The organism is Acetobacter indonesiensis (genome assembly GCF_000963945.1).
Lineage (GTDB): Bacteria > Pseudomonadota > Alphaproteobacteria > Acetobacterales > Acetobacteraceae > Acetobacter > Acetobacter indonesiensis.
In genome coordinates this window covers 1-57,381 of record NZ_BAMW01000022.1, presented here as the reverse complement: position 1 = coordinate 57,381, position 57,381 = coordinate 1, and the positions used below count along the sequence as shown (strand labels likewise).

The 57,381-nt window shown below is 56.5% G+C and carries 56 protein-coding genes and 1 riboswitch (1 of these 57 only partly in view); of the genes, 19 read left to right on the top strand and 37 right to left on the bottom strand.

Going from position 1 to position 57,381, the window contains the following annotated elements; all coding sequences use genetic code 11:
* The 17 genes from Abin_RS07385 to Abin_RS07310 form a co-directional block, all read right to left on the bottom strand.
* On the bottom strand, positions 1-445 hold the start of the coding sequence (locus Abin_RS07385) for a baseplate hub protein (protein ID WP_048845704.1). It extends 488 nt beyond the left edge of the window; the window shows 445 of its 933 coding nt (coding positions 1-445); it begins with the start codon at positions 443-445; the stop codon falls past the left edge of the window.
* Entirely contained in the window at positions 445-771 is a 327-nt protein-coding gene (locus tag Abin_RS07380; protein WP_048845703.1) for a phage baseplate plug family protein, read from the bottom strand. Before Abin_RS07380 ends, Abin_RS07385 begins: the two co-directional genes overlap by 1 nt.
* On the bottom strand, positions 768-1,547 hold the full coding sequence (locus Abin_RS07375; protein ID WP_048845702.1) for a phage baseplate protein: 780 nt from the start codon (positions 1,545-1,547) through the stop codon (positions 768-770). The genes Abin_RS07380 and Abin_RS07375 overlap by 4 nt, the downstream gene beginning before the upstream one ends.
* Positions 1,548-1,645: 98 nt before the next feature.
* Complete coding sequence (locus Abin_RS07370) at positions 1,646-2,992, bottom strand: hypothetical protein (protein ID WP_048845701.1); 1,347 nt, start codon at positions 2,990-2,992, stop codon at positions 1,646-1,648.
* 32 nt (positions 2,993-3,024) lie between these two features.
* Positions 3,025-3,156, bottom strand: a complete 132-nt coding sequence (locus tag Abin_RS15815; protein WP_255319361.1) for a hypothetical protein — start codon at positions 3,154-3,156, stop codon at positions 3,025-3,027.
* Positions 3,157-3,203: 47 nt separating this feature from the next.
* Positions 3,204-3,662: a hypothetical protein gene (locus Abin_RS07365; protein ID WP_048845700.1), complete on the bottom strand. Its 459-nt coding sequence runs from the start codon at positions 3,660-3,662 to the stop codon at positions 3,204-3,206.
* A gap of 202 nt (positions 3,663-3,864) precedes the next feature.
* On the bottom strand, positions 3,865-4,302 hold the full coding sequence (locus tag Abin_RS07360) for a phage tail fiber protein (RefSeq protein WP_048845699.1): 438 nt from the start codon (positions 4,300-4,302) through the stop codon (positions 3,865-3,867).
* A 2-nt stretch (positions 4,303-4,304) separates the two neighbouring features.
* The gene (locus Abin_RS07355; RefSeq protein WP_048845698.1) at positions 4,305-5,462 is read right to left on the bottom strand and encodes a DUF3383 family protein; all 1,158 of its coding nucleotides are present in this window, start codon (positions 5,460-5,462) and stop codon (positions 4,305-4,307) included.
* On the bottom strand, positions 5,459-6,157 hold the full coding sequence (locus Abin_RS07350; RefSeq protein WP_048845697.1) for a phage neck terminator protein: 699 nt from the start codon (positions 6,155-6,157) through the stop codon (positions 5,459-5,461). The genes Abin_RS07355 and Abin_RS07350 overlap by 4 nt, the downstream gene beginning before the upstream one ends.
* Positions 6,121-6,495, bottom strand: a complete 375-nt coding sequence (locus tag Abin_RS07345; RefSeq protein ID WP_048845696.1) for a hypothetical protein — start codon at positions 6,493-6,495, stop codon at positions 6,121-6,123. The genes Abin_RS07350 and Abin_RS07345 overlap by 37 nt, the downstream gene beginning before the upstream one ends.
* Positions 6,492-7,073: a hypothetical protein gene (locus Abin_RS07340; RefSeq protein ID WP_048845695.1), complete on the bottom strand. Its 582-nt coding sequence runs from the start codon at positions 7,071-7,073 to the stop codon at positions 6,492-6,494. The genes Abin_RS07345 and Abin_RS07340 overlap by 4 nt, the downstream gene beginning before the upstream one ends.
* A gap of 29 nt (positions 7,074-7,102) precedes the next feature.
* Positions 7,103-7,624 carry a DUF4054 domain-containing protein gene (locus tag Abin_RS07335; RefSeq protein WP_048845694.1) on the bottom strand — a complete coding sequence of 174 codons (522 nt, stop codon included), beginning with the start codon at positions 7,622-7,624 and terminating at the stop codon, positions 7,103-7,105.
* A gap of 254 nt (positions 7,625-7,878) precedes the next feature.
* Positions 7,879-8,199 (bottom strand): hypothetical protein, encoded by a 321-nt coding sequence (locus Abin_RS07330; protein ID WP_048845693.1) that lies wholly within the window; start codon positions 8,197-8,199, stop codon positions 7,879-7,881.
* A 293-nt stretch (positions 8,200-8,492) separates the two neighbouring features.
* On the bottom strand, positions 8,493-9,530 hold the full coding sequence (locus Abin_RS07325; RefSeq protein ID WP_052948191.1) for a major capsid family protein: 1,038 nt from the start codon (positions 9,528-9,530) through the stop codon (positions 8,493-8,495).
* Positions 9,527-10,030 carry a structural cement protein Gp24 gene (locus tag Abin_RS07320; protein WP_048845692.1) on the bottom strand — a complete coding sequence of 168 codons (504 nt, stop codon included), beginning with the start codon at positions 10,028-10,030 and terminating at the stop codon, positions 9,527-9,529. Before Abin_RS07320 ends, Abin_RS07325 begins: the two co-directional genes overlap by 4 nt.
* Before the next feature lie 3 nt (positions 10,031-10,033).
* A complete protein-coding gene (locus tag Abin_RS15810) occupies positions 10,034-11,494 on the bottom strand; it encodes a DUF2213 domain-containing protein (RefSeq protein ID WP_255319360.1) in 1,461 nt (486 codons plus the stop codon).
* 16 nt (positions 11,495-11,510) lie between these two features.
* A complete protein-coding gene (locus Abin_RS07310; protein ID WP_255319359.1) occupies positions 11,511-13,109 on the bottom strand; it encodes a DUF1073 domain-containing protein in 1,599 nt (532 codons plus the stop codon).
* 171 nt (positions 13,110-13,280) lie between these two features.
* On the opposite strand from Abin_RS07310, the gene Abin_RS07305 reads away from it, so the two are divergent.
* The 3 genes from Abin_RS07305 (at position 13,281) to Abin_RS07295 (ending at position 15,095) form a co-directional block, all read left to right on the top strand.
* The gene (locus tag Abin_RS07305) at positions 13,281-14,270 is read left to right on the top strand and encodes an alpha/beta hydrolase (protein ID WP_255319358.1); all 990 of its coding nucleotides are present in this window, start codon (positions 13,281-13,283) and stop codon (positions 14,268-14,270) included.
* Between the two features lie 79 nt (positions 14,271-14,349).
* Positions 14,350-14,871 (top strand): Dabb family protein, encoded by a 522-nt coding sequence (locus Abin_RS07300; protein WP_084593525.1) that lies wholly within the window; start codon positions 14,350-14,352, stop codon positions 14,869-14,871.
* Between the two features lie 59 nt (positions 14,872-14,930).
* Positions 14,931-15,095, top strand: a complete 165-nt coding sequence (locus Abin_RS07295) for a hypothetical protein (protein WP_158319900.1) — start codon at positions 14,931-14,933, stop codon at positions 15,093-15,095.
* Positions 15,096-15,124: 29 nt separating this feature from the next.
* Here the strand turns inward: Abin_RS07295 and Abin_RS07290 are convergent, their stop codons facing one another.
* The gene (locus Abin_RS07290; RefSeq protein WP_143217020.1) at positions 15,125-15,391 is read right to left on the bottom strand and encodes a hypothetical protein; all 267 of its coding nucleotides are present in this window, start codon (positions 15,389-15,391) and stop codon (positions 15,125-15,127) included.
* A gap of 379 nt (positions 15,392-15,770) precedes the next feature.
* Here Abin_RS07290 and trhO point away from each other — a divergent pair, with 379 nt between their 5' ends.
* A complete protein-coding gene (gene trhO, locus Abin_RS07285) occupies positions 15,771-16,841 on the top strand; it encodes an oxygen-dependent tRNA uridine(34) hydroxylase TrhO (RefSeq protein ID WP_170237866.1) in 1,071 nt (356 codons plus the stop codon).
* A gap of 104 nt (positions 16,842-16,945) precedes the next feature.
* On the opposite strand, the gene Abin_RS07280 is transcribed toward trhO, so the two are convergent.
* From Abin_RS07280 to Abin_RS07255, 6 genes are all read right to left on the bottom strand, one after another.
* The gene (locus Abin_RS07280) at positions 16,946-18,835 is read right to left on the bottom strand and encodes an amidohydrolase (protein ID WP_084593524.1); all 1,890 of its coding nucleotides are present in this window, start codon (positions 18,833-18,835) and stop codon (positions 16,946-16,948) included.
* Between the two features lie 265 nt (positions 18,836-19,100).
* Positions 19,101-19,307, bottom strand: a complete 207-nt coding sequence (locus Abin_RS07275) for a cold-shock protein (RefSeq protein ID WP_048845689.1) — start codon at positions 19,305-19,307, stop codon at positions 19,101-19,103.
* 378 nt (positions 19,308-19,685) lie between these two features.
* Positions 19,686-21,389: a phage terminase large subunit gene (terL, locus tag Abin_RS07270; RefSeq protein ID WP_048845688.1), complete on the bottom strand. Its 1,704-nt coding sequence runs from the start codon at positions 21,387-21,389 to the stop codon at positions 19,686-19,688.
* Positions 21,337-21,606, bottom strand: coding sequence for a hypothetical protein (locus tag Abin_RS07265; protein WP_255319357.1), 270 nt, complete (start codon positions 21,604-21,606; stop codon positions 21,337-21,339). Before Abin_RS07265 ends, terL begins: the two co-directional genes overlap by 53 nt.
* A gap of 45 nt (positions 21,607-21,651) precedes the next feature.
* Entirely contained in the window at positions 21,652-22,068 is a 417-nt protein-coding gene (locus Abin_RS07260; protein ID WP_048845687.1) for a hypothetical protein, read from the bottom strand.
* 390 nt (positions 22,069-22,458) lie between these two features.
* Complete coding sequence (locus Abin_RS07255; protein ID WP_158319899.1) at positions 22,459-22,596, bottom strand: hypothetical protein; 138 nt, start codon at positions 22,594-22,596, stop codon at positions 22,459-22,461.
* A gap of 14 nt (positions 22,597-22,610) precedes the next feature.
* On the opposite strand from Abin_RS07255, the gene Abin_RS15805 reads away from it, so the two are divergent.
* Both Abin_RS15805 and Abin_RS07250 read left to right on the top strand, forming a co-directional pair.
* Positions 22,611-22,745, top strand: a complete 135-nt coding sequence (locus Abin_RS15805; RefSeq protein WP_258027419.1) for a hypothetical protein — start codon at positions 22,611-22,613, stop codon at positions 22,743-22,745.
* 75 nt (positions 22,746-22,820) lie between these two features.
* Positions 22,821-24,215 (top strand): PQQ-dependent sugar dehydrogenase, encoded by a 1,395-nt coding sequence (locus tag Abin_RS07250; protein ID WP_048845686.1) that lies wholly within the window; start codon positions 22,821-22,823, stop codon positions 24,213-24,215.
* 145 nt (positions 24,216-24,360) lie between these two features.
* Here Abin_RS07250 and Abin_RS07245 read toward each other — a convergent pair whose 3' ends face one another.
* The 4 genes from Abin_RS07245 to Abin_RS15800 all read right to left on the bottom strand — a co-directional run bounded on the left by Abin_RS07245 (position 24,361) and on the right by Abin_RS15800 (position 27,923).
* Positions 24,361-24,531: a hypothetical protein gene (locus tag Abin_RS07245; protein ID WP_170237865.1), complete on the bottom strand. Its 171-nt coding sequence runs from the start codon at positions 24,529-24,531 to the stop codon at positions 24,361-24,363.
* A gap of 43 nt (positions 24,532-24,574) precedes the next feature.
* The gene (locus Abin_RS07240) at positions 24,575-25,084 is read right to left on the bottom strand and encodes a hypothetical protein (RefSeq protein ID WP_048845734.1); all 510 of its coding nucleotides are present in this window, start codon (positions 25,082-25,084) and stop codon (positions 24,575-24,577) included.
* A 305-nt stretch (positions 25,085-25,389) separates the two neighbouring features.
* On the bottom strand, positions 25,390-26,145 hold the full coding sequence (locus Abin_RS07235) for a hypothetical protein (protein ID WP_146867692.1): 756 nt from the start codon (positions 26,143-26,145) through the stop codon (positions 25,390-25,392).
* Entirely contained in the window at positions 26,112-27,923 is a 1,812-nt protein-coding gene (locus Abin_RS15800) for a hypothetical protein (protein ID WP_255319355.1), read from the bottom strand. The genes Abin_RS07235 and Abin_RS15800 overlap by 34 nt, the downstream gene beginning before the upstream one ends.
* Before the next feature lie 159 nt (positions 27,924-28,082).
* Between Abin_RS15800 and Abin_RS07225 the strand changes: the two genes are divergently transcribed.
* From Abin_RS07225 to Abin_RS07200, 6 genes are all read left to right on the top strand, one after another.
* Positions 28,083-29,009 (top strand): LexA family transcriptional regulator, encoded by a 927-nt coding sequence (locus Abin_RS07225; protein ID WP_048845685.1) that lies wholly within the window; start codon positions 28,083-28,085, stop codon positions 29,007-29,009.
* A 289-nt stretch (positions 29,010-29,298) separates the two neighbouring features.
* The gene (locus Abin_RS07220; protein ID WP_048845684.1) at positions 29,299-31,275 is read left to right on the top strand and encodes a Hint domain-containing protein; all 1,977 of its coding nucleotides are present in this window, start codon (positions 29,299-29,301) and stop codon (positions 31,273-31,275) included.
* 274 nt (positions 31,276-31,549) lie between these two features.
* Positions 31,550-31,852, top strand: coding sequence for a hypothetical protein (locus Abin_RS07215; protein WP_146867691.1), 303 nt, complete (start codon positions 31,550-31,552; stop codon positions 31,850-31,852).
* A gap of 223 nt (positions 31,853-32,075) precedes the next feature.
* Complete coding sequence (locus Abin_RS07210) at positions 32,076-33,320, top strand: FAD-dependent oxidoreductase (RefSeq protein ID WP_048845729.1); 1,245 nt, start codon at positions 32,076-32,078, stop codon at positions 33,318-33,320.
* Positions 33,320-33,874: a c-type cytochrome gene (locus Abin_RS07205; protein ID WP_052948189.1), complete on the top strand. Its 555-nt coding sequence runs from the start codon at positions 33,320-33,322 to the stop codon at positions 33,872-33,874. Before Abin_RS07210 ends, Abin_RS07205 begins: the two co-directional genes overlap by 1 nt.
* 208 nt (positions 33,875-34,082) lie before the next feature.
* Positions 34,083-38,513, top strand: a complete 4,431-nt coding sequence (locus tag Abin_RS07200) for a Hint domain-containing protein (RefSeq protein WP_170237864.1) — start codon at positions 34,083-34,085, stop codon at positions 38,511-38,513.
* A gap of 76 nt (positions 38,514-38,589) precedes the next feature.
* On the opposite strand, the gene Abin_RS07195 is transcribed toward Abin_RS07200, so the two are convergent.
* From Abin_RS07195 to Abin_RS07180, 4 genes are all read right to left on the bottom strand, one after another.
* Positions 38,590-39,273, bottom strand: a complete 684-nt coding sequence (locus Abin_RS07195) for a hypothetical protein (RefSeq protein WP_146867690.1) — start codon at positions 39,271-39,273, stop codon at positions 38,590-38,592.
* 106 nt (positions 39,274-39,379) lie between these two features.
* Complete coding sequence (locus Abin_RS07190) at positions 39,380-39,979, bottom strand: trimeric intracellular cation channel family protein (RefSeq protein ID WP_048845726.1); 600 nt, start codon at positions 39,977-39,979, stop codon at positions 39,380-39,382.
* 35 nt (positions 39,980-40,014) lie between these two features.
* Positions 40,015-41,049 (bottom strand): threonine aldolase family protein, encoded by a 1,035-nt coding sequence (locus Abin_RS07185; protein WP_048845682.1) that lies wholly within the window; start codon positions 41,047-41,049, stop codon positions 40,015-40,017.
* 44 nt (positions 41,050-41,093) lie between these two features.
* Positions 41,094-41,203: riboswitch (SAM-I-IV-variant riboswitch) on the bottom strand.
* A gap of 106 nt (positions 41,204-41,309) precedes the next feature.
* Positions 41,310-41,693, bottom strand: a complete 384-nt coding sequence (locus tag Abin_RS07180; RefSeq protein WP_048845681.1) for a hypothetical protein — start codon at positions 41,691-41,693, stop codon at positions 41,310-41,312.
* A gap of 209 nt (positions 41,694-41,902) precedes the next feature.
* On the opposite strand from Abin_RS07180, the gene Abin_RS07175 reads away from it, so the two are divergent.
* Positions 41,903-42,481, top strand: a complete 579-nt coding sequence (locus tag Abin_RS07175; protein WP_048845680.1) for a nicotinamidase — start codon at positions 41,903-41,905, stop codon at positions 42,479-42,481.
* 10 nt (positions 42,482-42,491) lie between these two features.
* On the opposite strand, the gene Abin_RS07170 is transcribed toward Abin_RS07175, so the two are convergent.
* A complete protein-coding gene (locus Abin_RS07170; RefSeq protein WP_048845679.1) occupies positions 42,492-43,109 on the bottom strand; it encodes a recombinase family protein in 618 nt (205 codons plus the stop codon).
* 192 nt (positions 43,110-43,301) lie between these two features.
* Here Abin_RS07170 and Abin_RS07165 point away from each other — a divergent pair, with 192 nt between their 5' ends.
* A complete protein-coding gene (locus tag Abin_RS07165) occupies positions 43,302-45,011 on the top strand; it encodes a Hint domain-containing protein (protein ID WP_052948186.1) in 1,710 nt (569 codons plus the stop codon).
* Between the two features lie 171 nt (positions 45,012-45,182).
* On the opposite strand, the gene Abin_RS07160 is transcribed toward Abin_RS07165, so the two are convergent.
* Positions 45,183-45,674, bottom strand: coding sequence for a hypothetical protein (locus Abin_RS07160; protein ID WP_048845724.1), 492 nt, complete (start codon positions 45,672-45,674; stop codon positions 45,183-45,185).
* 430 nt (positions 45,675-46,104) lie between these two features.
* On the opposite strand from Abin_RS07160, the gene Abin_RS07155 reads away from it, so the two are divergent.
* The gene (locus tag Abin_RS07155) at positions 46,105-46,647 is read left to right on the top strand and encodes a DUF4142 domain-containing protein (RefSeq protein WP_048845723.1); all 543 of its coding nucleotides are present in this window, start codon (positions 46,105-46,107) and stop codon (positions 46,645-46,647) included.
* 124 nt (positions 46,648-46,771) lie between these two features.
* Complete coding sequence (locus Abin_RS07150) at positions 46,772-48,232, top strand: phosphomannomutase (RefSeq protein ID WP_174766862.1); 1,461 nt, start codon at positions 46,772-46,774, stop codon at positions 48,230-48,232.
* A 286-nt stretch (positions 48,233-48,518) separates the two neighbouring features.
* Here the strand turns inward: Abin_RS07150 and Abin_RS07145 are convergent, their stop codons facing one another.
* Together Abin_RS07145 and Abin_RS07140 are read right to left on the bottom strand one after the other, a co-directional pair.
* On the bottom strand, positions 48,519-50,120 hold the full coding sequence (locus tag Abin_RS07145) for an alkaline phosphatase D family protein (protein ID WP_052948185.1): 1,602 nt from the start codon (positions 50,118-50,120) through the stop codon (positions 48,519-48,521).
* Between the two features lie 90 nt (positions 50,121-50,210).
* Complete coding sequence (locus Abin_RS07140) at positions 50,211-53,069, bottom strand: TonB-dependent receptor (RefSeq protein WP_255319354.1); 2,859 nt, start codon at positions 53,067-53,069, stop codon at positions 50,211-50,213.
* Between the two features lie 246 nt (positions 53,070-53,315).
* On the opposite strand from Abin_RS07140, the gene Abin_RS07135 reads away from it, so the two are divergent.
* The 3 genes from Abin_RS07135 (at position 53,316) to Abin_RS07125 (ending at position 56,421) form a co-directional block, all read left to right on the top strand.
* Positions 53,316-53,897: an RNA polymerase sigma factor gene (locus Abin_RS07135; protein ID WP_084593522.1), complete on the top strand. Its 582-nt coding sequence runs from the start codon at positions 53,316-53,318 to the stop codon at positions 53,895-53,897.
* 119 nt (positions 53,898-54,016) lie between these two features.
* Positions 54,017-54,973, top strand: a complete 957-nt coding sequence (locus Abin_RS07130) for a FecR family protein (RefSeq protein WP_158319898.1) — start codon at positions 54,017-54,019, stop codon at positions 54,971-54,973.
* 572 nt (positions 54,974-55,545) lie between these two features.
* Complete coding sequence (locus Abin_RS07125; protein WP_048845674.1) at positions 55,546-56,421, top strand: arginase family protein; 876 nt, start codon at positions 55,546-55,548, stop codon at positions 56,419-56,421.
* Between the two features lie 42 nt (positions 56,422-56,463).
* Here the strand turns inward: Abin_RS07125 and Abin_RS07120 are convergent.
* Positions 56,464-57,381, bottom strand: a 918-nt coding sequence (locus tag Abin_RS07120) for a LysR family transcriptional regulator (RefSeq protein WP_307190428.1), incomplete at its 5' end; no start/stop codon positions are given.

Sequence of the window (57,381 nt, the reverse complement as noted above, 5' to 3'; positions counted from 1 at the left end):
GCGAGACCGCACTGCGAAAGGACGTCGGTGTGGCGGGCATGGCATTGAGCAGCGCTGTAGAAAATGCCTGCACCATGAAGGCAACATTGGGTGCATTGGTATAATCGGCATAGGCGAGCGTTACAGCGCCCTGAAAAACCACTGCCCAATTATCCGTGCCGTCACTTGCTTCTAGCCTGACGTCGCTTGCACTTTGAAAGGATGGATCGGGGGCAGCCAGACTCAGCCGGTTCATAAGATCAGGAGACAGCCCTTCAATCCGCAGCAACGCGATATCCCCTGTTGGAAACTGGGCTTGTGTTATTTCTGCTGAAATACGCAAGCCAGTCAGTGTCACGGTGTCCTGACCGTCTGGACCAAACGCGTTGGCCAGCAGCCGGAATGTGACCCTTAGATTACGGGAAGAAAGACTGCTTCCTGTTGAGGCGGTTTGTAACTCTGCCATCAGACGACCCAACCAGCACGATAAAACAGCAGACAGCGGCTACCCAATGCCTGATAATTCGGGTCCTGAGTGCCTTGGCTATCGGCAAACGTGAAATCACCCGGCAGGCCCGTTGCGGCGTCTCGGGCCAGCCATGTTCGGTCCTGACACAGGACGCCGGACAGCACGCGGGCATTGCCCAGCCAGAAATCGGCATACAGGCCGGTGGAGCGTTGACGCAGTGCAATCTGGACAGTCTGGCCGGACAGTGTGACGCGCAGCATTTGCGCCGGTATGGCTGCAAGCGGAACCATAAGCAGGCTGTTATCGGATAATGCTGTTGTCATAAGGGATTTCCCACAGTCTCTGACCAGCTTGTGCTTGAGGGTGCCGCCAAGGACGTGTCATACACGCTGCTGGCGCTTTGGGCGGTGCTATAAGATTGCGCAGGCACAACGCCACAGCAGATAACCCGCTGACCATAGGGCTGATAGGACGACGTAAGGGTCTGGCTTGCTGAAAGCCTGACTTCCTGAAGGATGATTTCAACAACCGGCATCGTCACACCATGCCGCGCATCCCGCACCCATCGGTGTCCGGTTATGTTGACGTTATCATATTTTCGCTCTGGCGTGATGACGGAGTAGAGCGAAAGATCAGCCTGGAGTGCGGACAATGTTTCGAAAAATGATTTACGCACATACATATCCCCTGCCCCGGTGAGGGTAGAGACAGCCTGGGATAGATCAGAAGAAAAACCTTTTGTATTAAACCCTGTTTCTGATCCATCACAGACCATCAGCACCCGGTGCAGGCGGGGTGACGCGACCTTGCTGTAGGAAAGAAAGCCGCCATCTTCTAATGGGGCGGACGCAATGTGGTGTGTCGCCTCGCCCCCCACAGACATGACGCGGGCTGCCGAGAGCACGTTCTGACCTGCATTATTGAAAATACCCCACTGCCCTGCGGCAGTTGTGACGAGAGCGTCTTCCAGCACGGTGCCGATTGTGACGGACGCCGCCGCTTTTGCCCCGGTTGCGCGGGACTGCCCAAGCAGCAAGGGAACTCCGGCCGCCACCGGGACGGTCCAGACAGAAGGCAGCGACACCGGAAGCATGGGCATGGAAACTGGTCCGTTTATATTGGAAAAAATAAGGGTTTTGAAAAACGGTTTTTTCGTCAGAGTGTATCGTGACTATTTTGGCCTGCGCGAAGACTTTGTTAAACAGCACCATATGTTGCAAGACTGGTCAGTGTGTGGCTGTTTTCGCGACCAAGCGTGCGAACAGCCTGTGCAATATCCTGCGGGTTGCCGGACGGCACATGAATTGTCACCGGGCCGATATGCGTTGTGTTCTGCACCGATGCTGCGGCAACACCACTCTGCGGCACCATAGCTGCACGCCAGATCGCACCATCGGCAAGGTAAGGCTGCGTCGTATTCCGTGCGTTGCCGGGTAAACGCGCATTGGGTGAAAATGGGGTGGAAGGCGATGCACGCTCTATGGCGTGGCGACTGGGTGTGTGAGCCTTGAGCAGTGATGAGCGGTCGGATTGCTGCGTATTCTGATTAGGGCCATTTTGGCTGAACTGCTGAAGTTTCGGCAATGACCGGATCTGGTCTATCTGCCTCTCTGGTTTGGGCATTTTAGACAATGTGATCGGGGCCTGTGCGTTCTTCGATTGGACGTCAGGCTGGCGGAATGGGGCGGGATGAGCCCCCTGTCGTGGCAGGAAGCCGCGCCCATTGGCAGGCGATTGATCAGGATGCGGCACAGTGTCTGCACCCATTTGCTCCCCATTAAGGCGAAAAACTTGCCGAGGAAGTCTCTCGTTCTGGCGCTGCGACAGGCTGCCATCTTTGGGTGGGTGGTGGAGACTGTTAAGTTGAGAAGATGGATTTTGCGCACTTATTATCGGCACGCTGCGCGGGATCATGGCTGTAGGTTGCGCATTATGTCTGGCAATTATGGTGGTGCTATTCAGGGTGACGCGTGGTGATGTGCTGCGTTCTGACAAGCGACTGGCAGGAATAGGATAAGGAGCCATCTGCTGTAATGGCTGCCGCAATAGAGATGTGTTTGCGGGTACTGTGCTGACGGGGGGTGTCAGGTTATTCTGTGTAGAATGATATAAAAATGGAAGACCTTCTCCACCTGAAAGAGAAGGTTCTAGACCATTAGGCGCGGTACTTAACGGACTGCGAAAAGCACTGGGAGGTGTTGTGAAACGGATTAGCCCCGTGGCGAATTTTGCTTCTGCTTTTCTGGAAGACTGAGTCTGTTTGCGCGTATTTCCCCCGGTGTGATCCTCTAGGGTGCTTTGCTTCAGAATATCTGAAACACCACGACCAGCAGAAATAAGACCCAGAAGCCCGATCGCCTGTTTTTGTAGTTGTGTGAAACGATTGCCTATCTGGGTTGTTGTTTTCTGGTTTTTACCTGTCAGATCATTTGTTTTCTGCTCCAGCTTATCGAGCACACCCAGCGCCTGTTGAGCACTTGTTTGCAAGCCGGACGTGTCGAGCCCCAGGCGAATAACCAGTTCATCCAGCACGGTTTCAGACATGATGATGCACTTCCCTGCGGGATGGAGACAGATTAGCCAAACGGCACACGGTGGGATTGGGTAGCACCCTGCCCTGCCTGCGCGGTGTTCCAGTTTCTGACAGACAGGATTTCGAGAAGAATGTAAGCATCTTCGCTATCATAAACCGTTTTCAGGTCATGCAATGTTGCCAGACCGGCAGAGACCAGCGCTGCCAGTGTGGGGGAGATATTTACGCAGTGGGCGTGTTGTGCGCTTTGTCGTGCAGAAGGGCCGCCACAACGGGGAAAAGATGGTGTGCGGCGGCCAGCAAAAAATCCACATGCATACGGAACACTTCTGAACGTACCAGACCCAGTGTTTCCGGTTCCTCAAAATCTGCGGCAATAAGGGCGCGTGTCATATCTGGTGTGTTCGGGTCTGGCCGAATGGTCACGCACTGCATCAGGCGGTTTAGGGCTTTATCAAGATCGGCTTCATCCATGAAACCAAAAATTTCAATCCCCAGACTGGCAAGACCGGCCAGCCCCGCCTGTGCCAGATCTGCCCCTATGCGGGCCCCGCCGCGTATGGCGGCCTGAAGGCAATGGCGGGCCCATTGATCTGCCGCGAACGCGTCCATCCGTGTCAGGCGGAAGGATTTTCCGTTATCTGCACCGGGTTTTGAATGGGTGTAATCAAGCGTTTTCATCAAAATAAACCTTCTGCACAAAAGGTCTGCTAGGTGCCATGATGCCGGAAGGACGCTGGCAGGGTAACAGAGGAAAGACCGGACCGTGATGCCGCAGGCATAACAGCAGCAGACCGTGACACCACAGAGCGGACAGCATCCCCATCAGCGCAGAATACTGCCTCCAGCTTTCTGCATTTTTCCGAATATCGAATTTTTGCTATCAGATGGCGGCGGGCAGAACCCGTTCCCATGTGATTTCAAAATGACGAGCCTCCAGCACGCGCCCTGCCCCCGGCACGCTGACGATGGAGCGCAGAAGGCCGCGCACCATGGTATATTTACGCCCGATAGCCGGAATCTGGATTTCAGCCCCCATACGGTACAGGCCGCGCTTGGCATCCTGCGCCATGACAATGGCTTCAAACACCAACGCACTTTCACTACTGGCTGCCAGAGAAATTGTCTGTGTGACGGGGTTTGGCACCCAGCCTGCGTTCAGGTAGCCGTCGATGCTCATGGCGGTTTCAGCCAGTTCACGCGCCTGCGTTTCAAACGCGCGGTCAGCGGCGTAATTTTGCAGTGTTACGGGGGCATTATATAGCCCCGGCACTGTTATGGTAAAAACCGAATTAGCGGCTGTAATGTCATAATCGGCCATGATTACTGAACCTCTACCGATGCCAGAGTGATGGACTGCACAGATTCACCATCCGTGTAGAAAAAGCGGCCCTGCACAGCGCCGCGGCTGGCGCGGGTTGCGGCAGATGCAGCAGACGCACCGGGCAGCAGATACCAGCCACGGGTGGACAGAACGCCGTCAATACTGCGCCCGGCCTGTGCATTGACGGCCTGTGCTTCAGATGCGGACAGTGTGACGTTGGGCTGAATGGCCCCGAATGCCAGCGCGGTATCAATAGTGCCCTGCACGGCGGTCGCAATCAGGGAGTCACCTTGTGCTGTATAGGGAATTTGCCCGACGCTGGAAAACAGGTTCAGCAGGTCTGACTGGAAGCTGGCGTTCATCCAGATCTGGTTGATATAGCTGTCTGCCCATTTGAACGGCCCGGACACCGCCCCGTTATTCAGAAAGCTGAATGTGCTGTCTGCTGTTTTGTAACTGCCATAAAAGCTGTAGCCATTGGCCAGAACGGCCTCGGCCTGTGATGTGGTCAGGCTGGTGGGCGTTACGCCACCATTGTTGCGGAACATCAGCGTGGTGCGACCACCAGACCGCTGCGGGTTCAGGCTGGCGGCCCACCCCAGGCACAACGCCCCGGCCAGCAGACCGGTGCCATCGTTATTGCACAGGCATGTTAGACCCGGTGTGGACTGGGCTTTGACTGTGGCCCCAAAGCTGGTGCTGGCGTTTGGTTTCAGCACGGTTGCATCGGCATCTGGCACAATGCCCCAGTAGCGATTGGGGTTGGCCGCCATCCATGCGGCAATCTGGGTTTTGGCCGTGGCCGAGGGTTCCTGCGCGAACAGGAAGGGTGCCCAATCTGTGGCCGCTGCGGCGGCTGTTGTCAGATACGTGCCGTATTCCGCATCTATCGGTGTGGCGGGAAGCTGAAAAAGATAGAGTTTTTCAGGGGTATCCTGCGCGTTGGTATAGGCGGAAAAATACACGCCAGCAATGGCGGCCTCGGCGCTGGCAGCGCCGCACAGGGCTGCGACATCCGCCGCTGTGGTGAAAATGGAAACACCGGAAGAAAGGGCCGCATTTGTAGAAAATACCATACCGGTAAGCAGGCTGATGGTGCCGCCCGGCGCAATAACGCCAGGTGTGACGGAAACGATGGAACTGATGGGAAGGGTCATGGTGTGGGCTTATCCGTGACGGTTTCGGCCTGAACCAGAGCAACGCTGGCAGCAGGGGCCATAATGGTGGGAAGCGTGAGGAGAGTGTTGACCTGACAATGCAGGTCTAGCAGCCAATGTTCTTCAAACTGCCGCTCGCCAGAAATGAACGGAGCTTGCCGCGGCGCGCTGGTATAAAGCGGCGCAATGCGGGCTGGTGTAATGACTGGTGCGTTTTGGCTGCCCGTCTCTGTAGCTGTTGAAGCATGTGCCGTCGCATTTGACGGACTGGGCGGGTTAGCCAGCCAGTCAGCCACTGTCAGCCCTGTTTCGGCTTGGGGTGAGTCCTGTGCACTAGTCAGGGTTTCAAAAAACTGGCAGGCCCAGGGGGTCCGAAACAGGGTTGCAAGACGCTGCGCATTATTGCCTGCGCCGGGGCCGAACAGACTGACTTGCACGGTTACATCTTCCGGCAGGCAAAACCGGCTGGTTGTGGCCGTATCGGTTTGGGCCACAGTGGCAAGCGGTTGACGATTAAGGAGCGTTACAAGCACAAACGGCCCAGACGGGGCCACGGTGCGGTTCTGTTGTGCCAGTTGCACGGGCGTGTCGGGCGGTACTATAGCCAGCAGAAAGGCCCGTATTGCGGTGGTAATGTTAGCCGTCTGGGGCGTTTGGGTTATGGCAGTTGCCGTGTAACCAGAAGTTTGCACCATGCGGTGCCTCCCCATAGTTCGGGCTGGCCGGTGACCAGCCATTCGGAGCCGTCGAATATCAGGCTGTCACCGCCAAACTGGTGTGTGCGGTCAAGACCTTTGATAGTACCGGGCAGATAAATGAAGCAGTTATCGGAACTCTGGTTCAGGCCCTCGGTCTGGGTCAGATCAGCACTGGAAGCGGGTTGCACGCGGATTGTGACCAGAAGGTCTGTATACCGTGGCTGGGTGCTGCCATCGGGCAATGTGATACACCCCTCATGCGCACGCAGGGTTGCCAGAACCGGCGGCAGCAGTACGGCTGTGACTGCGGCCGCCATGCTGAACAGGCCGTTCATGCGTCCACCTGAAAAGCAATTGCGTGCAGCAGCGCTTTTGTGTCTTCCAGCGGTTTGTCAGATTTTTTGTGGGCAATGGTGCTGGCCGCGTTTGGGGGCGCGTGCAACGCCTGAAGGGATTGGGTAATGCTGGCCTGCATGGCTTGGCCTGTAGTGTGAAGGGCTGGGGTCGGGTTGCGCAGGGTTTGCACCATGGTGGTTGGATTACCCGAAGATGTCAGGCTTTTTTGCAAAGTCGTTTTGAAAATCGTCCGCCATTTCTGTGCGTCTTGTGTCACTGCATTGCGAAGAAACGGGCGGGGCGGGATAACACTTCGCGCAGCGGTCCGTGCGTGAGTGGTTTTGCGAATGGTCGCCCCGTATTCCTGCACGGCTGCGACCAGCGCCATTGGGGTTCCATCTGGGTAGGCAGAGCCTTTCAGAAAACCCGCTTTAACGGACGGTCTGTTTTGCGCAGGCGCTGCACCCGGGTCTGTCGCGGGTATTTGCCCGGACGGGGTCTGTCGTGTGCCTGACGGGCCAGCCAGCAGACGCAACAGGGCGCGGGCCTGTGTGGTGTTTTGCAGGATGAGGGTCACACACTGCTCCTGTTCAGGGCGTGGATGGTTTATCCGGGCACGTACCGGGCTGTGCGCAGGAAGGCTGCTGCCGCCCAGTAGGCAGCGCCATAGGGGGTTTGCAGCCACCATCCCTGCGACCCCGCGACAGGCCCAGCATCTGTTTGCACGTCAACGCTGCCCATGCGGGCTGCACTGATACGGCCAACCAAGGACGGGGGCATGAAAGCGGCGGTTGCTTGATCGGCCGAGGAAGGGATTTCTGCTGCACTGATCGGGGTATCGGCCAGCGTTCCCCCGGCTGATGACAGCGTAGAGGCCGATGTCTGGTTGACCAAAGACGCCTCTGGCACGGGCACGCAAGAGCCGAGGCCGAGTTGCGCCAGATGCGCTGTGATCAGGCCCAGTAATTCGGCCCGCTTTGTCAGGTTGCTAACAGGCGACGTGTCGTCATTGGGAAGAAACAGGCTGGCAAGGCTGAAGCAGGCCACCGCCCCCTGCGCCCCGACCGAGGCATACAAAGCGGGGTAGCGGGCCTGCCACACGGAAAGGCAGAAAGGGGCGCTGGGCATGGCGGCTCCGTTAGGGGAAAGGAATACGGCAGGGAGCGTGACTACGATGGCAAAGCGTGATTACAATCGGTGGTTGTTTATCTTGATCTCAACAGACACTGGTTCGGGAGCGCGTGATTTCATGTCGGACAGTATCGGTGCGTTTGTTCCGAGCGTGCCACATTAAGGGTAGACGGCTTGCCTTTTACACAATCCGAACTTGTTTTTATGATACTGGAACTTGGTTTTTTTTAAACAAGACCAGAAAAAATCCTTTAGACAGGCGAAATACCGGGAGCAGGCGTCTGCGGGTTAAGGGGTTCCATTCCTGTTTGCAGGCCAGCCTGTTCGCGTGCCTGGGTCGATGCTTTTTCAACCGTTGGTTGTGCGAAAATAAGGCCCTGCATGAGTGGAGGATAGGCCGCATACTGGCGGGACCACGCAGACCAGAATTCGGCCGGGATGGTAGTAAGGCCGTAGCCACCAATCACGGCACTGGCACGGATGCCTGCCAGTTCGTGCCGGGTCTGGCCCAGTTGCAGCACAAGGCCGTTGGGCAGTTTGCAACCGATGGTGACTGTTGCGGGTATGGCCATGAAGGGGGCTCCGTCTGGTTGAGGGATAGATAGTTTGAACAGGAATTGTCAGCAGGATACGCCTGATACCGGGTCGGGCGGCGCACACTGGGGGAAATCATCTGGCGCGGCGCGTGACAGTGGGCACATGAGGCAAAACTTGCCCACGCCAGCAGAGAACGCAGGATACAGCCATTTTGAAAAGATGCTGACTTGGCAATCTATTAACGACAGGGACTATTAATGATAGGGATGGGAGAGGCAGCAATATTTTGCCGCCTCCCCTTCCCATGCCCGGTTGCGGGGACCGGGTTTTACAGGCCGCTCATGGTGGCGATGCCAGCTGGCATGTAGATAATGGCACCCCATGTGCCCTGTGACAGCTTCTGCTTCCATGCGGAGGCATCGGTTACCACGGCATGGGCACGCAGTTTTTCCGTAAATGCGGTTTCTGCGGTTTTCTGGCCATCAACATGCTCGGCCATGACCTGCATGGACTGCACGGTGCTGGCGGCGGTATCTCCGTATTCGACAGCCTGCACAAAGCGCAGGTTGGGGTAAGTATCTTTCAGAAGTGATGCTGCGGACAGGCCAAAGCTGTTACGGCGTGTCAGCAGCCCCATGCGCGTAGGGGACAGACCCAGCACCATGGGCGTTTCCGTATCCACCAGCCCGGCGGTCTGTTTGCGCAACTGGTTGATCAGGGCAATGACGTCATCCTGCCGTTCTTCCGGCGTGGCGGTGTCCCATGTTGTGCCGCCTGCGGCCTTGATGGCGGGTGTAATGGCCGCTGGCAGGCGGGGGTCATTCAGGTAGCCATACAGGCGCAGCCCCTTCACCCCGTAGAAATAGGTCTGGTTCTGAAACTTGTTCAGCTTCAGGGCTGCGGCTTCACGCAGGCTGGCAACCCATTGCAGCCGCGCCTGCCCTGCCAGCGCCAGTTCCATTTCCCCCCAGGATAGGAAAACCTGATAATGGTAGGACTGACGTTCCGGATAAGACGGGTTAAGGCTGACCTGCCCGTTTGTGTTCCAGTCACCATAGCTGCTGACCTGGCCTGTGGTTTCCAGCATGGGGAAAATGGCGGTGCGGGTTACCCAGTCGCCCTTGCGCACTTCACCCAGCAGTTCGGCCGCACGCATGGGGGCGAAAGCGACCTTGATAAGCGCGGGGTCAACCCATGCGCTCATGAAGGCGGGGATGCCTGCATTGGCGGTGGTGGAAAGGCTGGGCTGGGCGTCAAGCGCCATGGCATCTGACGCCAGCAGGCTGTTGGCAATCAGGCCACGGGCCTCTGGCATGATGAAGCCAAGGCGGTTGAGTTCGGCCAGTTCTGAAGGAAAGTGGCTCATGCTGCGTGGCTCCATGTGGAGAGTTTGACAAGTTCACCTGCGGCACAGACGGAAGCGGCGACAAAGCGTGTCTGCACGGCACCCGCCACCGTGCTGCCTGCGGCGGCAGTAGAAATACTACCTGTGGTTGTAGAGGCAAAAACGGCCTGCCCCGGTGTGGCGGCGGTGGTGCTGGTGGCCCAGAAATCCCCCGCTGTGAACACCGTGACCGGGAAGCCTTCGGGAATGGTCAGGCTGGCTTCATCAGAAAAACTGTTGATCTGGGCCGTCAATTCACGATGGACAAAGCCGTCGGGTGCGGCAGTGTTCCCGCTGGGGGGAGCATTGGCCACGCTGATGCCGTCTGACTGAACCCAGCCAAACACGCCAACACTACAACCTCCGGTTGCGGCGACCAATGCGCCCTCGCCCGCCGGGAAGGTTGCTGTGGGGTTGAGGGAGGCGATATCGCCCGGAACAGCCAGTGCGGGCTGGGTGGAAACCTGATTTTGAAAAGGCATGATTTATGCTTTCACCGTAATGCGGGTCAGGCCGAATTCTTCACGGAAGGACACGGTTTTTGCGGAATCCAGCCCCAGTGACGGCCCCTGCCCTGTGCCCAGAGCCTGTGTTTTCAGGCGGGAAAACTGCTGAAACAGCGGCTGAAGGGCGGCTTCTGGCAGGCCGGACGGGTCAACCCCGTTTTCCCGCAGAGCAAAGGCATAGACCGCGGCGGCGCTATCCATTGTCACATCCCCCACAAAGGGGCGGACAGCGGTTCGGGCTGTGTGAAGGGCTTCCATACGGCGCATGGCCCCGGCCTCGGCCTGCTGCACGGCCTGTGCAATGGCGGCATCCAGCCCGGCGACGGGTGCGCCGTCAGCGTGGGGTGCGACGGCCGAGGATACAACCTGTGGGTGTGGTTCTGGGGCCGCCACCGCCTTATGGGTGGCCGTGCCGGTTAGGGCCGAAGCTGATGCGCCGTCGGCCCCGTATTGGCTGGTTTTCTGGGCCACGGGGGCCGATGGCACGGTGGAGGAGAGAGCTTGAATGGGTGGCATATGCACAACCTGCGGTTGTTGTTCACGGTGAGGCATGGGAGGAAACGGAAGCTCCTGTAGGGCGGGAGAGACTGTGCGGGTGACGGGCGCTGTGGGGCGTGACAGTGTGCTGGTGTGTGGCGCAGCAGACTGTGCGGTGGCCGGGTGCTCTGTGCGCTGCGGCATAGGCTGGGTGGGAAGCTGGAGTGGGGTAGCGGCCTGTGCCGTCAGAGGCACGGTTGGTTCGGAGTGCGTGTGTTGGGGCGGTTCTGGCGCTTTATGGTCCGTAGCCTGTGTGGGGCTGGCGTCCCCGATAATGGCGGTGGTGACGCGGGGCGTGGTGACCAGAGCCAGATGGTTGAACACAATATCGGCCATAACCAGCGTGTAGGGCGTGCCGTCATGGCTGCCGGTGTGTGGAATGGCGCGGTAGCGATACCCGGCCGACACGGCCCGCTGCCTCCCGTTGAGAATAGCGGTGATAGCCGCGCTGTCCCACACTGTCAGGCTGGCTGTCAGGTTGGGTGGGGTAAAGCGCACATCGCTGCCCACGGCCCCCACGGTCAGCATACTGGGGTGGGCCTGTGCCGAAACAGGCTGATGCCGCATGAGAATGGGCTTGCCCGCCATGCTGGCCGCTGCGGCTGCAAGGGCCGCGGGGTCTCGGTACACCTGATACAGCCGGTCTGGGTCTAGCCCGAGTGCCGCCGCATTGGGAATTTCATGCCCGTAATAAGGGCAGACCGTAGCGGCTGACAGAATACAGGTGGCAATATGCAGGTGCCCATCAGCATCAATACGCCGCACTGACCCATCAAGCCCCAGCGTGACGGAGGAAGACGAAGACCGATCTGGCGGGTCGGGTTTGGGCGTCTGGGGTGTGCGGGTCTGGCAGGCTGGCGGACAGTTGGGCGTGATGGGCAGCGGGGGTTCAGAAAGAGGCATTTTTGGAACTCCGTTATCAGGACGCGGGAGATACCGTTTTGGAAGCGGAGGATAAGCTGCCGGTGGCCTGATCGGGCCTATGGGGTGTTGGGCTGATGCCATCATACGGACTGTGCAGATCTTGCGCGGTGCGGGTACGGGCTTCGTGCGGGGTGACAATGCCGGAGCGGATGTTGCGGGCATCTATATCCGCACGGGTTTTCTGCATTTCGACCTGTGTGGCTTCATCCATCTGCCACAATGACCGGAAACTGAAGGTAATGTCGGCATCGACCTCGCCCCACAAAGAGAGCATGACCATGTGCAGGATGGTGGTCAGGGGCGTGCGAAACACGTTTTCCTGAAAGGCGTGGATACGATCATAAAAAACGCGGATTTCACCTTGGGCCGAGGCATTGAGGCCGCTGGGGGTTATGCCGGTAAACTTGACCAGCGGTTCCTGCGCGACGCTGCACATTTGCTCCTGCGCCTGGGCCTGAAGTTTATCCAAGCCCGAAAGCGGGGCTGCCAGAAGATCGAGTTTTTCACGCTCTTTATCCAAAACGAACGTGCCACGGTTGGAGCGGAAACGGTTAAAGGCTTCAACCCGGCTCAGCAGGCCCTCCGGGTCTTGGGCGTAGGCCGCCATGTCGGTTGACAGGGCCACAATGGAAAAGGCGTTCAGCAGATCAGACACGGACTGCCGGGTGCGCAGCCAGTTTTCAACATAGGGTTGCGCCATCTGGCTAAGCGAGACACCGCCGAAATTATAAGCCGGTTTCAAAAGGTCAGGCACATCGCGCGAGACAAAACGTAACAGGCGGCTGCTGTGAATCAGGCTTCCCTGAACCCACCAGTGGGTTGGCTGGTAAAAATCCGTACGCAAGGGGTCTGCGGTGCCGTAGCTTTCAGGTGTGGTCCATACCGGTTCAACGGGCACCAGCGCTTTAAGCGCGCCTTTGGGAAAGGTTTGTGGCTTGAGCAGTAACGGGTTTTCACGGCCACCTGTTGTCTGGTCAAGCCCGGTGTCAACATACAGTAACCCCATGCCGTAATATCCGTCATATTCCGCCATACGACGCAGCACATCGCGCACGTTCAGGCGGGTAAATTCGGCTTCAAGCTGGGCAATGCGATCCTGTTTGTTGGTGGTGCCACGGGCGCGGAAGGTAATCCATTCGCGCGTGGCTTCGGTGGCAATGACCTCGACCATATGGCGGTATTCTGCTCGCTGGGCGAGGTCAGCCAGATGCGGATAACCGGGAAACACCACGCCCTCGGCCACGGCGGTGCGATAACCTGCGGCTGAACCGAAAGGAGCCTGCGGTGCTGTTGCCGCACTATCGTGCGCTAGGGCGGCCGCCGTGCCCCGCACCCCTGCGGGCGGATGATAGGGGCGAAAGGCATCAGACAGCGGGAGGGTTGGGGAATGCAGCGCGTTTGCAAGCTGTTTTGAAAAATCCGCCGGGCTGGCCGCCTGCCGCATGTGCTGACCAAGCGGCGGGGCGACTGTTGGCTCCCGCCGGTCAGGCACGGGACGCTGTGACCGAGGGCGTGGGGAAAAGTGCTTGAAAAATGCCATCAGTTTTGATGCGGCTTTCACAGAGGGAGGGGAAGCATGACGGATGGCTGGCACGGAAAGGGCTCCTGCTTGCGGGAGAGCACGGCGGGGAAAATCTGGTGCAGGCCGCGTGGGTAGTGTGAGTGCACATCACGCAGTTTTTTCAGTCTGGTTTTGAAAAACCTGTATGCTGCCGGGGTTTCAACCAGACCAATGTTTCAGTCAGACCAAGGATGGGAGTGCGGCGTGACAGCCAGAAAGCGTGTGGTCAGAGCCATGATGGCGGCAGGGATGCTGATGGCGTTTCATAGCGTAGGGGTTGCGGCCCCCCAGCCCGTAACAGGCGAGGATATTTCCGCCCCCGGCCCCAAGGGTTTGCTGAAGGGCACCCTGACCCGTGCGGGTAAAAACGCGCCTGTGGTTTTGATACTGCCCGGTTCCGGCCCGACTGATCGGGATGGGAACAACGTGCTGGGGATCAAGGCCGGGACTTATCGCCTGCTGGCCGAAGGGCTGGCTGCGCAGGCTATTGCCAGTGTGCGTGTTGATAAACGCGGCCTGGGGGCCAGTGCTGCGGCTGTGACCAACGGTAATGACGTGACCATTGCCGATTATGTGCAGGACACCCGGAACTGGATAGCCAGCACGCAAAAACAGACTGGCGCACATTGTGTCTGGCTGTTGGGCCATAGTGAAGGCGGGCTGATAGCGCTGGTAACGGCGGCTGAAACTCCGGCGGGTTTGTGTGGGGTTATTTTAGCATCCACACCGGGCAAACCGTTGGGCGATGTGGTCAAGCAGCAGCTTGCCCCCACCCCGTTTGCAGCCGATGCCAACCGGGTGGTTGACCAGTTGGCAGCAGGGAAAAAAGTAGATGTCAGTGCCCTTGCTGCGCCGCTTCAGCATATTTTCAACCCCGCCGTGCAGGGGTTTCTGATCAGTGCGTTTTCCTACGACCCGGCACAGCTTATGGCCCGGATTAAACTGCCTGTTCTGATTATTCAGGGCGCGTGGGACGCGCAGGTCAGTGTTCAGGATGCCGGTTTGCTGAACGCCGCCAAACCGGATGCACAAATACTGATTGTGCCCCAGACGGGCCATTTGCTGAAAACCCTGAGCACAAATACCCCGGATGCCAACAGGGCGGTGGCGGCTGACCCGAACCTGCCACTGGCGGCGGGGATTGTGGGCGATGTGTCTGGTTTCATTAAAAAAGCCGCATCTGAAAAAGAGTAAAGAAGCGCAGGACGGCGTAACGATTAACTGGTAGGGTGCGAACAATTTTGGTCCTACTGGTCGGGAGACCCTTTTTCCTATGTTACGCTGTTCTGTCTGGTTGGCGCTTGCCCTGTCTGTCGTGGCTACTGGACAGGGAGAGGTCTGTGCCTCGCCCATCGTGCCGTTGGATAGTGCGGCGCAGACTGCCCACAAATTGCAGGAAGCCGTAGGGGAAGCCCGCTTTACCGCCCCAGATTACCGGCCCGGCACCGTGCGGCACATGGTAATGTTTCAGTTCAAGCCCACCACCACAGTGGCCGAACGACGGGAGGTAACGCAGCGGTTCAAGGCCTTATTATCGCTGTCACGCAGGCCGGATGGAACGCCGGTTATCAGCACTCTGGAAACCGGACCGCAGAACAGTGGCGAAAATGCTGATTTCGGGCTGGAATACGGTTATCTGGCCACCTTCAAATCAGAAGGCGACAGGAATTTCTATGTGGGTCGCCCCATTGTGCAGGGGGTAGGCCATTTTGACCCGGCGCATGATGCGTTCAAGGCATTTGCAGGGCCTTATCTGGCCAAGGTTGTTGTCTTTGATTTTACCGTCACACCGTAACGGAGAGTGCGTGCCGCTGCCATCTCATAGGAACTGACGCGGTACGTAGGGCCAAACGTATGTCTGATTCTCTGGGCCAACAGGCGACGGGGACTATTGCCGCGTCTCTGCCGTCCCTAGACTATGCGTTTGGCCGATCAGTCCATGCCAAACACGTCCTAAAAAATGGGCCGGGGACACCGGCCCCGCGAGGGCGTCGCCCCCGCTTGCCACGCTGGGGTTAGCGGGCGTGGCGGAACGGTGAGGAAAACGCTCAGGCTTTCTTGTCTTCCTCGGCGTCTTCTTCATCATCCCAGTCTTCATCGTCGGCTTCGAACACCAGTTCGATTGTCACGGTGCCGTCGGTGTCGCCTTCCTGCAGGGATTTGGCGTCAGCTTCTGCTTCTTCCTGCTTTTCGTACAGTTTGGCTTCGTTCGGGTCTTCCAGCCATTCGTTGGTGGGGTCCCAGAAGGTGATTTCCCCGTCCTTGTCTTCACGCTGGATCAGGTAACCTACGACAACTTCATCTTCGTCTTGCATGGTCTTATCCTTTTTGCCTGCACTGGGTTGATCATATGAAGCATGCCGCGAAAAAGAAAAGGGCTTCATGACAAGATGGTGACATCATGCAGCCCGCAGCGCCAGAGGGACGTCTCTGCTGCCGGGGGAGCTATTTGTGCGCACTCGGACGGTGGGGAGTGTGATGAAGCGTGATGGGGCCGGTATTTTCAGGGGTTGGGGCTGTTGCCTCTTGTCCTGCCCATGGGCGGGGGAGTAAGTCTGTGGGGCCTTGTTTCAGGCCTGATACCACCCAGATTGCGGCTGGGGCTGGCAGATGCCGCCCTTACTGGCCTGCAATGTTGACTGTTGGGTGATCTGTTAGCCCGCATGTTGGCCGCTTTATTGGATAATTGTTGCTGTGACCCAGACCCAGACCGCACCCGACGCCCAGACCACCCAGACCGAGCAGGACCTGCCCTTCTGCGTGGCGGCGCTGTATCGTTTTACCCCGTTTGAAGACCTGCCAGCCCTGCGCCAGCCGTTGCAGGCAGTGTGTGACGCGAACGAGGTAAAAGGCACGCTGTTGCTGGCGCATGAAGGGATTAACGGCACCATTGCAGGCACCGATGCCGGGATTGCCGCCGTGCTGGCGCATGTGCGGGCCATGCCGGGCTGTGCGGAAATTGAAGTCAAGTTTTCCCGCGCGCCGACCATGCCGTTTCTGCGCATGAAAGTGCGGCTGAAGAAAGAAATTGTGACCATGGGTGTGCCGGGGCTGGACCCTCGGTCTGACGTTGGCCATTACGTGCCGGCGGAAGAATGGAATGCGTTGCTGGAAGACCCGGACACCATTCTGATTGATACCCGCAACGACTACGAAGTCGCCACAGGCACGTTTCGCGGGGCCATTGACCCGAAGACGCGGACCTTCCGTGAATTTCCCGACTGGTTCCGTGCCCGCAAGGCCGACCTGCTGGCCAATGGCCGCAAGCCGCGCATTGCCATGTTCTGCACTGGTGGCATCCGGTGTGAAAAAGCAACGGCCTTTGTCCGGGCCGAAGGGCTGGAGGATGTGTACCATCTTCAGGGCGGGATTCTGAAATATCTGGAAAACATCCCCGCCGAGCAGAGCCTGTGGGAAGGCGAATGTTTTGTGTTTGACCAGCGCGTGACGGTCAAGCACGGGCTTGAACCGGGGTCTTTGGAGCAGTGCCACGCCTGCCGCATGCCATTGACGGCGGAAGATCTGGCATCCCCCCAGTATCACCACGGGATTAGCTGCCCGCACTGCTATGCCGAGCGCAATGAAAAGCAGCGCGCCCGCTATGCCGAACGGGAACGCCAGAGCCTGCTGGCTGCTGAACGCGGCGAAGTGCATCTGGGCGCGCATATGGATGCCATACGTGAACGCAAGCGCCGCGAGCATGAAGCCGAAGTTGAGCGGCAGGAATGGCTGCGTGAACAGGCTTTGGCCCGTTTGCAGGACTAGTTTTCCTCGGCCATAGCGGGGCGTGGCCCTGACAAGAGAACGGCCTGTGCGGGGTGCTGCACAGGCCGTTTTTTATGGGCGTTCCGCTTTTGGGCGAACAGGGATCAGGGCGTTGCCGGGCTGTCGGTTGCTGAGCCGTCCGTTGCCGGGGCGAACGCACCGGTGCTGTAAACAACCTTGCCACCAACCATTGTGAGCAGCACCTGCGTGTTGGCAATATCATCAACCGGGACCTGCATGACGTTGCGGTCAAGGATGATGAGGTCAGCCAGTTTGCCGGGTTCGAGCGAGCCTGTCTGTTTATCCTGCTGAAGTTCCCACGAGGAATTCATGGTAATGGCGCGCAGCACGCTGGCGCGGGAAAGCGGCAGCTGTGTGCCAAGCTGGCCCGCATATTGGGGGGCGATGTCTGGCGCGTTTTTGCGGGTAGCCCCCACTTTCAGGGCAAACCATTCATTCAGTTTATCAACCGGCCAGTCGCTGCCGTAGGCAATGCGGGTGCCAGTCTGTTCAAGCAGGGCTGCGGGCTCCATATCCGCAAAGCGCTGGGGGCCGAGGTAGTCGCGCCCGCTATCAACGGTATCCGGGCCGGGTTTTTCCCACTGGAAGGACAGAACCGCCACGGTATCAAGCGGTTTATACCGGCCCCTGTCTGCCGGGGAGACCATTTCATCATGCGCGATGGCGGGGCGGAAGGTGCTTTTGGGGTCAGCTTTGCGGGCGGCCTCAATCGCATCCAGCGCGATGCGGACGGCGCCGTCTCCGTCTGCGTGCATGTGGGGGTCAAACCCGGCCTGCGTAATGCCCTGCAACAGCGGGGCCAGCACTTCTGGCGGGAAATAGGGGGCCGGGCCGCGCGATGTACCGGGCTGCCAGTCAGGGTGCTCGGCTGTGCCTTTGTTGACGAAGTACGGGTCTAGCACCACGCCGGTCAGGGCCGGGGCGGAAATGACGCCATCCATAAACAGTTTGGCGTTTCGCACCGTAATGCTGGGGGCGGTGCTGACGGGCCCCTGATCATACCGGGCGGCCTGCGTTTTTAGAAGCGAGACAACTTTTGGCACATCCGCGCCATCTTTGGGGTCAACCCAGACGGCAAAATGGGCGCGGGCGGTCAGTTGGCCCTGTTTTTGCAATGTAGTGAAGGCCGTCAGCGCCGGGTCGAGCGCCCATGCGTCAAGAAACGTAGTGATGCCCTGTTTGCGCATGGCGGCAAGGGCTGCGGCGGCGGCTGTTTTATCTTCCTCGGCCGTGGGAGCGGGCAGAACGGAATCGACCAGTGAGACAGCGGTATCTTCAAGCAAACCCGTGGGGTTGCCGTCTTTATCATGAATGATGGAGCCACCCGGCGGGGCTTTGGTGCTGGCGGTAATGCCTGCCCGCTTCAGTGCTGCAGAGTTTAACAGGAAAGAATGGAAAAATGAGGATTTGACGATGATGGGCGTTTTGGCATCCACGGCATCCAGCGCGGCTTTGGTCAGCACCGTGCCGGCGGGCTGCATGGCTTCCTGAAACCAGCTGGTGGCAATCAGCCAGCCCTGTGGCTTGTTCAGTTTGGGGTCTTTCAGGCAGGCGCTGATGCGGGCCTGAAACTGAGGTATGGTCAGGGCTTCGTAGTTGAGCGAACAACTGATAAGCAGCCGCCCGCCATCAAGCGGGTGCATGTGGCCATCAACCAGCCCCGGCATGACCATATGGCCGTGCAGGTCCGTCACCTGTGTGGCGGGGCCGATAAAGCGTCTGGCCCCTTTGTCCGTGCCCACGTAAACGATGGTGCCATCGCGCACGGCAATGGCCTGCGCCACGCTGTTTTTGGTGTTGACGGTATAGATATACCCGTTTGTCAGCACGGTTTGCGCGGGTGGGGGGCTGGCAGCGTGGGCCTGTGAGACGCCACGGCCCCCTGCACCCTTAGGGCTGCCAAGGCCGCCAGCATAGGCACCGAGAAGGCTGACCCCAGCCAGACTGAGAAACCGGAATACCGAACGCCGCATGAATGCTCCTGCCTGAAAGGCCGTCAAAACGACTATCGAAAGAGACAGCCCGTAAGACAGCCCTGAAATGAGTGCTGAACGGAGGCTGACCGTCTATCCGGCCTTATAGGCCTGATACAGGGCAGCCCACCCAGCGGGCAGGAGCGTAACAGAGGAGTGAATGTTGCGTAAAGAAAACGGTTGGCACGCCGGGCATAAAAAAACCGCCCCGAAGGACGGCTTTCTTGTGCACTGGTTCTTGCCCAGGGCAAAAAGTGGTCAGGCGTTAGAGCGCCTTGATGCTGACGGCAGAAGATTTGCCGTTGCGACCGGTTTCCATTTCGTAAGACACGGCCTGCCCTTCGGTCAGGGTATGCATGCCTGCCTGCTCAAGCGCGGAGATATGCACGAACGCATCCTGACCGCCGCCATCTGGCTGAATGAAACCGAAACCCTTGGTGGGGTTGAACCATTTTACGGTGCCTGTTGCCATAACAAGGCTCCTTCATAACTATAGCGGTCGTGCATAAAACGCACACACGAAATCATAACTTTTACGGAGAAAAAGTGACGCAACATGCGCCCATAACCCGGATAAAAGCACCCGCTGGGTGTTGGCATGCGCCTGCTGCACGGGGAATGCAAGAAAAAAGCGATCTGCGGTTAGACATAAACACCGCCCACCACACGACAGCCCGATTGTAACGGCACACTTTCAGCCAGACGGCAGAACAGGCATTGGGCGTCAGGCCGTAGCCGCAAAACGCTGGGTATTCCTGTCAATGGCACGCTGGAGCAGGAGCCGCCTGCGTGGGTGGGCGCTTATTGCAAGACGCATCAGACGCCCTGACGCGCCCTGCCCTGCGGTTGATCAGATACGGGAAAGCAGAGTTGGGGTGAACCGTGGCAGCGGGACGGCGTGAGTCAGGGCCGTGAAGGCACCGGCGGCGGCATCGACCTGATCATCATGCGCGCCGGTGGGGAATGTGCTCAGTTCTTCAAGAAAATGCGGGGTCCATGCGGCCCGTAGCACCAGCACGTTGCCTGCGTTGACCTGTGCGGCAAACGGGGCCGCGCGGGTGGCTTTGTCTCCACTTTCGCGCACGGTCTGCACCCGATAGCCTGCGAGGCGTGAGGTCAGGTAACGGGCCTGCGCCACCCCAGCCTGACCGGGGTCTTGCGGCAGGATGATTTCGGTCTGGGCGCCGTCCTGCGATGCGGTGGCCAGAATGGCGGCTTCAACCTGTGCCGGGTCTCCGCGCAGGCGGGTGACGTCAGCCACGCAGAAGCGGCCATCTGGCAGGCGGAGCATTTTAACGCCCACCGTCCAGTCCGCATTGGGGCGTGTGCTGGCCCGCGTTGCCGCGAGGTCCCACCGGCGCACGCTGACGGGCTGCTGCCCATTGGTGTTGGTGTTGGTGGATGGGCCGGTTGCGGCGGGAATGGCGTCAACGACCGTCACAAAAGCCGTTTTGAAGAGTGTGCCTTCAGGGGGTGTCGGGTTTTGTTGGTAAAGGGCGTTCCATTCCCGCGGGCCAATGGCAAGCCGGATGCGGGCCAGTTCCGTTTCAGGAAAGGCCTGTGGCCACAGGGCCGCGCCGGGTTTGCGATTTAGAGCATCCGTTGCGGCGGAAAAAATGGTGGGGCGCGATACGGATTCACCGGACGTCGGGGCGTTGAACGTGGGGGCGTTGGGCGTGGGGGCGTTGGGCGTGGGGGAGCCGGACAGAGGGCCACCCGTGCGTGACGGATCTGCCGTGAGGGGTGCGGGCGGCTGACTTGTTGGCTGGGCCGATGAGGGGACAAACCGTGTGGGCAAAGAAGAAGGCGCTGGCTGAAAGGGTGTTGCCAGTGAAAGCGCAGGCAGGGACAGGACGTGCCAGTCCTCGCCCGTGTGGTTTTGCATATCATCCAACAGGCGGCCTGCCAGATCATCCGGGGACCAGCGGGTCATGGCCAGAATAATGGCCCCGCCGGGCATCAGGCGGGTGCGCAGCACGGCGCGGTACCAGTCCCACACGGCGGCGCGGCGGGTTGGGCTTTCGGCATCCTGCCTGTCTTTTACCGGGTCATCTATAATGGCGAGGTCTGCGCCCCTGCCCGTCAGGCCGCCGCCAATGCCGGTGGCGGTGTACAGGCCGCCCGCATTGGTGTGCCACAAATCCTTGGCGGTGCTGTCTGGCGAGAGTGTGACTGTGGGAAACAGCACGTTAAAGCGGCGGCAGGCGACAAGGTTACGGACATCGCGCCCGAAATCCTGCGCGAGTGTTGCACCGTAGGAGGCGGAAATAATCTGTCTGTGCGGGTTGCGGCCCAGATACCATGCCGGAAAACGCCTGCTGACAAGCTCTGATTTTCCATGCCGGGGGGGCATGAACACCATAAGGCGCGAAATCTGCCCCTGCTCAATCGCCTCCAGTTTGTCACACAGAAGGTGATGGTGCGGGCCGGGCGCATAATCCGGGTAAGTATAGCGCGTGAACGCCAGCAGGGACTGCCGTGCTTTGTGGCGGCGGTGCAGTTCAGTCCGTGCTGTCTGGCTGGCCTGCCTGTGCAAGAGCGCTGAGTTCATCATCCGTGAAATCTTCTGGCCCTTTGCGAATGACAGCGTTCATGGACAGGCCGGACAGTTTGGGGTGCAGGTAGGGGGCAGCCACCTTGGCGGCGTCAAACTGGCGGTCGGTTATTGTTTCATCGCCCTGCATGACACGGGTAAAAATCTCAAGCGGGGTTACGGGTTTTTTGCTGGCACCTTTACGGCGGCGGGGTTTGGCGGGGGGCACTGTGGGCATGGCGGTTGCACGACACCAAAGAAAGACATCAGAACAGCGGAAGCATCAGGAAAACACCATGGATAACGGATGGTGTAGCCGCCTGCCCGATGCGGCCTGACACAGAATAGCAGGCAGATGCGGGGCTTCGGTTTGGCGGTTGTGCAGTTCGGCCAGCTGCATGGCCAGCACACGGCGCAGGGTTGCGGGGCTGAGGCGGCCAAGCGTGGGCCGGTCCGTGGTGCGGTGCGTGTCAGCCAGTGTGTGCCAGACGGGGCGGCAGCGGATAACGGTTGTGGCAGGGCACCCCAGATGCAGGGCTTCAGCCCAAGACAGCGGCACATCGGCCCGGTGACGGGGCATGGGGGATGGGTCAAGCGGGCAGAGAAGCAGACGGGCGCGGTGGCGGTGGGTGACGACCCACAGGGCGGTAGCGGTGCGCACGATGTCTCCACACACGCAGGCCGCAGGGGATGCTGGCATGGGGGCTCCTGAGACTCTGGTTTTAGGGGCTGTCCTGGGGGCCGTCCGGGCGGCTTTTTTGTGATGATGGCTGTTGAATAAGCCTGACCACGCGCGGCTGCAACAGCGCTGTTTTGGCAAAAAAGAATCGCTTTCTGGGGCGAAAAAAGGAGAAACGCTGTGTGCTGACGTATCTGTGAGGCCGCGGCGTTTTTCGTGTTATTACACGCGGTTAGGGCGCATGACGGGCCGCTGTGTGACACCCTGAATCGGGGTTCTGCTGTTATTACACAGATAAGTGATATGCGTTTTGCGGATAAATATCCATAATCACCTCAAGCCCCACGCAAGAGGGTGGTTCAAAAAACACGAGACTAAAGACAGAGACATTACAAAATAAGGACGACTTCTCTACTCCCTGCCTGCAAAGGCAACACCGGGTTCTGCCCCTGCCCGGTTGTTCACTTCTCTATCCCGACTTTGTGCGGGTGCGCTGTGCTCTTCCCTTCCTTCTGCGGGCGCACCGGCACGATCTCTTTCAGGCTGCATGGAACCCTTTCCCCTTGAAGGTTTCTGTGCGGTCTGAAGGGGTGTACGGGCCGCGCTTTCTGCACCGCAACGGCGTGTGTGCCCATGGGTGCGTGGGTGGTCTGTCACACCACACCAGCAGGGAACGGCGGGCCATCAGCCCCGTTTAGGCCTGTGAGACAAAAATGAGGTATAGACGTCCGGAAACGGGAAAATCCCTTTTTGACAAGTAAGGATTAAGTCATATGGCGCGCGCAGGCTGGTATCTGTTGGGTGCGGGTGTTGTAGTGCTGGCAGCGGGTGCCGCCACCTACAGTTTTGTGCTGCACCCGGAACAGGCGTTGCTGCCGGTCAGTGCGGGGGTGGGCACGCACCCCAAACTGCCTGAACCCAATGCCACGCCCATACCAACCGTCAATATTGCCCGCCCTATTGGCTGGAAAGCAGGCGGCACGCCGCATGTCACTGCGGGCCTGACGGTAAAGCCTTTTGCCGCAGGCCTGGACCACCCGCGCTGGCTTTATACGCTGCCCAATGGGGATGTTCTGGTGGCAGAAACCAACGGCCCCGGCACCGATGCGCCCAGCCTGAAGACCCGTATTGCCCGCATGATTCAGGGCATGGTGGGGGCCGATGTGCCCAGCCCCAACAAAATTGTGCTGCTGCGTGACACGGACGGAGACGGCGTGGCTGATGAACGGAGCGTCTTTTTAGACAAATTATATTCGCCGTTTGGTATGGCGCTGGTTGGCGACAGTTTTTACGTGGCCAACGCCAATGCCATCTGGCGTTTTCCCTATCAGCAGGATGCCAAATCGCTAACAGCGCCGGGTCAGAAGGTGATTGACCTGCCATCCGGCTATAACCACCACTGGACAAAAAACATTCTTGCAAGCCCGGACGGCAAGTTTCTGTACGTGACGGTTGGGTCAAACAGTAACGTGGCTGAAAACGGTATGGCGGCGGAAGAAGGCCGTGCCCGGATTAATCAGCTTGATCTGACAACCGGGCAGATGGTGCCGTTTGCAACCGGGCTGCGCAACCCCAATGGTCTGGCGTGGGAGCCAACAACCGGCGCGCTATGGGCCGCCGTGAACGAGCGGGATGAAATTGGCAGTGATCTGGTGCCAGATTACATAACGGCTGTGAAAGAAGGCGGGTTTTACGGCTGGCCCTACAGCTATTACGGCAACCATGTTGATGACCGCGTAAAACCCCAGAAGCCTGATCTGGTCGCGAAGGCGATTGTGCCGGATTATGCTCTGGGCCCGCATACGGCGTCGCTTGGTATTGTGTTTGGGCAGAACAGCAGCCTGCCCGATGTCTGGCGGAACGGCCTGTTTGTCGCGCAGCACGGGTCATGGAACCGCAGACCAAAAAGCGGCTACAAAGTTGTGTTTGTGCCTTTTGTAAACGGAAAGCCCTCTGGCGTGCCGATTGATGTGCTGACCGGGTTTCTGACACCGGGGCAGGACCACACGCACGGCAGGCCGGTGGGGCTGGCACTGGGCCATGACGGCGCATTGCTGGTGGCGGATGACGTCGGCGGCACCATCTGGCGTGTTACCGGCCCCCGGCAGGAAAGCATGAACGAGCAAGCCGCCCCGACAACAACAGCAGATTCGCAGATGCAGCCTTGATGGCAGCAGCGCCGCGCCCCTGCCGGGGTTTGGTTTAGCGCGGGCAGGATCAGGCGGGTGATCCGCCCTGCCCGTCTCTCCCTCCGCCCCTCCCTCCGGTTGGGCTTTTGCGCGTCAGGCGCGGGCAGCAGGCGGTGTGCCGGTGTTAGTCTGCGTCACTGTTGCGGGCGACGACGGCGTTGGCCTCCCGCACGGCGCGGCCTTCATCGCCGGTGCGTTCCAGACAGTCATTCGCCACCTTGGCCCACAGCGCCTGCAACTGTTTGGTTGTGGCTTTGTGGGTGTGGCGTTCTGCGTCATCTGGCGTCCAGGGCATGAAACTCTCCTGTCAGAAAATGCGCCCGCGTGTGTAGCTGGGTTTACACAACTGTGGGCGGGGCCGTGGGGTTTTGCAAGGGGGCGGCTGTGTGGGGAGCGCGGGCCTGTTTGGCGGCTTTGCGGGCTGCTTCCTCAAACGCTTCCAGTTGTTCAAGCAGCAGGGCACATTGGGCGGCAATTTTGCGTTGTGCAGAACTGGCCGACAGTGCGGGAAACAAGGCAGCCCCCATAGCGCGAAACGACAGTTCATCAACCAGCAGCATCCGCAGGCGGTGGTGGGCGCACAGGCCCAGTGCATTCCGCACGGCGGTTATCCGCGCCATAGCTTTGCCGCGCATCATCTGCCATGACACGGCGTCATGCCGGGTGATGCTGGCTTTGGGCGCGGTTTGCAAAAACTCCTTATAATCACAGTAGCCGAACACGTAGTCACGGTACCAGCGTTCAGCGGCATCGGCGGCGGGTTGGGTAATGTCGCCCGCATTCAGCAGGCCCTGCACGGTACGCAGCACACGCATGGGGTGCGTGCCGGTAAAGTCTGACCGGGCCAGACGTTCGGGCGTTGGCGTGGCCTCCGGCTGGGTGGGCGCGTGCAGCACCGTGCGCGGCTTGCGTGGGGATCTGCTCGCGTGGGTTGTATTTGGTGTTGATGCAACCTTTGGTTGTATTTTTCCCTGCACGCCTGAAGACGTTGCGGTGGGCTGTGTGTGCGGGGGCTGGGCAACTACCGGTGTGACTGTCGGAGCATCTGCAAAAGGGGCTGCGTGCATGGTTTGAAAATCCTTTATCGGCCAAAAGGGTTTTGGAAGCGTGTTCTGACAGGCTAGGCGGGGCGTCTGGTTGCAGACGTGTGCTTTCAGGGTGCGGGGTGGCCGCTGGATGGATCACCGGATGGAACGCTGAACGGGGCACCAGACGGGACGCTGGCCGGGCGCATGACGCACGGCGCGGACACCGGGAAGAAGGCCAGCAAAGCGCGGCACCCTGCGGCGTCTTGCTGGATACGCTGTGCAAACGGCAGCAGAATGGTGCGGAGTTCGTTGGGGCTGGGCCAGCGTGCGCCGGTGGGGTAGCCATTGCGGGGTGGTTGCCGTGCCCATGCCAGCCGCGCATCCGGGCACCATGCGCCCGCCGGAATGTCCTGACACACATCAAACATGGCGCGGCACTGAGCGGCTGCGGTATCGGCCCCCGGTGGGTTGGTGACAAGCAGGCTGAGTTTTTTCAGCCATGCCGCCACATGCAGTTCTGACACTGGGCGCATGGCCAGTTGAACCTGCGCCCAGTGCTGGTGCAGATGCGCGACCAAAGCTGGCGGCATATCACGCGGCGTCAACGCCACGCCCGCTGCCCGCGCGGCAAAAACGGCCCGCAGCGCCGGGGGTGCCGGTTTATAGCTGCCACGGTACGGCGCTGTAACCGCAGGGGATGCCGAGGCCGAGGACAGCCCCGATGACGGTAACGGGGCGGATACGCGGGGCAAGCTGTGCGGCGTGATGGTATGCGACAGAGTAGAGGGCGGCATAATGGTATGTGACAGACTGGTATGCGACACACTCTGGGGCCGGGCGTGGTCCATTAAACGCCCTCCATATCCGGCACGTTTTGCCATGCGGTGTGCGCCTGCGCCCGCCGGGAGACGATGGCGGGATGGGGCATCTGGTCTGCCATGCCGGGGGGCGTGAGGGAGGCGGAGGCCGTGAGGGGAGCTATGACTGGGGCTGTGATTGGGGCTGCGCGGTCTGCCACCAGTTTTCGCACCTGCGATTCAAGCCATGACACGGGTTCAGCCGGGTTAAATGCCGCGCAGTCAGACAGCAACGCCAGCAGCGAGGCTGCATCATCGTGCAGCATTTTCAGCCATTTCCCCATCAGGGCGCGGGTTGAGCGTTCGGGCCTGCCGGTGGCGGTTTGCAAAAAAGCCAGACCGTTTTTGAACAAAACCTGACGCACATCCTGGTTCGGCCCGAACGGAGTGAGGGAGGAATGTGTTTCTGCTTCTGCCTCTGCTTCTTGGTGTTTAGGGGCCGGGGTTATGGCGGGCTGTATGGTGCCCCCCTGCCCCGGCTGGTTATGGGGCGAGCTGCCACCGTCAGACAGGCGGCCAGACAGATTGCCGGACAAGCCGCCAGACGGGCTGCCGGACAGACTGCCTGACTGTGCGCCTGACTGTGCACCAGATTGTAAGTCAGCCGCGCTGGTGGGTGCGGCAGCCCCGGTTTTCAGGTTCGGGTTACCGCCCGTGCGGCCCCACGCGGCCCCTTGGTCAGACGCGGCTTTGTCACGCAGAAGGCGGCGGCTGTAGATGCTGCCCTGCGGGGTGGTGCTGTACACGCCCGCGTTCCGCAGTTCTGCCATCAGCCGGTTAATCTGCCGTTCTGACACGCCCAGCATGAGGGCAAGCTGGCGCGGATGCAGCGGCTGGTTGTTAACGCACAAATGGCCGTAGGGCTCGGCTTCGTGCATCAGGCACAACAGGCGCATCCACAACCCCTGCGCGGCCAGCGAGCACAGGCGCAGGGCGGGGTCTCGTTCGTAATCCTGCCACCAGAATTTAGACCAGCGTCGTTTGCTCATGCGTGTTCTCCCTGTGCCGTGGCGGGGTGCGCGGCAGTATCCGCGTGCGGATGGCGTGACGCGGGCTGCTGAATTGGGGGCAGCGATTGCGCCGGTGCGGGCCGCTGGGATGAGGGTGGTCAGACCGGGGGCGGTGGGGCTGCACGCAAGGGTGTGCCAGTGCTCAAGCCCGTGCCACAGGCCGCGCTGGGCAATGGGGTGACCGGGGGGCAGAGGCTCGGCATCGCGCAGGGGCTCGGCCCAGTCATCGGCGGTGGCCTCGGGTGCTGGGGCGCAGGCGGCTTCGTACCGCATCAGCGCCTGACGCACGCCCTCCATACAGCGCCCCATTTCTCGCCCGATTTGGCGCAGCGACCGACCGGCGCGGCGCAAGGCGACCATCTGGGCCAGAGCCTGCGCCGTGGTGCCCGAACGACTGGCCGCCAGACAGGCGGCATCGGGCTGCGCGCTGGTGACAGGGGGAAGCGTGTCGCGTTTTTGCGCATGGGCTGACGGGGCGGCAGGCACAGCGCGATGCGGGGACCGAGCCAGCGTGGGGGATGCGCCACGCGGGGGATGCTGTGTGGGATGCGAACGGTTAACATGGGATACATCACACCCCGTAGATACACCAAAAGATTCGGTGTGATTTGTCACATTATCCGGGGGCGTTATGGCGGGGGCAGCCGGTTTGTGTGCCACGCTGTTTGGGGCGTAAACGGGCTTTGTCAGGGCGGAAGAACGAGGCTTGCGGGCAAGCGGATTATGAAGGGACAGAGCTGAAATTCTGGCTGTATTGCGCGGATGGTCAGGGGTGAAATGTAGCGCAGACATGACGTCTTTTCCATTATGTAAAGCTGGTCAGGTGCCCCCTGCCTTCAGGCGGGTGGCTTAAGGGGAACGCTAATGTGACCAGTCACCCTTGGTCAAGCAGAAAAGGTGTGATATATCCCTTTTCATTCCTGCTCCGGTCTTATGGAAAACCGACCCGCCATGACACGATCCCCTATTGCAGATGAACTTGAACGGCGCATGGCCCTGCTGGGGCTGACGCAGAAGGCGCTGGCCCGGAATGCGGGGGTGGGGGACACCTATGTGCGCGATATTCTGAAGGGAAAATCACGCAATCCGGGTGGGGAAAAGCTGGAACGTATTGCCGCGATTCTGGGCTGCACCGCGCGGGATCTGCTGTTTCCGCTACGCACGGGTCAGGCCCGACGGGACAGTGTGAGCACGGATGGCGGCTTTGACCGGCAGGGGGAAAGACAGGGCCTGATGGGCCGCGACTCTGATGGGCAGCAGGGCGCACGGGGCGAGGCTCTGCCCCCCTTGCGGCGGGAGGCCTGCGTGGGGGGCGGTGGAAGCCTCTCCCCCAGTGCCAATGCAAGCGGGAGTGGGAGTGGGAGTGTAAGTGTTGCCATCACGGGGGAAAGCCGGGGCACGACAAGCGGCTATGCCCCCGCCCCTGACCAACCCGATGTTACTGTTGAACTGAACCCGCCGGGGTATGTGGCGGTGCCTTTTATCTCGCTACGCGCAGGGATGGGCGGGTGCGGCTATGTGGAAGACCGGCTGCTGGGCCGCCCCAAATTTTTTGAGGAAGAATTTGTGCGCGGGGCCCTGCGCGCCCAGCCCGCTGATTTGCGGGTGATTGAGGTTGAAGGGCAATCCATGGAGCCGATGCTGCAAAATGGTGACATGGTGCTGGTGGATACGCGCAAGACATCCATTATCGAACCCGGCATTTTTGTGCTGTTTGATGGTGACGGCGTGGTGTGCAAGTGGGTGGAACGCGCGCATGAGGCCACGGAACCCATGATCCGGATCAAATCTGAAAACCCGCGCTTTTCCCCCTATGTGGTGCCAGCCGAGCAAGTGCAGGTGATTGGCCGCGTGGTGTGGTTTGCCCGGCGTCTGTGAGTGAAAAGCGCAGAAAACCAACACTAATCGTGTGCTTCATTGTATGTTAGAAATATTTTTAATTTATTTGTATAAGTAATATGTTTTTGTTAGTTTTTATCTGTATAAATTGTTTCTGTAATCAGTAACAATTTTTTCTATGAAATTTATTCAGATATTTTCTAAATTTTATTTTTTAAGGATTTATTAAAATTCGGTAAACAGACCATTTAGGTCTTGTTTTGTAAGTTTGAGCAAAATAAACAGCGTGCCGACTGTCCCTCATCACAGAATATTGAGCACTCTTTCTATGGCAACGACGACTCCAGCGTATACTAACGGTTCCCTTTATACTTGGGTTGGTGGCAAAAGCGGCAGTTGGAGCGATATTTCCAATTGGAAATATGATGGCCAGCCAGCGACTCATGCTCCTGATACCCAGACCAACAACGGCACCGTAGTCATTCCAAGCGGTGTGACTGTAACTATTCCTAGCACCGTGGCCACTTTGTCTGGTGTGAACATTGATGTTCAGGGAAAACTGACGATTGCCGCCGGCAGCAGCGCCTTGGCTGTTAATTCTTTGACTGTCGAAAATGGTGGCACGGCGCTTATTGAGCGGGCCATTACAGCCAACCAATCCTTTTCTGGCAAAAGTGGTTCGACCATTACTGTTCAGGGCGTTAATCAGGATTGGTCTGGCTACCCCGGCGTCAAACCTGATATTGCGTCAGGTGGCACACTGAATTTCGATAATTCGGCAATCACGCTTGGGTCAGTCAATGGAAGTGGTATTCAGGGGAATCTGAATATCTATAATGGTTCAGTTGTAAAAACAGCTGGCAACAGCACGACAATTACCGGCCCGATTACTGTTAGCGGTGCAGGCACGACGTTTACGGACAGCAGCCAGTTGCAATCCACCCTGACATTGAATGACGGGGCTACAGCAACAATTTCCAATTCTTACCCTACAGATGGCACCAAAGTTGTGTTTGGCACGGGCACAAATACGCTGATCCTGCCAAACAACGAGTATATGGCTAACAAACTCGTTCTGGCGAACCTGAAAGAGGGCGACAAGATTGGCGTTGATGGTCAGCCGGTTTCTACCGCAACCATGACGGCCAACAATATCAGCCTGACGACAAGCAGCGGGACCATTACCCCGAAAAGCGTCACGTATGATAGCTCCTACACTAACGCGCCGACGGGGAATGAATCTGTAGCCGTTGATGTTGAGAGCAATAACGGCGTGATTTGCTATCTGGCAGGCAGCATGATCCGCACGCCGGATGGGGATGTGGCGATTGAAAATCTGCGCGTGGGCGATGTGGTTCTGGCCTATGCCAACGGGCAGAGCGTCGCGCGTGACGTGATCTGGGCTGGCCGGAAGCACATGGCGGTGCAGACGCATCTACCAGAAGCGGACGCAGGCTATCCGGTGCGGGTGAAGGCCAATGCTATTGCGGACGGCGTGCCCTACAAAGACATGCTGATTACGCCTGAACATTGCCTGTTCCTGGACGGTGCGTTTGTGCCTGTGCGGATGCTGGTGAACGGTGGGTCCATTGCGTATGACCACACCATTACGGCGTATGACTATTATCATGTGGAAACACAGCAGCACTCCGTCATTATGGCAGACGGTGCCCTGACAGAAAGCTATCTGGACACGGGCAACCGTGGCAGCTTCCGTCAGGATGGCACAGTGGTAACGCTGGGTGGCCGTCACCTGAGCTGGGAGCACGATGCCGCAGCGCCCCTCGAAACAGCACAACCTGTGGTTGAAAAACTGTTCCATGCTCTGGCTGCACGGGCCGGGGTCGCAACCGGAACGCAGGCGCTGGTAGAAGACGATAACCTGCATCTGGTCACGGAAACCGGGGCTGTGGTGCGGAAGTTGCGCACACAGGCAGGCCGCGTCTCCTTCATGCTACCGCCGGGTGTGCAGAGCGTGACGGTGGTGTCGCGCTCCAGCAAACCCTGTGACGTGGTTGGCCCGTTTGTGAATGACCGCCGTATGCTGGGTGTGCAGATTGGGGCCGTGACCGCCATTAGCGCCACAGGCACACAGACATCGACCGCGCATTTGCAGGAACACGCTCTGGCTGGCTGGCACGGGATGGAAGCGGGAGCCTCTGCCCGCTGGACCAACGGACAGGCAACCCTGCCGCTGCATGGCCTGACGGGTGCGGGCATGACCATTCTGACGCTGGATGTTGTCTCTGCCGGGCCGTATCTGGCTGACACACCTGCCGTACAGCAGGACGTTCTGTGCGCCTGATGCCAAAAGCCGCTGCGGGCTGAGCGTATCGGCATAAACAGTGTCCCTGCACCACAGGGATAAGAAAGGACGGGCTACCCTATAATATATGGGGTGGCCCGTTTTTTTGTGCCTGAACACCGGACCGGCCGGGTTTGAGGCTCATTTAGCCGTGCCTATGTGTTCATGGTTTTCAGCCCGTGCCGTTGTGGCGCATAGGGCAGTTTGGACTGCCTGTTGCGGATGGTCAGGCTTAGACAGGGTTTGCCTTCTGGCTGATACAAAGGTGCTTCAGATGCTCCACCCTGCTCCTTCACCCCTCCCTCCGCCTGTGTTGCGGGATGACCTGCGGCATATGCCGCTGCCCGGCACCCTGCCCGCCAAACACGCCCAGACCGAGCAGGATTGCCGGACAGTGTTGCAGATTGCCCAGACCCTGCGTGAAACCGCGCACCAGATTGATCCTTTGGTGCAGGGGCTGTCATGCCGCACCCTGCCGCTGGCGGTGCTGGACTGTAGCGCCACCCTGACGGCCCTGTGCGAGGAACTGGAACAGGACGATATCAGTGTGATTCGGGACGCGGCCTTTCTGGTGTAAGCCTATGACCTGAACCCAAGGTTAAGGGGCGCACACAAGAGCGAAAGATGCAGGTGCCTTTTCCCTTCGTTATTTTACCGGAACTTTTTTAATCCTGATAAAATCTGTAAAAATCCTTCTTTTGGGGGTTGCCTTCCCTGCGGGATGCAGGAATGCTGCGGGGGAATATCGTGCCACCCCGGCCCGGTTGTTGTGCAAACCGACAGAGGGAAAGACCCGTATTGTGAAACGAAGAGATTTGTTTGCCGGGTCGTTGGCCCTTGGGGCTCTGGCCACCCGCAAAAGCTGGGCGTCTGTGCCAGAAGCCGCTGCTGCCCTGCGCCGCACGGCCCCTGCCGGGTCTATTCCGCATTTGCCGCCCATGCGGGTGCATATGGACCAGTTGACGGACATAAAGGTGTGTCTGCGCCCGTTCCGCCCCATGGGGCCGCGGCTGGATGTTGAAAAAATTGGCGATAAAACCGTCATTCATAACTACGGGCATGGCGGCAGCGGCTGGTCGTTATCGTGGGGGTCTGCCAACATTGCGGTAGGCAAGGCTGCGGCAACGCTGAAAGAGTCTGTGGCGGTTATTGGCTGTGGGGTTATCGGCCTGACCTCCGCCCTGACAGCCCAGCGGGCGGGGAAAACCGTTACCATCTATACCAAGGCGCTGCTGCCGCACACGCGGTCAGTCCGGGCCAACGGAAGCTGGACGCCAGACAGCCGCGTGGCGCTGACCAAACCGGCTGGCCCTGAATTTGCCGCCGTATGGGAACAGATGGCGCGCTATAGCTGGCGCACATACCGGGATTATCTGGGCCTGCCGGGAAACCCCATTGATTTCCGCGATAATTATTCGCTTTCAGATATTCCGTTTGACCAGCGGCATCTGCCACCGCCAGCACCGGGCGTGGGCGATTACAGCACCACTGGCAAACCGCAACACACATCAGAATTTGCCGATTATGGGGATCTGATTCGCGATATTATTCCCAACCCTGAAGATATTGACCCGAAGGACAACCCCTTCCCTGTGGCCCATGCGCGGCGGGCGAATATGATGATGTTCAATTTCGGGGCGTATGGGCATCTGCTGCTGTCTGAATTTTATCAGGCAGGCGGTAAGATTGTGATCCGCGAATTTCATAACCCCGCAGACCTGAAATCCCTGCCTGAAGATGTGATTATCAACTGCCCCGGCTATGCCGCCAGTGACTGGTGGCAGGACAAGACGCTTATCCCTGTTCGGGGCCAGACAAACTGGCTGCCCCCGCAGGCCGATGCCCTGTATGGTGTGGAATATCGGGGGGCGGCTCTGCTCTCCAAAACCGATGGGGTGATGGTTCAGGGGTTGGACTTCACCCACACACTTGGGGAAATGATTGGCGTGGGCAACAGTTTTGAACATGCTGACCGCAGCGAAGCCGAAAAGGCCATTGGCATTTTTGAAGACCTGTTTGCCCGCATGGGGAAGGAGCACGTCTGATGAAAAACGCTTCTAAGACGCACCCTGCCACAGCGCCACTGACTATGCTGACCCGTGGCGCGCTGACGGCACGCCTGGTGGGTGGGGCTTTTGTGGCCGCCCTTCTGCTGGCCCCGGCACTGACAAGCAGCCCAGCCCATGCCGCCCCGCACGGCCCGCGCGTGAAAAGCAGCACCAGTGCCGCCAATCTGCCCCCCGCCAGCTACACGGCGGAGCAGGCGCAGCGCGGTGCAGAAAGCTATAAGGAAGCCTGCGCCGTCTGCCACGGGCCAGCGTTGGCCGGTGCGTTTGACGCGCCATCGCTGACAGGGCGGCTGGTTGCCAACTGGTCTGACGGGCCGTTGGGCGACCTGTTCACCTATATGTCTGGCGCAATGCCGTTGTCCTCGCCCGGTGCTTTATCGGCGGAGGAAAATGCGGATATTCTGGCCTTCATTCTGCACGAAAATGGTGTAGCGGCAGGTAAAACACCCCTCCCCACCACGGCGGCCGCACTGGGCAAGGTGCGCTTCCCCAAAGTGGATGTGCAGAAGCTGACACCGGGCGGGAAGTAAAGGACCTAGTGTGAGATGGGATATAGAAACAAGTAGATTCTATCGTATTTAAAGTTTTTTATTATATCAAATATAGAAAAAGCGCATATCAGATTATGGTCTGTTCTGCGCTTTTTCTGTAATCAGTCGGTTTTTCCTTATAGGCGATGTGTTGATTTTGGGGCAGAGTGTTGGTCTGTTTTGACACATATTCCATTTGAGATCTGACATGGCTGATAGCTCTTCCTCATCCTCATCAACGGTTATTGTTTCTGGGGGTCAGGTTTCATCCGGACTTGTGATTACGGTGAACCAAACCCTGACCGTGATGTCTGGCGGGGTTGTCAGCAATACGCAGCTTGATCCGGCATTCGCGTATGCAAACAGTGACGACAACACATATGCAGCAGAAGAAGATGTGTATGGCAGCAGCATCGGGACCCAGATTAATGATGGAGACCAGGAAGTTTTCTCGGGCGGGGTAAGTATAAATACTACGGTAGGCAGTGGCGGAACATTAGAGGCCGACGCAGGCGCGACAGTCCGGGGCGCGCAGATTTTAAATGGCGGCCAGGCCAATATTGGCGAAGACTATAGTTCTGGTCTGGCCCCCACGCTGGCATCTGACATTACGGTGCATTCGGGTGGCGCTGTCTATGTGGATACAAATGCCACTGTCACCAACACGATTGTCAGCTCCGGCGGATATATGGAAGTGGATGATGCCGGGTCTGTGGCATCTGGTGTGACGGTGAAGTCTGGTGCTGTCTTTATTGCTGATTCCGGCACTGTTGCTGACAGTGTGACGGTTGAAAGCGGCGGCTTTTTTCTGGCGGAACCCGGCGCATCTGCCAGCAATATTACGGGTGCCAGCGCGGGCTATGTTATTCTGTCTGAGAATGATGATATTGTAGAAGTTGGTCTTACATCAAATAATGTTGCGTTTCAGTCTGTCACTCTGTCAGATTTTATCAAGGATGGTGATACGGAACCAACCCGCCTGCTGGTGACATCGGGTGCAACAATATACAGCGTCACGGCCACAACTGGCAACGCGTATGACCAGAACTCAATCGAGAATTACGGCACGCTTTCTACCATCACATTTTCTGGCAGCGCAACCGGGGGGCTGGGCGTTACCATCCACTCCGGCGGCAAACTGTTGGAAGGGGCGCTGTCCGCAACCGTTTCTGGTTCGGGGTATCAGTCAACCGAACTGAATGTTTATGTCTCAAGCGGCGGGTTTGTCGAAAATATCGACATGCATTCCGGCACAGGCATGACTATTGAAAGCGGCGCGCAGGTCAAAGCACTTTCAATTCAAAGTGGTGCGATTGTTCAGAACAGCTATCTGACATCGCAAAGCGAAATTGAAATAGAAGGCGGCACAGCCCGGTACAACACATTTTCAGATACAACCATCTGGCTGCGGGGCGGCGAGACCACATATGACACGTTCCAGTCAGGTGAGTTACTTAATATTCTGGACGGATCACCTGGCCCGGTAACCGTCAGCCATGACACCTTTAATAACGCGTCCGTTGCCGTCATGAAGTCGGCAGCATCGCCCACCACAACCATTGACCACAACACGTTTATTGGCAGCAGTGCCAATGTGTCACTTATGACGCCGGGTGTGGTGTTGTCCGCCAATACGTATATATCCGGGGCGTATCTGCTGATGCAGGACGCGGGTGACACCACCAGCTATGACACATTTCTGTCGGGCGCTACGGAAATAGTCGAAAGTGGTACATCGGCATCTTATCAAACCTTTTCCGCATCCGAGTTGGACATACGCGGTGGCAGTGTCTCCAATATTACCCTGAATGACAGTCAGCTTGGCATGAATGACGGTGCTGTGCTGAACAATGTTACGCTGACAGGCAATTCGGTTCTTGAACTTGCAAATGCGACACTGAACAATGTCTCGATTGAAAAAGGCACCATCCTTATTCCCCATTATGGAACTGACGGTCTGACTATTCAGGGGAACAAGCTGATTTACACGGTGCCGGGGACAGACACCGTGAACACCATAACCCTTACCGGTGCAGGGTCTGACTTCAAACTGGATGTGTATGGTGATGAAGACGACGGCGAATATATTATTGATGACGGAACGCCCTGTTACTGCCGTGGCACACTAATTGAAACCGATGCCGGAGACGTTCCGGTTGAAACACTTAAAATTGGTGACAAGGTCAAGACACGTCGTAATGGCTACCGGCCGGTAAAATGGATTGGCCGCCGTGCGTATTCGGGCCAGTTTGCCGCTGGCAACCGGGATGTTCTGCCAGTTGTGTTCAAAACCGGGTCTTTGGGTCGCTCGGCAACGGGACAGGCGCTTCCGTGGCAGGACCTTGCGGTTTCCCCACTGCATGCCATGTATCTGGACGGGGTGCTGGTTCCGGCTGTTCTGCTGGTCAATAATGACAGTATTGTGCAGGCCGAAGCCATGGATGAAGTGGCGTATTTCCATATTGAACTGGAAAGCCATGATATTCTGTTTGCCAATGGTGTAGAATCCGAATCCTTCATTGATGATGATTCACGCGGCATGTTTCATAATGCCGCAGAATATTCAGCCCTTTACCCTGATGCCAGACAATCCCCCGCCCGCTATTGCGCCCCACGGGTGGAACAGGGGCACATGCTAGAGGCTATTCGTCACCGGCTGAACCACGGCACAGTGGCCCCAAAGCCTGTTGAAAGACTGAATGGCTTTGTCGATACGGTCACGCGTCACACGGTTTGTGGCTGGGCCCGCACCCCAGGCAACGCGGCCCCTGTCAGCCTCCAGGTGCTGAGTAACGGTGTTGTTCTGGGCCACGTTGTCGCGAACCTTCCCCGCCCGGATGTGGGAAGTGCCTGCGGGTTTGTTTTTGAAATACCCGGCGGCCTGAACCCTGCCATTCGGCATGTGCTGGAGGTTCGGCGCATGGAAGATGCGGCCCCGGTGGGCAACAGCCCCTGGGTGCTGGATATGCCTGAACACCAACCCATGCAGGCCATTATTGCCCGTACCCCCACAACACCTTTGAACGGCTTTATTGACACTGTCTCCCATGACCGAATTGCGGGTTGGGCGCATAACCCGGCCCACCCCCATGAACCGGTTGCCCTGCAAATACTGGCTAACGGGCAGATTATCAGCACGCTGGTGGCCAATGCCTTACGCCCGGATGTGAAGCAGGCCGGGGCCTGCCCCACTGCACGGTGCGGGTTTGATGTGCTTCTGCCCGGCAGCCTGTCCCCCTTTACCAAACACGTTATTGAAATCCGGCGCGAACAGGACGGCGCATTGCTGGGTGCCCCACGGGTGCTGGAAACCGCAACCGTGTTTGACCAGACTATAGAAAAAGCGTTGGCCGATGCTGTGGCCGCCACTGCGGGCAAACCGCATCAGGACGATGTGCTGCATTTTCTGTTGGCGCAGGTTGACCGCCTGAAAGCAGCAAAGGCAGAGGAACAGAGCGGCAAGGCTGCCCGTGCTCTGGCCCGCACACAGCAGCGCCAGGGCCGCGACGTTGTGCTGCACAACCGTAACAAGCGTGTTCTGGTTATTGATACCCGCCAGCCTGATGCGCGGCGGGACGCCGGGTCTTGCGCCTTACTGTCGCATATGCGGGCGTTTGCCGCGTTAGGGTATGACGTCAGCTTTGCCGCGGCGGATCATATGGCTGGCGCGGCTGTGCTGCCCGATATGCCACAGGCGCAGGTGCTGGCAGCCCCGTTCTATTCCTCGATTGAAGATATCTTGCGGCAACAGCACGATAGTTTTGATGTCGTGTATTTGCATCGTGTTGATACGGCTGCGCGCTATGCAACACTGGCCCGGCAGTTTCAGAAACGCAGCAGAATACTCTACAGCGTTGCTGATCTGCACTGTGTCAGACTGGCCCGGCAGGCACAGGCCCAAAGCCGACCGGAACTGCTGGCACATGCCAAACAGGTGCGGCAGGCCGAATGTGCGGCCATGAGGCAGGCCGATTGCGTCATTACACATTCAGCGGATGAAGCCGCTCTGATTGCCCAGAACCTGCCGCAGAAAAGGGTGCAGGTGGTGCCTTGGGCGTATGCGACACGCAGCCGTGTCCCTGCATTTACCAAACGGCAGGGTGTGGTGTTTGTGGGTAACTACGCCCATGCCCCCAACCGGGATGCTGCGCTGTGGCTGGTCAAGAACATCATGCCGCGTGTATGGCAGCACGCCCCGCATATTGAGTGCAGCCTTGCCGGTGCAGACATGCCTGACAGCATCCACGCACTGGCGGGTAAACAGGTCCGGGTTCTGGGGCATGTGCCTGACCTGCAATCCCTGTTTGATGCAAGCCGCCTGAGCATTGCCCCGCTACGGTTTGGCGCAGGCATTAAAGGAAAAGTGCTGGATAGCCTTGCCGCGGGTCTGCCGTGCGTCATGACCCCGGTTGCTGCCGAAGGTCTTGACTTGCCTGATACTCTCACACGTCTGGTCGCGCACGATGCGGATGCACTGGCCGCACTCATTATTGCAGCGCATGAAGACAGTGCGCTGTATCAGCACACCTCAAAAGCCGGACGTGCCTATATGCGGGACCACTGGTCTGAACAGCAGGTGGAAAACAGCCTGACGATAGCTTTGGCACCACGCGCCGCGCAGATCCGCCAGGCAGGCTGAGGACAGAATTCCCAGCCGTTTCTGCCGCATGACTAACCCTTTCTGCTATGACGCTTGGTTGTACAGAAAGGGTTTTTCACACATGTCCGGGATTGATGATCTGACACGTGACAGGTGTTGGACGTGGAAGTTTGCCATAAGCGTCAAACATCTTCACACCAAAAATAACAACCATCAAAACAGCAACGCACTGAAAACCTATTATCATTTTGTTGAGCGCCCAGTTGCCAGATGCATCCAGGGCAAAAATGCGTATCTGTGCAGCACGCTCCTGTGCGATAAACAGATCCAGCTTTTCAGTGACGACATCTGGGTCAGTTTCGGTTTCCAGAATAGTTTCCCAAAACTTTCTCAGATTATCGACACGTTTTGATCTGAAAGTGGGGGGTGACGTGGCAAACATTCTGATAACTTCAAAAGCACCAAACAGGAATGTTCCACCTAAAATTCCACCTGACGCCATTTCTGCCTGATGCCTTAATGCGTCGGGCCACTGTTCAAGCTGATGCTGCATACACCAGGCGGCAATTCCTAAAATAAGCAGCCATAAAAACCCGCCAGTTGAAAACGCTATGCCCCTTGCTGACTCAAGAGAAATTTTTCCTGCATAGTCCTGCATATCTTCCATAAAATCTTTTGTGACAGAAAATGCGTCAGGGAATTTTGCTTGCACCTGTTGCAGCCAGTCCTGATCTTTTCCTGCACCATGAGAACGATAGCGACGTTCAAGCCATGACTGATATCGTGCAAAAACAGACATAATTTTTCCTTTCTGTTTGTCACACTTTTTCTGGCGTGAAAATTTGTTACAAAAACGGAAAATCATGAAAATATTAAGTTAAATTCTAATATTTTCCAACAACCAACTATCGGCGGTAGGCAGGCAGGTTCAGGCCGTGGCGGATTGCGGCACCACGAAGCAGGAAGCCCGCCGCGAAGGCGATGCTGGCGGCAGGGATCATTGGCAGGCCGCAGGCTGTCAGCAGAACATAGCTGCCCGAAGACAGGGCGGCGGCGGTGACGTAAAGTTCTGGCCGGATGACGATGGAGGGCACGTTGGCCAGAACATCGCGGAAGATGCCGCCCATGCAGGCGGTGACAACCCCCATAATAGCGGCAGGCAACCACGGGATACCGTAAGCCTGCGCCTTGGCGGCCCCATACACAGCGTACGCGGCAAGACCCATGCCGTCGAACCAGTCGATAGGATGATGCGGCCAGACGCGGGCGGGTGTGAACCAGACCAGCAGCCCCATAAGCAGGCACACAGCCAGCGGCGTTGTCGAATGCATCCAGAAAACAGGAGCCCCAATCAGCAGGTCGCGCACGGTGCCGCCGCCCACGCCTGTTATGGCGGCAAAGAACGCGAAGGTGACAAGGTTCTGTTTAGCGCGCGCCGCCTGAAGCGCGCCTGATATCGCGAACACGCCGGTTGCCACGATATCAAGCCGTGGCAACGCTGACATGGAAAATTGCTGAATGGCGATAAAATGGTCTGAAATCATGCGGCGCTACAGGTTGCAATATCGGCGGCCAGTTCATCCACGCGGGCCGGGTCTGAATCCCATGCGAACATGAAGCGGGCACCGCCCCCAATGAAAGTATAAAAACGCCAGCCCCGATCCTGCAGGCCCGGCAACAACTTTTCAGGCCCCCGCAGAAACACGCCGTTTGCCTGCACGGGGAACATCAGCTCTACCCCCGGCACAGTCTGTAGCGCAGCGGCCAGTCGCTGGGCGCAGGCGTTGGCGTGGGCCCCGTTACGCAGCCATGCGCCACTTTCCAGCAGCCCGACCCACGGGGCGGACAGGAACCGCATTTTGGAGGCGAGTTGCCCCGCCTGTTTGCAGCGGTAATCAAATCCATCTGCCAAGGCACGGTCAAAGAACAGGATGGCTTCACCCACGGCCATGCCGTTTTTGGTGCCGCCAAAGCACAGGACATCGACCCCGGCCTGCCACGTCATTTCAGCAGGACTACAACCCAGAGTTGCACAGGCATTAGCAAAACGCGACCCGTCCATATGCAGCCGCAGCCCGAGTTCCCGACAGGTGGCAGACAGGGCGCGGATTTCTTCCAGACTGTAAAGCTCGCCCGTTTCGGTTGGCTGCGTAATGGTGACGGCGCGGGGTTTGGGGTAGTGAATATCCGCCCGGCAGGTGGCCAGAGACCGGACATCCTGCGCGGTCAGTTTGGCGGAATCGGTGCGGGCGACCAGCAGTTTGGACCCGTTGGAAAAAAATTCGGGCGCGCCACATTCGTCCGTTTCAACATGCGCGTAAGACGAACAGATGACGCTGTTATAAGACTGGCACAACGCGGCCAGCGCCAGCGAATTGGCGGCTGTGCCATTAAACGCGAAAAAGACCTCGCAGTCTGTTTCAAACAGGGTGCGGAAGGCGTTGGCGGCGCGGGTGGTCCATTCGTCCTCGCCATAGGCTGTCAGGGACCCGATATTGGCCTGCTGCATGGCGTCCCATGCTTCCGGGCAGATACCCGCATAATTATCACTACCGAATTGCTGACTCACACTCATGTGTCATAACTCTCGCACAGGTTCCGAAGCAGGGGGGGAGTGTGTGGCGGTGCCCGTATTGCCGGTCTGGCCACATCCCTTCACATTCTATGAAGGCACCACCTTGCAGGGAAGCAGGTTGGTGTCAGACCGGGTCTGACTCTTGATGTATGCGCCGTGCAGTAGCAGAAGCGCCAGCCGCCTGCAACTGGCAGACAACCCCGTCTTGGCCCCCGGCCCCTGCGGCGTTTATCGAAAGCCCCGCCCAACGGTTCAAGGTGTTAGCGGTTTGTTGCGTTCAGCAGCAGTTTGCACTTCACGTAAGATGCTTTGTCACGGAAGACAAACAGCAGATAGTAATCAAGCGACCGGCTGCGCCGTTTGGATGTGTGGGCGTAGAACGGGAACACATCAAGCGGGCCTTCATACCCGGGCGGAACAGGGTCGCTGGCCAGAATGGTTTTGACGCGGAACAGGGGAATATAAATATGCGTCGGCCCGGCATTTTTACGCACATGCCACAGATTTTTACGGAATTTCCTTAATCTGTCTGGCAGAATGAACACCATGTTTTCTTCAATAAAGCGTTCGTCCGGGCTTTCCTTGCGCAGATACAGCATATCATCCGGCATATCGCAGAAGAAATTATAGCCCTGAATCTTCATTGTCTGCTGTGTGTCTTTCCTGTGCCTGTTTTTGGCCGTTAAGGGTGCGGCCGCTTGGTGAACACCCCTGCATAAACACCACGCAGCCCTAAACGGCAATATCGGCACAAGCATAGCCCCTGCCCTCTGCCATGTAGCGGGGGCTCTTTCCCTCGGCGGGTGGGGCGGCTAGCTTTGGGTGCGTGCGGGAAGAAAAGGAAGCCGAAGCAATGCGGATTGGCCCACAGGATGCCCTGATTATTGTGGATGTGCAGAATGACTTTCTGCCGCACGGACGCCTGCCCGTAGCGGACGGTGACCGGATTATTCCCGTTATCAACCAGCTTTCCTCTCTGCCCTTTCAGGCCATTGTGGCCACGCAGGACTGGCACCCGGCCGACCATTGTTCCTTCCCGCTTCAGAATGGGCCGTGGCCGGTGCATTGTGTGCAGAGCACGCAAGGGGCGGAACTGGCGGCGCTACTGCGTCTGGATACGGTCAGCGCCATTGTGCGCAAAGGCATGGCGCAGGGCGTGGATAGCTATTCAGCCTTTTTTGACAATGACGGCCAAAACCCGACTGGCCTGAAAGGCTTTTTGCAGGAACGCGGTGTTACCCGCATTGTGGTGTGCGGTCTGGCCTACGATGTGTGCGTGAGCCACACCACGCTGGACGGTATGGTATTGGGGTTTGAAACCTGCGTGGTGGAAGACGCCAGCGCAAGCGCCCTGCAACCCTGCGCTGACGTGAGTGCGGCATTAGCCGCCAAAGGCGTGCGGATTATGCAGGCGCAGGATTTACGAGGCTAAGGCAGCATTCTTATGCAGGCAGTACAGGCTGCACGGGTTTCCTGTTTTTATGGCTGTCTGCCCCCGTTGCAATGCGGGAGACTGTTCCCTGACTAATCCCGAATGCCTCGGCCAAGGATTTAAGGGATGCTCCGGCTTTTCGTTGGGCGGCAATGGCCCTGCGCTGTTCATCGGTAATGCGTGGGGGGCGTCCCATGCGCTTTCCTTGCTCGACCGCTCTTGCCCGCCCTTCTGCCGTGCGGGTTCGGATAAGATCACGCTCGACATCGGCAAGGCCACCCAGAACGGCAAGCATTAAACGGCCCGTGCTGGTTGTGGTATCAGCCCACGGTTCTGCCAGAGAGTAAAACTGCGCCTTTTTTTGAGTAATAGCCTGAATAATAGCGAACAGATCAAATGTACTGCGGGCTAATCTGTCTATCCGTGTGACGACGACGGTATCGTCTTTTTTGAGCGTTGAAAGCAGCTTAACCAATTGGGTCCTTTGCGCATCGGCTCCACTTGCTTTTTCACGAAAGATTGGGGCACAGCCAAATTGCTTGAGAGTCTTTAGCTGTGTGTCGAGCGTTTGCCCAATTGTGCTGACACGCGCATACCCAATTTTGCGGCCAAATTCAGAACGTTCCATTCTCTTTTAAATGAGGCAGAAGGCCGCCAGTTCCTTGCTTAAATGCTGATTTGCGCAAACCCGAAACGCTATAATTATTTAGAAACGGCCAAGCATATGCCTGATCGTTCTTTAAATACTAACTCCTTATGACGGTAAAATCAATTAGAAAAATACTAACTTATTTTTTTGCCCAAGTCAGGAGTTTGGAAAATGACGACGTATGTCTGGCTGGGTACGGATGGTACAAATTGGAACGATCCTAAAAATTGGGGATCGGTTGACAATAACAAGGTAATCACACCACAGGGTACCAACGGTAATGTGCCCGGTAGTTCTGATACGGTTATCATTACGGATAAACAAACCCTGACATCTGGCGGCTACCATGTAGCAGGACATACAGGTGACGAGAATTACCTTAATAACAGCAACATCATTAACAACCTGACCCCCACTGTCAGCGGAACGCAAACCGTATCCGTTGGAAATGTTGTTTTGGGTGGCAACAATGTCTCACTGAACACCGGAAGCACGCCTTTTGTCGTAACCGGCAAAGTAGAAGACGTTGCGGATTACGGTATTTCTGGTGCCCAGCACGGGAATTATACCCTGTCTGGTACAGATATCTCTGTCTATCATTACGTATTTGCCTCTAGCGGCGGCACAATAACGCTTGGGCAGAATTCAAAGATTACTGTGGCGTGGCTCAGCGGGTCGGGTACAAACATCAACGGTAACAATAGCTCTGTCACAATCACGCAGGGTTATGAAAGCACGGATGGGACAAAAGCCGGGGCAACATTTGCCAATGGAAACAACGGGATCAACAATCTTGGCGTTGATCGCAATCAGGCTAAACCACAAAAAATAGCCTGTTTCCTTACTGGCAGCATGATCCTGACAACGCAGGGTGTTGTAGCAGTCGAAGACCTGCAAATGGGTGACGAGGTTCTGGCATTCGATTGGCAACGTGGCGAAGACGTGGTGCGTCCGCTTGTCTGGGTTGGCAAAGCACATGCCGTTGTCCGCCCCCATCTGCCAGATGATGAAGCAGGCTATCCGGTTCGTATCCTGAAAAATGCCCTTGCTGACGGGGTTCCTTTCAAGGATATGCTGATAACGGCTGAACATTGCCTGTTTTTTGAAGACAAGTTTATCCCGGCCCGTATGTTAGTAAACGGATCTTCGATTTTTTATGACAAGAGCATTCTGTCCTACGACTATTACCATGTGGAAACAGCAGAACATTCCGTTCTAACCGCAGATGGTATGCTGACAGAAAGCTATCTGGACACCGGAAACCGGGCAGCTTTCCGCCAGACAGGCAAGGTTGTCACGCTGAGCGCACAGCCACGCAGCTGGGAAAACAATGCAGCAGCACCCCTTTGTGTAGCACGGTCTGTGGTAGAAGGGTTGTTCAGGCAGATACGGGCCCGGACCAGCAAAGTCGATAACGCGCGCAAAGCAGACGGTAAGACAACGCTGGTTCACAACCCAGAGTTGCATCTGGTCACTGAATCTGGGGCGGTGATCATGCCGATGCGCCATGAAGGGGCCCGTTACAGCTTTATGCTGCCGCCGGATATCACTGCTGTTCGTCTTGTATCACGCGCAGCACGGCCAAGCGACGTGATTGGTCCTTTTGTGGATGACCGGCGTCAGCTTGGGGTCGCCGTGTCTGATATTCGTCTGGTCGCAGGCAGAAAGCTGACACTGATCAAGGCGCATCTGGACGCGCAGAAGCCTGAAGGCTGGTATGATGCTGGTCAGGAAGACCTTGCATGGACAAACGGAAATGCCCTTCTGCCTTTGGGCAAAATGCAAAAAGGGACAATGGGGCTCTTGTCAATTGATGTTCTGGCCGCTGGCCCCTACATCGCTGAAACACAGCCGCAGAGCGATGTGACACTGTCCGCCTAAGGCTGGATCCGTCCTACCGGCACACGGGTCTGTTGCGACAGGCCCGTGATGCTACGGGGTAACTGGCCGTTTGTGCGATTGATACAGACACGCCAGACCCCAACAAAAAAACGCCCCGAACGAGGGGCGTTTCCTGCGATCGTGCAGGCCACGAATCATGCCGGTCTCATTTTACTTCCGTTCGATAATAACAGAGTCTTTTGAGTTTTTATCGGTGTTCAACTCAGTCGCGCCAGCCTGCGTTGAGTATGTTGCGGTTGTAGACTGGTTGGGCGTTTTCGGCGGGTGGAATGCAGAAACCGGGCCGAACAGACCGCCGGAGGAGCGTTTCATTGTGCCTTCAGGCTCACGCGCACAGCCACGGGTGATGATGGAGCAGATACCATCCGTGCCGATCATTTCATCATTATTGCCGGTGTAATGCACATCTGACACGCGGTCATTATCAAGCCGGATAATGGCAGAACACGTTGTGCCGCCGCCGCCGCTAAGCTGGGCGATGGTTGTTGCGATATCGCCAATAGGAATCAGGGTTGAACCGCCATAGCTGGGCTGGGGCTGGGTGCCTGTATAGACGAAAATCTGGGTGGTATCATTCAACTGCTTTGTGGCTGACGGCAGGCCAGCACAGGCCTGAAGGTCGTAAGACGTCATGCCAATCATGGTGACCTGGGCTTTATGTGCAGCGCGTGAATCAAAATATCCGCACCCACTTAACCCTAAAGACAGTGAGGAAACAGCAAGCAACCCCAGAATACGACTGTTCATGTATGTAACTATCCCCACAGCTTTACCAGACAACGCGCCCATTATACGGCGCACACTGGGGGCAAACTACTGCGTTGTTTCGGTTTTAGGCAAGTGTGAAACAAATTATAAATATTTCTTTTTGGACAAAAACAAACATTCACCACTTCATTGAAGGAATGAATAAATTGATTTGTTATATCATCGTCATATTGTTTTTTATATTATCAACATAGCCTGTCGTTACCAAACAGAAATACCGAGAGTTGTTTTCATATCCGTTCTGGCTATTATACCGCAACTATTCAGGTTCATTCAGGCTGCAAACAAGGACAACGCGCTGATCATGTTACGCTCTTTCCGTCAAAGGTCTTTTACCCTTGCCAGTCTTATGGGTGCGGTTTTAACGCTTAGCGCGTGCTCTGCCGGGCAGCCCCTGCCGCCCCCGCTACCGGAACTGGAAAAAGCAGCGCCCTATACGCTTGCAGACGCAACCTTCAGCCAGACGCTGAATGAGCTTGACCTGACACAGACCGCACTTGCCACTCTGGCAACCAGCCATGCGGGCCGCAGCGATATTGCCGTGCTGGGGGCAACCATTGCAAAAGACCTGACGGAAAATCAGAAGGCACTAGCCAAACTGGCGGCTGCCCATTCTGTCACGCTGACCACGGTACCTTCTGCCGCAAACCAGAAAACTATTGACCGGATGCAGCGCCTGCGCGGGGCAAGTTTTGACCGCAGCTATGTGCGTCAGTTTACGCTGGCCCATACCCACATCAAACCCAGCCTTGAAAGCCAGATCAGCACTTCCAAAAACAAGGATCTGGTGAAACTGGCCACTGACGCACAAACCAAGCTGAACAGCTACGACGCACAGATGCACTAAGACGCGCCTGCCCCCTCGCGCGGGTTGAGGGGGCATCGCTGGTCTGGGCTCTGGATTTCTGGTGGTGTTTCCGCTTCAATGTGGCCACAACATCACGAGTATCGGCATGAAAATAGACCAGTGGATGAAACAATCAGGCGTTGCGTTTGGCACAAGCGGTGCGCGCGGGCTTGTTGACGCCATGACAGATGCGGTCTGTTTTGCTTATACGGTGGGCTACCTGCGCTATCTGGCCGAGCAGGGAGAATTCAGCCCCCAAAAGCCGGTTGCCGTTGCCGGAGATTTACGCCCCAGCACACCCCGTATTCTAAAAGCCTGCGTTGCCGCCATTGAGTCTATGCAGGGTGTGCCTGTGTTCTGCGGTTATGTTCCCACCCCGGCCCTGTGTCTGTATGCGTTTGACCGTGGCATACCGTCTTTGATGGTGACGGGCAGCCATATTCCCGCTGACCGCAATGGGATAAAATTCAACCGGTCACAGGGCGAGTTTCTGAAACCTGATGAAGCTGGCATGCGCTGTCAGGACGTTGTGCTGCCGGACGGATGGTTTGATGCTGACGGCACCCTGATACACCCGACATCTCTGCCTGATACAGTGAATGTTATTCCGGCGTATGTGGCGCGCTACCGCGATTTCTTTGGGGCGGATGCGCTGTCTGGTCTGACTTTGGGCATTTATGAACATTCAGCCGTGGGGCGGGATGCACTGGTGACCATTGTGGAGGCTTTGGGCGCAAAGGCTGTCAGGCTTGGCCGCACGGAAGAATTTACGCCGGTTGATACAGAAGCGGTCAGAAGCGAAGATTGCGTGCTGGCGCGACACTGGGCACAGGACGGGCAACTTGATGCCATCCTCACCACGGATGGAGATTCTGACAGGCCATTGCTGGCAGATGGCAAAGGCGAATGGTTGCGGGGGGATGTGCTGGGGATTGTTGCCGCACGCTATCTGGCCGCAAAAGCCATTACCACGCCGGTCAGCAGCAACACGGCATTGGAACGTTCTGGCCTGAGCCCGCATATTTACCGCACGCGCATAGGCTCGCCGTTTGTGGTGGCGGGCATGATGGCGGCTGTGGATGCAGGACAGACACCATCCGTTGGGTATGAAGCCAATGGCGGGTTTCTTCTGGCCAGTGATGTCACGTTAAAGGGCCGCACTCTGCGGGCTTTGCCGACACGGGATTCCGTTTTGCCCATGCTGTGCATTTTGGTCGCCGCCCAACAGGCGCACAAAAGCGTGCAGGAGATTATTCTCGACCTGCCGCACCGTTTTACGGTGAGTGACCGGATTGTGGGGCTTCCTACTGCTGTCAGTCAGGAAAAGCTTTGTTCTTTCAAGAGCAATATCGAAAACAGTGTGGAGCAGATGGGCCTCGGTGCCCTTTGCGGGTCTGTCACGCAGACAGATGAAACAGACGGTTTACGCATGACCTTCGATCAGGGCGATATTGTCCACATTCGGCCATCAGGCAATGCCCCGGAATTAAGAGTGTATGTTGAAGCGGATACCCAGCAGCGGGCAACGACAGTCTTGAAGTTTTGCCTGCATGCGTTGGAAGGATGGCGGGGAGATGAAAGATAAGGCGGAAGGCGGCAACAGGCGATGTACTCCTCTGCGTGATGCCTCGCGGTGGAAGGCCATGCTATGGTTGGCAGTTTTGTGAAAGAGATGCTGCCACAGTCAAAATCGGAACACTATCGCCTAGCTATTGGGGTTCCACCCGTTTTTTGAAAAGATTACTGAAAGCATTTGCGATAGTGCGCCCGCTGAAGAAGTTGACCTTTAGTCTGACGCAATAACCGACATGATCTGTGATTATTTTACGCAAATGCTTTCAAAAAACTGAAATGATCCTTGTTTCCCTCTTTTATGCCCGCTGTAAACCCGGGTGCCCACGGTCAGTAATGAAGCTGGCATAAGTCGATATCTGACCATTATGCTCCATGACCTGATCGACTATTTTGAGGTCGCCTCTCCACTGATCGCGCCCAACATCACACAGAACATAACCCCGTTTATCCGTTGTTGCTTTCAACCACGGGTTTTCGGTCCGGACAGATTGGCTGAAGGCATCCATATCCCCCACACCATCTGCGCCGGATGTAATAGATGTGGCCAAAAACTCGACAGACACAGGCTGTTTGTCATCAGGGTTGACCAGAAGATCTCCCGCAAAATGGCGGTGCGCATCCCCCGTAACATTCACCACATTCCCCGGGCACTGGGCTTTAATAAATTCAAGAAGACGCTTCCGGCTATAAAGATAGCCTGACCATTGATCCATACTATATTCAAGTTGGGCATTGGCCGATTTGCGATGCCCCAGATTCAGCATCATCACCTGATGCGCCAAGAGATTCCAACGTGTATCAGACCGCGCAAGACCATTAAACAGCCACTGTTCCTGTTCAGCCCCCATCATGCTGCGCTGACTGGCCCATACATCTTCGCGCTGCGGACCGTCCTTATCCCCATAAACCTGATCGCTTCGGTATTGCCGTGTATCCAGCACAAACATATTTAACAGATCACCATACCGGGCTGTTCTATAAATCTGCATATGGCTGCCATTTGGCAAAGACCGGCGTCTTAACGGCATGTGTTCATAATAGGCCTGCATGGCAGCCGCCCGACGGAACAGGAAGACTTCCGCCGGTGTGCCATCCTGATCGCTGTCTCCTGCCCAGTTATTATCGACCTCATGATCATCAAAACTCACAAACCACGAGGTCGCGGCATGGGCTGCCTGTAAATCCGGATCCGTTTTATACTGCGCGTAACGGCGGCGATATTCATCCAGAGAATAACATTCTGGCCCGACATGCCTGCGTAGAACCTTGAAGGGCCGACCATTCATTTTACGATAGCCGGGACCACTATCCTTTCCCTCGTAAATATAATCGCCATAGTGGTAGATAAAATCGACAGGTTCCTGAGCAATGGCACGCCACGCCGTATAATATCCTTCCTCATACTGTTGGCAGCCGGCAGCCGCAAACCGCACACGCTCAACCGCAGCGCCTGCTTGTGGAAGGGTCTGCCCCCGCCCAACCGGGCTGTCATACTCCGCAATGCGGAAACGATACCAATATGGCCGCGCTGCTTTTAACCCACCCACTTCAACATGCACCGAATGAGCGAGTTCTGGATGAGCAAGCGCCTGCCCGCGTGCCACCACGCGGGACATATGCTCGTCCTCGGCAACTTCCCACTTCACCCACATGGGTTTTAAAATCATGCCGCCGGCTTCTTCCAACGGTGTGGGTGCCAGACGGGTCCAGATAACAAACCCGTCTGCTTCCGGGTCCCCCGAAGCGACGCCCAAGGTGAACGGTGTGGAAACAAATTTTGGATTTTTTTCAATATTGTGGGGTGCCTGCTCCGCAGCAAACGCCTGTCGCAGCATGAAGCTGCTCCCGGCAATACCAGCCATTCCTCCCAGTAAAAGCGACCGACGTGTAATAGACATTCTTCTCTCCAGAAACCGCACCTGAAAACAGAATGGTCTGGTAAGAACGCTGCCTACCAGACCAAAAAATTCTTCTTTTATCCTGAAATTTCAGTGAATGATTACGTGGAAATAAACACCACGGCCGTAATTATCCATCTGGTTTGTGTATTGTAGCTTATCGCCAATCAGCCATTTTGGTTGCTGGTTTGCCAGGTTCATAACTTCGTATTTGAAGCTGATCCCTTTATAGACCTGATGCCAGAACGCCATATTCAGTGTGAACAAAGAGCCAAAGCCCGTGTTCTGATTTGGCGTTGTTCCCAATGATGTAAGATACCTGCCTGAATAATTGGCGGTGGCGCGCAGCCCCCCACCAATTTGCGGGATATGCCATGTTACAGCACCATTGACCAAAACATCCGGTTGATAGATCAGATGATGGCTACGCAGCATAGTGGTCCCGTTAGAGTAATTCATGCTGCCACCAAGCCATGTTGCGTTGGCTGATGCATCAAAATACTGGCCCCACAGCTTCATGTTTCTGTTGAGCAGAGAGACCTCAACCCCTTTGATGTTTGAACTGCTGGCATTCATAGGTTTGCGCACATCATATAGGGTATTATCAATCACTTCCGTGCTGCGCATGGTGTAGATGTCGTCCTGAATCCACTTACTGAAAAAGGCGACGCTGAACATGCCCTGATTATGATTGAACCATTTATCCAGAGAAATATCAAAATTATGGGAACGGCGCGGCTTTAAGTTCGGGTTACCCTGCGTAATGCTGCATTCGGCAACGCCCCCACCATCGCCTCCGTCTCCATCGCAGGAAATATTTGCGGCTTGTGCAATATTACCCGGTGTAGGCCGCCCGATTGTTCGGCTGTAGGACGCATGCAGGTTCATTTGATATGGCAAGTGGTGCACGACATCAAAAGAAGGCAACGGGTTGATGTAGGACCCATTCGTTTTGCTTTTGCTCGCAGATGCCGTGCCATTGGAGATTGTGGGCGTCCATGATGAATAATTGACGCTATCCACCCGCACACCGGCAATGAAAATGGTATTTTTCAACTGATAATGCAGCGAAAGATAACCATCGACTATATTTTCACGATATTTGTAGTCAGACACGCGAGAATCATAGAGGCTTTGGGCTGCATTCTTTGTCAGGCTTGACCATGGGTAATGATACCCATTCACCCCGACAAAAGAGGCCGGGGTTCTGTCTTTCCATGCAACATAGTCAGTATGGTCAATCAGGCCGGTCATATCTTTACCGGTTTTGTATTCATCCTCGTTCACATCATTGGTGATGGTGAGTTGCCGCCATTGAAAGCCGGACACAAGCCCAAACCCGCGAGACGAAGGTGCGGCATTAAACGTGTAGTCCAGTCGCGCTGTCGGTATCCCTTCCCACGCATGGGGGCGCGTTACAGATGCTGTGCTCAGCGCATATTTTGAAGACGATGCAATGGAAGGGTCTGTCAGGGAGCGCAATAGATACACGCTGCCGTCAGCCGGATTATGATCATAATTAGCATAGACATTTTTGGGATAGGTTCGACCAGCCAGATATGTGGAGACGTTATCATATGTTTCCCATGTATAGCCCGCACGGGCCACAAGGTTTGACCGCCCCCTGTGCCAGTCCACATGCCCGATTACACCACTATGTTGCCGGTCCCACTGGTCCTGACGCCGCCTGATATAAATACTGTTGACCTTGCGCCTTCCACCATCATCACTTTGGCCAAACACGTTGCCAGTCAGGTTGTAATCCTGTTTGTCCATAACAGAATGTTCCCATCTGTCATACGACCACCCCATGACGGAGGCATACAGATTGGTGCCTGTCGGCCGCCACTCCAGTTTACCAGACCCACCAACGGTTGTAATGGCGTTTGCAAACTTGCCTGACTGGAAACTGACCGGTGCAGTGCGGCCGTTCCAGTCGCCATCTTCCGGGTTGGTCATGACCTTACCGGCGGTATCTGTGTACCCCATATTCCCGTATTGTTTCTGGGAGTTTCGGACACGCGCCTGATACCGGCTGGAAAGAATGATTCCAAACTGGTGGTCTTTGCCAAATGTATCGGAAATGGTGCCCTTTGCACCCGCCCCCATATGAGGATCATATCCTTTGAGGTTATTGTGACCGACTGATCCCTTGAAACTTGAATAAATACCGTATCCATCAAAGTATTTATAAAGACCTTTGTGGTCAAAGGCGCTCATGGGGATCATGTCTATCACACCGCCAATGGCATCCGCATCCTGTTCAGCCGTAAAGCTTTTATAGACATTGGTTCGGGAGGTCATTTCTGCCGGAATATCCTGCAAATTGACGCGCCGGGTGCCCGAACCCGTTTCCCCGACAGATGCAAGCGCCACACCATCAACCGTGGTGTGGTTTAGATCCGGGCTGATACCCCGTAAACTGACATAGCGAGGCTCATCCCCATCCACAATGCCTGTTACCCCCGGCAACAACACCAACGATGAGGCAACCGAGGAGTTTCCGCCCAGATTTTCAAACGGATCATAAGGCACGGTATCCATGACGATCGTGGATATTCGTTTCTCTGTCTGGCTTTTTCTGTGCCCGACAACGAATAGTCCTTCCATATCCGTAATACCGGCTTTTCGAACATGCGATGCAGGCTTACGGCTGACCACAAATGTTGAGCTTTTGCCAAGAGTCTGCACCTGCAAGGGCGTTTGAGCGAGCAGCTTTTGAAGAGCTGTCTGATCATCCATTACGCCATGCACGGGCGAGACATGAATTTTCTGAACGTCCGCACCTTTCGCGATAACACCAATGCCAGATTGTTTCTGAAACGCTGCCAATGCTTCGGGCACTGTACTGGCCGGAATAGCAAACATGTGCGTTGCGGCTTGCGCAGTATTCCATAGCATAGTGGATGAAAGCAGAGTCAGCGCGCCTATCGCTTTAACTGAACGCATGGGGAAAGGTTACCTTCGGACACAGTAAGAAACTCACCCCATAAGACGAGCCCGTGCACCGTCTTCTCCCCTCTTTCCTGCCCAGAATTATGTTAAGGTTTTGTTTCAGTTTTGAATGAATACAATTAAAGAGCGTTATAACAACGCGTTAAGAAACAAATCCCTTCCCTGTGCTACGCTTGCTTTGGCGCAGAGGCACAGTGTAGATGAACCCATCCCGCCCGCCGCCTGTTGCGAGATCCGTTCATGCTCGTTGAGCCCCCTATGAAACGACATGCGACCCCGCCGGAAGAGACGGCATCGACTTCCTCTCGATTGCCGGATGCTCATCATCTGACGTGGATTGCTCAGGATGTCATGCCGCATGAAAACGCTGTGCGACGGTGGCTTTCACGCACATTGCTGCCCGGCGTTACGGAAGATGATATTATTCAGGAATGTTATGCACGGTTCTGCGCGGCATCCTTTCAGGACATTCAGAACGGACGCGCTTTTTTCTTTTCCTGCGCTAGAAACCTTGTGATAGAATATGCAAGGAAATCAAAAATACACTATATGGACGAAGATTTAGGGCTCGAAGCCTGCAATATTGCAGATGACCGCCCTGACCCGGAACAGAACCTTGCGGCCCGCCAGCAACTGGATTGGCTACGCGAACAGATGATGACACTCCCCAGCCCGTGTCGAGATGTGTTCATTCTTAGAAAAATCTATAACCACAGCCATGATTACATTGCACAATCATTGGGTATTTCCCGTCGGGCCGTTGAACGGCATATCGGCCGAGGTCTCCAGAAACTTATTGAAGCCAGCAAGCGTTCCAGATAACCGCCTACGATCATAACTATCCTAACAGGACAGACATATCATCAGCCTCTCCATAATAGGGAGTGGACATCTGCTTTCAATTAGCAGAAACATGTCTGGCAACCAGACGAGATTTGCTTGTGTATTCTCCCTCTTCTTCAACAGACAGACATCAACGGAAGGAAGAAGCGGCACGGTGGGTCGCGTTAACAGACGCGCGCCCTCTTCTGCCTGGCGAACAGAAAAAACTGGAGAACTGGCTACAGGCAGACACACGTAATCTCGGCGCTTATGTTCAAGCCAAAAGCCTCTACCACGCGTTAGACTATCGCATGGCGCAGAATATAGTTTCCATACCTGCGCCCGGCCCTTCGCCAGAATTTGCACGTCGGGGGGTTCTGGCCGCAGCCTGTGCGGCAGGTATCGTCGCCTTTGTTATGCCTCGTGCCGTAAGAGACCATTTCTCTCTCCGTCATCGGGGGCAGCAGCCGCCGCAGCGCTATGAGTGGCATGGCAACCAGATTACCATGGATGCACGGTCTGATGCCTATTTGTCTTCCACGCACCATCATGACGCTATTCTAATGGCAGATGGTCGTATTGGCCTGCAAATTCAAAAAAAACGGTCTGTGCATGTCTCGATTGGGACAATGTGGTTGGGCAGCCAAAAGGCTGATTTTGATATCTCCGTTCAGGGAAAGGATATTCTTGTAACTCTGTATTCTGGTGCGCTAGATTGGAGAAATTCTAATAAATCATTGAAATTTACGTCTCCGAATATTCTGCACTTTTCCCAGAATAGTCATGATGATCCTGTTCTTGTCAGTAAACTCGCCCTGCCTGATGATGATGCCTTCGTGCGTAAGGCTTGGCGTGAGGGCCAGATTATTATGAACAATTACACTTTGGCCGAGGCCGTAACTGAATTTAACCGCTATTCTGATGTGCAGTGCTTCATCATCAGCCCCGCTCTTGCTCAACGTCGGCTTTCGGGGAGTTTCAGCCTGTTGAAACTCCATGATTTTGCACAGGCAGCTTCTCTGTTATTAAATTGCAAGATAAAGCAGGAAAGAAACAGAATTCTTTTTTATTCATGAATTTTACAGGTGCAAAAAAGTTGAAAGGATAACGTGTAAGGCACTGGGCCGTTTGCCTAATTTTAAGGTGCTCTGATTTTCTCTCAACAAAAATACGGTCCTGCACCGTCACTCTTTTTTCCGTATGCTGCCAGATAGAACGCACTGAACCAGAAGATAGTCTATAATCCGAAGTGATCGAGACTTACGCCTCCCAGAGTTAATCTAAAAGCTATGACAATCTGAACCTTCAGAGGGAACATGATTGCCGCAGCCTTTGACTATTTAGTCTCGATCAGGCGATGCCGTGTCTTCAGGCAGGGGGTAGAGACTAAGGCAATTTTGCCAAGTCTCTTTTTATTTTAAGGTTAAAAGACTCACTGGACTATAGAGTTTTTCAACAAAATGTTTGTGAATAAATTTCAGCAATAAATATCTGTTAATTCTATTATATTCATGAAATTTTATGACGGATAAAGCAGCAGTTTACATCTCAAACCTTTGACAAAAAAGGTTCAAAAAACGTGCTCATAGCGGCGTGTTAGGGCTGCATCGCAACAGCTTGCCTACACTGACCCTGACAGGAGGTTTTTATGGTAGATCAGGATTCCAAAACTCTCAGACTTCTTTTCCCTCAGTGGCAGGGCGGCGATAATCCTCCCTATTATCTAGGCTCAAAGCTTCTAGCGTGGCTCGCTCCGCCATCTTCAGGGCCTGTTGAAGAAGTGCCAGTTGACGTTCCCACTGATACCCCTCTGCCAGTCGAGGATGAAATGCGTGGACGCAGTGTTCTGCTGAAACAGATCCGGGATGCGCGGGACATTATTGAACGCCACCAGCCTACGTCGATTGCTGTTCTGGGTGGCGATTGTCTTGTCTCGCTCGTGCCTTTTTCGTGGCTTTCAGAGCGCTATGGCGACAGGCTGGGTGTGCTCTGGATTGATACCCACCCAGACGTCCAGACACCAAAACAGTATATGAACGCACATGCGCACGTTCTGGGGGCGTTACTGGGACATGGTGACCCCGACCTGACAAAAGCAGTGACAAGGCCGGTTCCTGCTAAAAATGTCATGATCGCCGGTATTCATGATCCGCTACCATTTGAAGCACAGTTCATTGCGGATCATGGGTTACGGACATGTTCACCCCAGCAGGTGCGTGATGGTGCACAGCCCGTCATGGAGTGGCTAAAAGACAGTCAGATCGAAGTGCTTGCCATTCATCTGGATCTGGATGTGCTGGATCCGCACAACTTCCGTTCTCTACTGTTTGCAAAACCGGGTCGTGGCAAGCATGATTTTGGAGACGTTGCCGAGGGAAAACTCAACATTCCTGATGTTCTGAAACTGATTCAGGAAGTGACGACCGAAAAAGAAGTGGTCGGTATGACAATTGCCGAGCACATGCCTTGGGATGCGCTAAACCTGCAAGAAATGCTCAAACAGCTTCCTCTTATCGGAGGTTGAACCTTCGACCGAGAAAGCCTGTGTTTTCTAAACCAGGCTTTCTCATTTTACTTTCATTTCCTCGACGAACAGCGACAAAGGCATCGAATGGCGATGGTGGCGGGGGTAGAAGAGATGGAACCCCAGATGCGTCGGACAGAAGGGTTCCAGAACTGATATCAGTTTGCCATTCTGGATGTGTTCTTCTGCAACAATTTTGGGAATATAGGCGAGGCCAATGCCGTCCAGGCAGGCATCCCGCGCACCGAACACATTATTGCACACAAATTGGCCGACGGGCTGAAACTTCAGGTCCTTTCCCTTCTGCCTGAAGCGCCACGGATAAATCTTTCCGTGGGTTGGCAGACGAACACCGATACAGTTGTGCTCTTGCAGACGGGCCGGGATTTTAGGGACGTCATGACTTTTGAAATAGGTCGGAGACCCAACAACCGCAAACTGGATATCAGGCGACACAGGCACTGAAATCATCCCCTGCGTCACCAGTTCTCCAAGGCGCACGCCTGCGTCGAAGCCTTCATCCACAATATCAATCAGACGCAAATCGGTTGATATCTCCAGAGAGATTTCCGGGTAATTCTTGAGAAAATCTGCAATACGGGGTCGAAGAAAGAAGCCCAGAGATTCATCTGTTACGGTGATCCGGAGATTACCTCTGGGACATTTGCGGAACTCGTCAAGGCTACTCATCCGGTTCTCGATTTCGTCGAAAAGCGGCTGAATATTTTGCAGCAGATAATCTCCCGCAGGCGTGGGAACGACACGACGTGTTGTTCTCGTCAGAAGGGTGACGCCCAGTCGCTCCTCCAGAAGACGCATGGTGTGGCTTATTGCAGAGGGCGTAACACCTCGACGCGCCGCCGCCTTTGTAAAGCTTCGTTCTTGAGCAACGGCCAGAAAAGAGAGGAGTTCGCTGAAATTTTCTCGTGACATTTTGCTGACCCAAACCTTGTTGTGTCG

Excerpts from the sequence above, each read along its gene's own strand:
- Abin_RS07245 (WP_170237865.1), bottom strand. The coding sequence starts at position 24,531 with ATGCCCTGGACGCCAGATGACGCAGAACGCCACACCCACAAAGCCACA.
- Abin_RS07190 (WP_048845726.1), bottom strand. The coding sequence starts at position 39,979 with ATGTCAGCGTTGCCACGGCTTGATATCGTGGCAACCGGCGTGTTCGCG.
- Abin_RS07320 (WP_048845692.1), bottom strand. The coding sequence starts at position 10,030 with ATGCCTTTTCAAAATCAGGTTTCCACCCAGCCCGCACTGGCTGTTCCG.
- Abin_RS07225 (WP_048845685.1), top strand. The coding sequence starts at position 28,083 with ATGACACGATCCCCTATTGCAGATGAACTTGAACGGCGCATGGCCCTG.
- Abin_RS07260 (WP_048845687.1), bottom strand. The coding sequence starts at position 22,068 with ATGCCAGCATCCCCTGCGGCCTGCGTGTGTGGAGACATCGTGCGCACC.
- Abin_RS07220 (WP_048845684.1), top strand. The coding sequence starts at position 29,299 with ATGGCAACGACGACTCCAGCGTATACTAACGGTTCCCTTTATACTTGG.
- Abin_RS07335 (WP_048845694.1), bottom strand. The coding sequence starts at position 7,624 with ATGCCCAGCGCCCCTTTCTGCCTTTCCGTGTGGCAGGCCCGCTACCCC.
- Abin_RS07140 (WP_255319354.1), bottom strand. The coding sequence starts at position 53,069 with ATGCGTTCAGTTAAAGCGATAGGCGCGCTGACTCTGCTTTCATCCACT.
- Abin_RS07345 (WP_048845696.1), bottom strand. The coding sequence starts at position 6,495 with ATGAACGGCCTGTTCAGCATGGCGGCCGCAGTCACAGCCGTACTGCTG.
- Abin_RS07325 (WP_052948191.1), bottom strand. The coding sequence starts at position 9,530 with ATGAGCCACTTTCCTTCAGAACTGGCCGAACTCAACCGCCTTGGCTTC.
- Abin_RS15800 (WP_255319355.1), bottom strand. The coding sequence starts at position 27,923 with ATGTCTGCGCTACATTTCACCCCTGACCATCCGCGCAATACAGCCAGA.
- Abin_RS07145 (WP_052948185.1), bottom strand. The coding sequence starts at position 50,120 with ATGTCTATTACACGTCGGTCGCTTTTACTGGGAGGAATGGCTGGTATT.
- Abin_RS07290 (WP_143217020.1), bottom strand. The coding sequence starts at position 15,391 with ATGCAAGACGAAGATGAAGTTGTCGTAGGTTACCTGATCCAGCGTGAA.
- Abin_RS07365 (WP_048845700.1), bottom strand. The coding sequence starts at position 3,662 with ATGAAAACGCTTGATTACACCCATTCAAAACCCGGTGCAGATAACGGA.
- Abin_RS07280 (WP_084593524.1), bottom strand. The coding sequence starts at position 18,835 with ATGCGGCGTTCGGTATTCCGGTTTCTCAGTCTGGCTGGGGTCAGCCTT.
- Abin_RS07170 (WP_048845679.1), bottom strand. The coding sequence starts at position 43,109 with ATGGAACGTTCTGAATTTGGCCGCAAAATTGGGTATGCGCGTGTCAGC.
- Abin_RS07185 (WP_048845682.1), bottom strand. The coding sequence starts at position 41,049 with ATGAGTGTGAGTCAGCAATTCGGTAGTGATAATTATGCGGGTATCTGC.
- Abin_RS07330 (WP_048845693.1), bottom strand. The coding sequence starts at position 8,199 with ATGGCCATACCCGCAACAGTCACCATCGGTTGCAAACTGCCCAACGGC.
- Abin_RS07375 (WP_048845702.1), bottom strand. The coding sequence starts at position 1,547 with ATGCCCATGCTTCCGGTGTCGCTGCCTTCTGTCTGGACCGTCCCGGTG.
- Abin_RS07125 (WP_048845674.1), top strand. The coding sequence starts at position 55,546 with ATGGTAGATCAGGATTCCAAAACTCTCAGACTTCTTTTCCCTCAGTGG.
- Abin_RS07160 (WP_048845724.1), bottom strand. The coding sequence starts at position 45,674 with ATGATTGGCATGACGTCTTACGACCTTCAGGCCTGTGCTGGCCTGCCG.
- Abin_RS07175 (WP_048845680.1), top strand. The coding sequence starts at position 41,903 with ATGCGGATTGGCCCACAGGATGCCCTGATTATTGTGGATGTGCAGAAT.
- Abin_RS07195 (WP_146867690.1), bottom strand. The coding sequence starts at position 39,273 with ATGTCTGTTTTTGCACGATATCAGTCATGGCTTGAACGTCGCTATCGT.
- Abin_RS07350 (WP_048845697.1), bottom strand. The coding sequence starts at position 6,157 with ATGGTGCAAACTTCTGGTTACACGGCAACTGCCATAACCCAAACGCCC.
- Abin_RS07275 (WP_048845689.1), bottom strand. The coding sequence starts at position 19,307 with ATGGCAACAGGCACCGTAAAATGGTTCAACCCCACCAAGGGTTTCGGT.
- Abin_RS07205 (WP_052948189.1), top strand. The coding sequence starts at position 33,320 with ATGAAAAACGCTTCTAAGACGCACCCTGCCACAGCGCCACTGACTATG.
- Abin_RS07360 (WP_048845699.1), bottom strand. The coding sequence starts at position 4,302 with ATGGCCGATTATGACATTACAGCCGCTAATTCGGTTTTTACCATAACA.
- Abin_RS07150 (WP_174766862.1), top strand. The coding sequence starts at position 46,772 with ATGAAACAATCAGGCGTTGCGTTTGGCACAAGCGGTGCGCGCGGGCTT.
- terL (WP_048845688.1), bottom strand. The coding sequence starts at position 21,389 with ATGATGAACTCAGCGCTCTTGCACAGGCAGGCCAGCCAGACAGCACGG.
- Abin_RS15810 (WP_255319360.1), bottom strand. The coding sequence starts at position 11,494 with ATGCCTCTTTCTGAACCCCCGCTGCCCATCACGCCCAACTGTCCGCCA.
- Abin_RS07135 (WP_084593522.1), top strand. The coding sequence starts at position 53,316 with ATGCTCGTTGAGCCCCCTATGAAACGACATGCGACCCCGCCGGAAGAG.
- Abin_RS07295 (WP_158319900.1), top strand. The coding sequence starts at position 14,931 with ATGTCTGATTCTCTGGGCCAACAGGCGACGGGGACTATTGCCGCGTCT.
- Abin_RS07265 (WP_255319357.1), bottom strand. The coding sequence starts at position 21,606 with ATGCCCACAGTGCCCCCCGCCAAACCCCGCCGCCGTAAAGGTGCCAGC.
- Abin_RS07300 (WP_084593525.1), top strand. The coding sequence starts at position 14,350 with ATGTTACGCTGTTCTGTCTGGTTGGCGCTTGCCCTGTCTGTCGTGGCT.
- Abin_RS07155 (WP_048845723.1), top strand. The coding sequence starts at position 46,105 with ATGTTACGCTCTTTCCGTCAAAGGTCTTTTACCCTTGCCAGTCTTATG.
- Abin_RS07215 (WP_146867691.1), top strand. The coding sequence starts at position 31,550 with ATGCTCCACCCTGCTCCTTCACCCCTCCCTCCGCCTGTGTTGCGGGAT.
- Abin_RS07370 (WP_048845701.1), bottom strand. The coding sequence starts at position 2,992 with ATGTCTGAAACCGTGCTGGATGAACTGGTTATTCGCCTGGGGCTCGAC.
- Abin_RS07355 (WP_048845698.1), bottom strand. The coding sequence starts at position 5,462 with ATGACCCTTCCCATCAGTTCCATCGTTTCCGTCACACCTGGCGTTATT.
- Abin_RS07200 (WP_170237864.1), top strand. The coding sequence starts at position 34,083 with ATGGCTGATAGCTCTTCCTCATCCTCATCAACGGTTATTGTTTCTGGG.
- Abin_RS07235 (WP_146867692.1), bottom strand. The coding sequence starts at position 26,145 with ATGGCAAAACGTGCCGGATATGGAGGGCGTTTAATGGACCACGCCCGG.
- Abin_RS07180 (WP_048845681.1), bottom strand. The coding sequence starts at position 41,693 with ATGAAGATTCAGGGCTATAATTTCTTCTGCGATATGCCGGATGATATG.
- Abin_RS07250 (WP_048845686.1), top strand. The coding sequence starts at position 22,821 with ATGGCGCGCGCAGGCTGGTATCTGTTGGGTGCGGGTGTTGTAGTGCTG.
- Abin_RS07380 (WP_048845703.1), bottom strand. The coding sequence starts at position 771 with ATGACAACAGCATTATCCGATAACAGCCTGCTTATGGTTCCGCTTGCA.
- Abin_RS07165 (WP_052948186.1), top strand. The coding sequence starts at position 43,302 with ATGACGACGTATGTCTGGCTGGGTACGGATGGTACAAATTGGAACGAT.
- Abin_RS07255 (WP_158319899.1), bottom strand. The coding sequence starts at position 22,596 with ATGCAGCCTGAAAGAGATCGTGCCGGTGCGCCCGCAGAAGGAAGGGAA.